Below are 57,671 nucleotides of genomic sequence, written 5' to 3' on the forward strand. Positions count from 1 at the left end.
TTTTACAGTCTTTGTGACATTTCCTTTGTTATCTGTGTAAGATTTTACTATTCTAGGTTGCATTAATTTGCCATCGTTTCCTATTGCAGATATGGCTGTCAAAAGCTGTAGTGGAGTCACAGATATTGATTGACCAAAAGACATAGTTGCCAATTCAACAGGACCTACATTTTTTGGATTGTATACTATACCTTTAGCTTCACCAGGAAGGTCAATTCCTGTTTTATCTTTAAAACCATAAGAGTCTAGGTAGCTGTACATCTTTTTAACACCAATTCTCGATCCAAGCTCAACGAAGACAGGGTTACAAGAATTTTGCACTGCCTCTTCAAGTGTTTGTGATCCATGTGGTCTATAGTGTCTCCAACATTTTAATTTTCTTCCACCTACTGTTACTCCCCCTGTACATGTGAATTTTTCATTATCTTTAACAACGCCCTCTTCTAATGCTATAGATGTCGTTATAAGTTTAAATGTTGAACCTGGCTCATATGTATCATTTACCGCTGGATTTCTCCACATTTGAAATAATCCTTTTATTTTTTCTTTATCACTGTATTTTTTTAATTCTTCCTCATAATAAGGATAAATAGGTGTTCTAGAATCATTTGGATCGTAGTCAGGTTTTGATGCCATAGAAAGTACATCACCCGTTTTTGGATCCATTGCTATTACGGTAACTCTCTTAGCATTATTTAACTCGTAGGCCTTTTGTGCTGCTTTTTCAGAATAGTGTTGAATAGCTTCATCTATTGTAAGAACTAATCCATTCCCTTGAACTGGTTCGTAATACTTTTCCATACCTTGTGGAATCTCTCTACCAGAGGCATCGGTACTTACTATTAGTTTTCCAGCTTTACCTTTAAGCTTCTTGTCGTACTGCATCTCGATACCAGCTATACCTGATGCATCGTCAGATGTATGTCCCAGTACATATGATGCAAAGTTTCCATACGGGTAGTATCTTTTGTTATCCTCTGCAACCCATATACCAGGTAATTTAGCATCTCTTATTTTCTTTGCTTTATCATCATCTATCCATCTCTTTACTTTTACAAGTGCCATATTTTTTTTATTTACTAGTTCATAAACTTTATTGTAATCTTCATCTATTATGCTTGACACCTTTTCGGCAGCTCCTTTTTTATCCTTTACTTCAACTGGCTTACACCAAACTGTATACTTTGTCACACTAACTGCCATTTCTTTCATATTTTTATCGTATATAGTCCCTCTCTTAGGTTCTATTGGTATATCTCTCGTCTGTTGTTCCATAGCTTTTGCAGTCAACCAGTCGCCTTTTATTAATTGTAAATAGCCCGTTCTTAAAACTAAAACAAAAAATAAAGCGCATGCCAAAACAAGCACTAGAACAAGTCTCTTTTTACTCACTCGATTAACCTTTTTCAAATCTTTACCCCCTACTCACTTAGATTGATATATTCAATCTGCTCTTTTTTAGGATAGTCCATATTTAATGTCTCTTTCGCATTATTTTCTACTTCAGTAATAGATTTATCTTTTTTATGTTCAGTTTCTAATTCATCAAGTGTTATCTCTTTCTTCCTAAGATCTTGCTCTAAATAGTGGATGTCGTATTTCATTTCAGATATCTTTGCATATCCACATAAGTTTAATATTATAATTACAAATGATGCTACAAAGATTAAAAATTTCGGAAGTTTTCTTCTAGGCTTATTACCTTTTCTATTTTTATAATTATTCTTGTTCTTACTTTTATATTCATCTATATCTCTCACTTTACTACTTCTATTTATTTTATTCTTTCTACTTATATCGGTTTTATCCAATGCAACCACCTCTGTTAAAATAATTTTATATCTATAATTATATTTGTGTATTCATCAGCTTCTTCCTCTAATAAGTTCTCGTCTAATTAATACAATATTCTTATAACGTAGGTAATAATTGTATTAATTTGTTATTTAGGAATATATAACAACAAAAAAGGACCTTTAGCTCTTGTAGTTAAAGCTAAAAGTCCATTATTGATTTCTGTATAATAACTTATATTTTTCTAATGGCTTGGTCCATATAAATTCAAAACAACTACTCCAATAAGTATCAAACCTATTCCTGCAAAGCTTGCAAAATTGATATTTTCTTTCCATAAAAGCACTGATATAACTGTTGTGATAACAATTCCAATACCTGACCACATCGCATAAGCTGTATTTAGTTGTATTGATCTTAATGATAATGACAAAAAATAAAATGCTAATGAAAAACAAACTAATGACCCAATCGTTGGGACTAGTTTTGAAAACCCTTCTGACAACTTTAATAGTGATGTTCCAAATATTTCGCCTATAATCGCAAAAAATAAATGCATATATCCCATTAGTCTTCACCCTCTTCTATAATATTTTGCAATTTTTCAAATACCTTTTCTCTTAATTCTTCATCAATTGGAGCAAGACCAAAAATCTCTGCGAACCACATACCATCAGTCGCCAATCTAACTATAGTGGCTTTTACTGGATCTATCCCGTCGTTTTCTATGTTCTGTTGCCAATTCTCAAATTTGAGTTTTAATTTTTCCATGAGATCTGGGTTAGAAAAAACAGATGCGACTAGTGCAGTTCCCATATTTTTATCCTTACTCATGTCTTTAAAAGTATACTCCATGTAAGCTCTACTCCAATTTCCCTTTTTATCTTCATTTATATTTATATACTTATCAAACTCACTATCATAACTATCTATTAAACGGTCTAAAATACCCGTTATTAATGCTTCTTTATTTGGAAAGTGGTATAAGAGGCCACCCTTACTCACTCCGGCATGCAATGCAACAGATTCTAGTGTTAAATGAGCCATGCCGCGGTTTTGAATAATAAACGATGCGGAATCTAGTAATTTTTCTCTGGTTATATTTTTTTTATTCATAATGCCTCCTTTCTATTTTGCTAATACTACTATACCGTCTGGACGGTTTTGTGTCAATAAAAAAAATATTTAACTGCAATTTTTCAATTAAATATCTTTTCTTATATCATACATATTTTATTTAGTACATTATACAGTTTTCTGTTCTGTTTCAAGTTCAGAAAATTTATCGTTTTTACCAAGATTTTTTACTGCAAAGTAGAAGAAAGTCCCTGTTAGTATTGAAGAACCTAAATCTGAAAATGGAGCTGAATGAAGTAATCCAGTTATGCCCCAAATATTTGAAAATATTAATATTGCCGGGATTAAAAGTATCACCTGACGAGTAAGAGTCAAGAATATTGCAGTTTTTGATCTTCCTATTGATTGGAAGTAGTTTGAAGCAATTATCTGGAATCCAATTACAGGTAAACTCATAAACCAAGTTTTAAGGGCGTAGCTTGAAAACTCGACAAGTTTTGGATCTTGGTTAAATAGAGATACAAGTTGATCAGGGAATAATCTTGTTACAATGTATCCAACGAGTACGATTGCAGTGGCTACTGTAATCGCAAGCTTTTCCGCTTCTTTAACCCTGTGATACTTTTTAGCACCAAAGTTGAAACTTACTATTGGTTGAACACCTTGGGTTAGTCCTGTTACCGGCATAAGTAAAATCGTTTGTAGACTATTTACTATACCCATCCCTGATACTGCAAGATCACCACCGTATATAAATAAATTCTTATTTAGAATAACATTTAATAAACTATTAACTAATTGCATTAAAAAACCGGGCATGCCCAGTGAAGTTATTCTTACTAAAATACTACGTTTTAGTCTCATGTTTTTAAGTTTTATTTTTGTATTACATTTTTTACCAAAGAAATACGACATTATCCATATAGATGATAATATCTGAGCTGTAACAGTTCCTATAGCTGCTCCTGCCATTCCCATTCTCAACCAGTTTATAAGTATTGCGTCTAATACTATATTAGTGCCAGCACCCATAAACATTGTAATCATAGCAAGGGTGGGTTGACCATCTGCACGTAAAAAACTGTTCATACCCATACTTACTACTTGGAATACTGCTCCTAAGAATATTATTCTCATAAACGTCATTGAATACGGAAGAACTTCTTTACTTGCACCAAATAGAACTAATATTGGCTCTAGAAACAATTCCCCCATAATCATAAAAATTATACCGCTGATAATTAATATTGCAAATGAATTTCCTAAAACCTCCTCAGCTTCTTCTTTTTTACCTTCACCAAGTTTAATCGAAAATAGTGTTGCACCACCAACACCAAATAAAATCCCTATAGACATAAGGATTATCATTATAGGGAAACCTATTGTTATACCTGCAAGGCCACTAGCCCCTAAGTCTGGACTATTACCTATAAATATCCTGTCAATAATATTGTACGCTGCATTTACCATCATACCTACAATAGCAGGGACCGAAAATTTCATTAATAATTTAGATACTTTCTCTTCTCCTAGCGGATTGACTATCTCCATTATTTATCCCTCCATTTCTGTTTAAAATCTGTTTTTTCTACTTTTAAGACCATATTTTCAAGTGCTGAATAAACTGCATCTTTTGATTCTTCGTCCATGTCTTCAGTCAAAAATGCACTCCATTCACCAAGTCTCTCTTTGATGTTTTCTTTAACTTCTTCTGCTTTGTCCGTGATATAGATTCTGTTACATCTCTTGTCATTAGGATCTTTTTCTTTTGTAACATACCCTTTTTCCATAAGCGACTGGATTGCTCTAGTCGTTGCAGCTTTGTCTATATTTAGATAACAAGAAATTTCATCTTGTGTGGCTCCGTTTCTCGAATATAGACAAGTTAAAAAGGGCTGTTCCGCTGACGTAATGCCATACTCTTTTAGAGTCATATTCATATAAACTTGATTTTTTCTATATAGTATAGAAATTAATCTTCCAATACTTCGTGGCATTACCACACCTCCTTAGTTGATATGTCAACTATTATACTCCCAATTAATTGACATGTCAACAATATCAAAAAATTAATTACATTTTAGATCATAATCTCAATTATAAACAAGAAAAAAGTAAGTACCCATTGCTTAATAATCAAATAAATCCAAGCAATACAAATACTTACATAAAAAACGTAATTATAAAATTAATTATCATTTTTATATTTTATAGATAATACAATTAATACTAAAACAGCTATCACTACAAAAAAACTATAAATAATATACTTGACATTATTTGTTAAGTTTACCCCTAAGTACGAATGTATAATTAAATAAGGAATCGCTCCTAAAACTGTAGCCCTTATATAAGAGCTAAGTTTTACACTAGTTAAACCAAACATGTAACTCACAAAATCAAAAGGTAAAAACATACAAAATCTAGATATTATTACTATACTATCCCCATTTTTTCTTATAAAATTATCAACTTTGGTAAACTTATATTTTTTTACTAAAGATACTATAAAATCCCTAAATAAAAGTCTAGCTATTAGGAAACAAGCTACCGCTCCTGCTAGAAGACCTATCCAAGATATTATTAATCCACCTATTTGCCCAAAAACATAATTGTTCGACTTCATTAGTGTAGTATATGGAAGAGGGATTAAAACAGCTTGAAAAACCATTAATAATACTGACATAAAATATGATGTATTATTAAACGAAGTTAAATATCCATTTAAAGCATAAATATTATCCATACTTAAATAAAATACAATTTGATTAACAAAAGTCTTTACTTTAGAAATATAAAGATATACCCCAAATAAAACAAATATAATTGCGATTTTTTTTATATAACTTTTATAAATGTCTTTTATAAATATCCCTCCTATATTTTGATTTAAAAAAGGTTGTACTAGGATAATTTATATAATCCCAGTACAACCGACAATAAAATCAGGTTAATGATCTTTCTTAGTCCTTACATTATTTTATTAATTTTATTTATATATTAAATTTCTATATAGCCTATTTAACTACTTCATTAGATGTGTCACCAGCCCACTCGTAGAAAGAAGAATCGTAGTTTCTTACATTCTCATATCCAGCATTTTTAAGTGCTAGTGCCATATGAGCTGATCTAATACCAGCTGTACAGTAAGTTGCTATGTTGTCATCTTTTTTGACTCCTGCTTTTTCCATTATCGTAACTATCTCATCTTTATTTTTTAGAGTGCCATCTTCATTATAAAGCTCAGTAAATGGTACATTTATAGCATATGGTAAATGTCCTCCTCTAGCTTCTCCGTAATTAACAGCACCTTCATATTCATCTTTAGCTCTTGAATCAATTATTTTAAGTTCTTTGTACTCTTTCTTCAAATCTTCTGTGCTTATATTCATGTCTGGCTTGATTTCCGATACAGTCATCTCAGCTGGTTTTACTTCTGGAACTTCTTTATTTGTTTCTTTCTTTTCAGAAGACCATAAATCAAATCCTCCATTTAGCATTCTAGCATCAACACCTGCTCTTTTTAAAGACCAAACTACTCTACCGTCTTCTCCCCAAGCATCTTTATTTGCATAAACTACTACTTGACTATCTTTTGAAATACCTAGAGCTCCAAGAGTTTTAGATAGATCTTCTTCACTTTGAAGAGTTCCCCAATCTTTATCTCCTGCTTTACCCTCCATTTTTGAAAGACCTTGCCATGCAACATTTATTGCTCCAGGAATATGTCCTTTTGCATAATCTTTATCACTTCTTGCGTCTAAAATCACTAGATTTTTATTATCCTTAATATTTTTTTCTAACCAAGATATACTTGTAAGATATTCATTGTTGTCATATGTATATTCTTCTTTTGTTGTTGAAGATTTTGTGTCTTTAGAATCCGATTGTTGTATTTTTTCATCATTTTTTTTATCTGCATCAGCATCTTTGTTTGAACATCCCACAACAGATACAGCTAACATTGCTACAATTAACATAGATGCAAGTTTTTTACTTGTCTTTAATTTCATTTTTAATCCTCCACAATATTCTATTTTTAATACTAATTATAGCAAAAAAAAATGTCATAATTACACATATCCATTATCATTTATATCTATATATACAAAAAAAATATAGTTTTTATCTATGATAAAAACTATATTTTCTCTGCAACTCTAAGTTTTGCACTTCTCGATCTAGGATTTACTTCTATTTCCTCTTTGCTAGGAAGTGTTGGCTTTCTTGTAATAACCTTAACTTCTTTTTCTTTATCACATTGACATATGGGAAGTTCTGGTGGACAAATGCAGTCTGTAGCTAAATATTTAAACTCATTTTTAACTATTCTATCTTCTAATGAGTGGAATGTTATTATACAAATTCTACCACCTATATTCATGATTGATGCTACATCTCTTATCAAACTAGTGATGACACCAAGCTCGTTGTTAACTTCTATCCTTATAGCTTGAAACGTTCTCTTAGCAGGATGAGGTCCGTCTATTCTTGCTTTTTTGGGAATAGCTTTTTTAATTATTTCAACTAGTTCTCCAGTATTTTTAATAGGAGATTCTTCCCTAGCTTCTACTATAAATTTAGCAATACGTCTGGACCAGTTTTCTTCGCCATATTCCTTTATAATTCTATTCAGCTCATCTTCACTATAACTATTAACAACATCATACGCACTAAATTCACTTCTAACATCCATTCTCATGTCTAGTGGTGCATCTTGCATATATGAAAACCCTCTATCAGCTTCATCTAGTTGATGTGAAGAAACTCCTAGATCTGCTAATACACCATCTATTTTTGTGATTCCAAGTTTTTCAAGCTCAGATTTTATATTTTCAAAGTTGCTATGAATAAATTTCACCCTATCACTGTATTCATTTAATCTCTCTTTTGCTGTATTTATTGCATTTATATCCTGGTCGATTCCGATAAAAAGACCCTCACTAGATAATTTTTTTACTATTTCTTTTGAATGTCCAGCTCCACCCATTGTACAGTCAACATATACCCCATCTGGTTTTATATTTAAGCCATCTATGCATTCATTTAAAAGCACAGATACGTGATGAAATTCCATCTAATTATCTCCTTTTTCTACTTTGTTCTTTTTATTAAGATAAAAATGAGCTATTAACCCTCCAATTATACCTATCAAACTAACTACTTGAGCCATTCTTAGAGGCCCAAACATTAAACTATCTGTCCTTAAACCTTCAATAAAGAACCTACCAAGAGAGTATAAAACTACGTAGTTTACTATGATCTGACCTTCGTATTTCTTTTTCTTTCTTGTTAGTAATAAAAATACGAATATACATAAATTCCAAATTGATTCGTATAAAAATGTGGGGTGAACCTTCATACCATCTACCATTATTCCCCAAGGAAGATTTGTAGGCCCTCCATGTGCCTCACCATTGATATAGTTTCCCCATCTACCAATTGCTTGAGCCAAAGGCATCCCTAGCATAACCGCATCTGCAGTTTTAAAAAAATTCATCTTTTTATATTTAGTATATAAAAATCCTGCTAGAATTCCGCCAATAAGCCCTCCGTGAATTGCGAGACCTCCACCTCTTACATTAATCATTGCCATAATATCTCCAGCGTAGTAATCCCAATTAAATACTACGTAGTAAATTCTAGCGCATATAAGTCCTACAGGAATAGCAATTATAGCTATATTAATAACATCATCCTCGCTTATGCCAACTCTTTTTGATTCTTTAAGCGCAATAATAACTGCAGCTAACATTCCTGTAGCCATCAAAATTCCATACCACATTACATCTATACCAAACAAATTAAAAGCTACTCTATCCATCTATACACCTCTTTAAACTATTCTTTTAGATTTCTTGTTGTATATTTTTAATACAATTGTTACAATACACATACCCAAAATAACACCAAACATATCAATATAGACATCTCTAATTGTAGCTGTCCTACCAGGAATAAATATTTGGTGCACTTCATCTGAAACTGCATAGATAAAAGAAATTATAAATGCATTTCTATAAGATTTAAGCTGTGATTTTGTTATATATGTACTTGCTACAAATATTAGTATAGACAGTATTAAGTATGTGCACACATGGGCTGTCTTTCTTATTGAGACTGTATATCCAAATCCAGTCTTGTTTTTATCATTTGATAGTGTGTTTTTACTAATATCTTGTATTGCTTTTATAACCGAATCCGATTTGTGAGTAGATATCTTGCCTGGATCGCTAGAGAATTTAAAAATCAATCCCATCCAAGCTACTACTAGTACTATCATGATTATGCCTTTTTTATTCATAAACTTCTCCTTTTACATGATTAGCTTTAAATAAACCGTCGTTGTCGTTTTATAAAAATCTATACTATAAGATCGATCTTAAATCATAATAACACAATAGATTAACCTATTACAAAATTTTTTCTATATTTTTCATGTGCCTAAAGTCTATACCAACATATCACAAAATTCAAACTCCTTATCATAGTATACATGTAGATACACATTAATATTGTTGTCTTTACTTTTGAGTTTATACGTAGTATAGAGCCCATAAAGCTCTTATCTACAATTATCCAATTTGATTTATCAAAATTTTTCCTTATATCTTCTGGACGAATTAAATAATTTATGTCTCCAAATTAATTTTTAGACAGCTATTTTTTATCTAATATATATTACAATAAATAGATTCATATTTAACATTTGGTTTTATCACATACTTGCCACTACTATCTATAATACCCCATTTACCATCATATCTTATAGTAGCAACCGCTTTTTGATCTTTAGAATATTTAATAAAAGGCTCATGATTATTAAATTTAGGTTTAATCTTAAATTCACCATTTTTATCTATATATCCACCCTTAATATCTCCATTATCATCTTTTGAGAAAGCCATAGCTAGACCATCACAAAATTCATACAAATTACTTTGATTATAATCAGTTTCACCGAACATAAATCCAAAAAACTGATTATCTTTAGGTTTTATTTTGAACTCCCCTACTTTGTCTATATATCCATATGTTTTATTATCAAGTGTATTAAGTGCAAGACCTTCACTGAAATTAGATGGAATCTTAAATTTAGGTTCTATAATAGTTTTTCCTTCTTTATTTATATATCCATAGTTTTTTTCCTTACTAGATACTTCATCGGTATCTACTCCTATACATGCTAAACCATTTTTAAAATCTTTTGCAAAGTTAAATTTTGGCTCTATAATAATCTTTCCTGTTTTATCAATAAATCCATATTTGTTGTTTACCTTGATAATAGCGAGACCCTCACTAAAATCTCTTGCATCATCAAATTTTGGCTCTATTATGATGTTTCCAGATTTATCAATGTACCCATATTTGCCGTTAAATTGTACTGAAGCAAGACCTTCATTAAATTTTTTAGAAGCAATATCAAATTGAGGTTTAATTATAAATTCTCCAGATTTATCGATATACCCATATTTACCATTTATACTAGCTCTTGAGATTCCATCTTTAAAACCACCTATATCATCAAATATTACATTTTTGATTTTTTCATTATTATATTTTCTAAGTCCAAATTTATTTGGAAAATCAGCATCACCAAAGGCTTCAATTCCTTCACTGCAAATACCTAAACCATCATAGCCCTCGCCTTCCTTTAGAATTTTATTATTACCATCTACAAGTTTAACTGTGACTTTTTCCTCGTGAAATTCATCTTCTCCAATTTCATTTAATATAAATGTAATTTTTGATAGATCTTTATGAATTTCTTTTTCTTTTTCCTTTTTAAAATTTTGTTTTGTATTAGTATTTTGTAACATAACTTTTTTATTTTCACAACCAAATAAAAATAAGCTAAGTACTATTGGTGTTATTATTAATGCTTTTTTCAATATTATTTCCTCCTTTTTTATCATTTAACATGTGTATTAAAAAAATCATTATCAACTACTTTATAGTATACGTTTTTATTGAGGACAACTGCAATTTCTTCAATAATTAATGTAGTATTAGTAGATGTATTATAATTATAATCTACTTTGTTATTAGAAAAGCTTTCATTTCAAATTTTTTACTTTTTTATAAACAAATTGATGTAGTTGGTCCTATAAGTATAAAAATTAATGTATAAAATTATATATGGAAAAAGTAATTATTACAAAAATTGAGTTTAATCGATTGAATATTTGAAATCTAAATTCTGGTATGTTATATTTTAATCAATAGGTGTCAAAATTTACCTATTAATTTAAAAAAAAGGTGGAATAAAATGGATAATTTAGAAAATTTAAATGAAGATAGTGAAGAAATTAAATTACATCTTAAGAAAGCAAAAACTTGGAATAAAGTTTTACTTGTCTTGAAATCAATTGGAGTTGTCTTTGGAGTCATTGGAATTCCTGGTTTATTGAATCCAAATAAAGCTACATATGATCAAATGGGTGATGCTGGTATAGAGTTATATAAACAAGTTTCAAGTATGGGATATAAAGCAATCATTATAGCTACATTATTGATCAGTATATCCTTGTTGGTTATGTATTTTAGGGCAAATAAGAATCTAAAAAATGAAGAAACTACTCCAAAATATCCTTATTATATTGCAATTATTTATACTGTTTTCAATATAATCTATGGGTTATTTACTGGGAGTAATTCAGCCAGTTTACCTAATGTGGAGGGAATGGAAAATGCATTATTGTTTTTACAAATATTTAGTATAGTTACATCTATTATACTTACTATACCAGCTGTACTTGTTTTAGTACATTTATTCAAAGCTGACGTTGAATAATTAATTGCGATGTAGTTATTAGGTAAAGATACATAAAAATAATCTTTAGGAAAGTGAATAGATAATGAAACGTAAAAATATAAAACGAATGACAAAGAAACAAAAGATTTATTTAAGTATAGTAGCTGGTGTAGTTGCTTTGTTAGCGATAATTATTTCTGCCATTTATGTTAACTTGAAAAAAGACAATAATGATAATTCTTACATTTCATATAAAATTGAAAAGCCTGAACCGTTATTATTTAAAGGTTTTGTCACTGCTGAGAAAGTGTCAAATGTATTTTATGATCAATCTTTAGGTAAAATAACAGAGATACCTGTAAAAGATGGGCAAGAAATTAAATCAGGAGATATAATTTTAAGTTATAAGAATGAAGAGATCCAATCTGAAGCTGATGCTCAAGAGAACTCTTTGAAGAAGTTATCAGTATCTGTAGATGGCGCTAAAAATGATTTAAATAACGCTAGATCAAAGGTTAAAAATTATAAAAATAAGTTGTCAAATTTAAAAAATGAGTTAAGTAATGTCGATACGAGTACTTTAGAAGGTCAACAGAAGAAACAAGAACTAAAAGCTACGATTAATCAGTATGAAGAACAGTTGGATGCTCAGAATTCAGTAGTTGCCCAGACAGAAAGTGCACTTAGTGTAGCTAAATTAGATTATAATGATGCAAGTAAATCTGTCGATTCAATACGAAAGAAAGCGAATAAAAATATTACATCTGAGATTAGTGGAATAGTTTCTATTAATGAAAATGGAAAGTCCGATCCTACTTCTCCAGTTATAAAAATTATAAGTAAGAATGTGGTAGTTGAAGGATTAGTATCTGAATACGATTATGATAGTATAAAGCTTAATCAAAGGGTTAAAGTTCGCCCAGTTAGTCAAAAAGAAGAAATCGGAGGGCAAATTAAACAAATTAATCAATTGCCTGAAACAGAAATTAATGTAGGTAATAATCAAGGTAATTCTACAGGAAGTCTGAGTAATTATAAATTTCTTGTGGAACTAGATAGTCCGTTACAGTATGGATACAGTGTTCAGATTAAACTTCCAATAGATGAGTTGCGTATACCTAAAAAAGCTTTGATAAAAGAAGGTAATAAAGAATATGTTTATTTATATATATCAGGAAAGGTGATTAAAAAGCCTATAAAGACGGAGACAAAAAATGAAGTAATCGACGTCTTAGATGGACTAAAAGAAGGAGATATTATAATTGCAAATCCGAATGAAAAATTAAAAGAGGGCGAGAAGGTTGAGTTGAAGTCTGATAATTCGGCGGTGAAGTCCAATGATTGATTTAGTGAATATTAATAAATACTATCATACTGGAAAAGAGGAGCTACATGTATTAAAAGACGTCAATCTTCATATCAATTCTGGAGAGTTGGTTGCTATTATAGGACCGTCTGGTTCTGGCAAGTCAACTCTAATAAATCTGTTGGGATTTATCGATAAGAAATTTAAGGGGACATATCTCTTTGAAGGTGAATCCCTAGTTTCAAGTGATGATGATAGATTATCGATGATTAGAAATAAAACTGTTGGTTTTGTATTTCAAAACTTCAGCTTGATAGAAAATAATACAGTATATGAAAACATAGAGTTACCACTTCTTTATAATGGATATGGACTTCATCAGACACAGGATAAAGTTTATAGCATATTAGAAAAAGTCGGCTTAGATGGAAAGGAAAAAAACTATCCAAAACAGCTTTCTGGTGGTCAACAGCAACGTGTGGCAATAGCGAGAGCACTTATAAACTCACCAAAATTTATAATAGCAGATGAACCGACTGGAGCACTTGATACTGTTACATCCGAAGAAATTATGAAATTATTTGTGGAACTAAATAAAGAAGGCGTAACTGTTATATTAGTTACTCACAACCCTGAGCTAATTTCATATTGTTCTAGAGTTATAACTATTCGGGATGGTGAAATAATTGAGGACAGGGAGCTGATTAGATGAAATTATATGTAATCTGGCGATCCTCCCTAAAATCTATCAAAAACAATAAGAAGAGAAGTTTCTTAACTACTTTTGGAATAATTATTGGCATTGCTTCTGTAATTGCTATTATGGCAATAGGTAGAGGATTTGAAAAAGATACAATAAAAAATTTTACTAATAATGAGACCGAAGAAGTAGAAGTAAATATACAGTTTATACCAGACAGCGAGTCTCTATACCAGAGTAATGCTATATTTTTTCAAGATATGGATTTAAATATTCTTAAAAGCCTAGACGGTGTCAAAAAAGTGTCATATCCTGATAATGATAATAATTCGGTTTATAAAGATATACTAGTTAAAGAAAAAACAGAAAAAAAACAAATAGATTTAGTTGACGAAACTAATAGAGAGATTGTTATAGGTAGAAATCTTTCTAAGGTAGATAATGAAACGCATAATAAGGTAGCAATTCTAGATAGTAATACAGCTAAAGATATCTATGAATCACCTGAGAATTCATTAGAAAAGGGTGTTGAAGTAGAAGGACAGTTGTTCACTATTGTAGGCGTTTATAAAGGGCAAGACGTTCAGAGTATGTTTTCGATGCCTGAGTCCAATATCTTGATACCTAAAAATGTATATTTTGATTATTTTGAAAAAGAAAATACAACATCTATGATAGTTTTAACTCTAGAAAATGGTTATGCTCCAAATGAAGTTACAGAAGATGCTGTAAACCTACTTAAAGAGTCTGGGAGCATGAGAAATATGGGTGATTATCAACCATTTGATATGTCACTGCTTACAGATAGTGTAGGTAAAATACTTAGAACAATTACATATTTTATATCAGCAGTAGCTGGGATATCTCTTTTTATTGCTGGTGTTGGGGTTATGAATATGATGTATATATCGGTTGCAGAGAGAACTAAGGAAATTGGTGTAAGGAGGGCTCTTGGGGCGACAGAGAAAGCTATAAGAATGCAATTTCTTTTAGAAGGTCTTACTTTGACTTTGATAGGTGGGGCAATAGGATATATACTTGGGATCTGTTTTGCATATATAGTTGGCGCGATATTAGATATATCAGTTAGTGTTGATTTATTTACAATATCATTAGCCATAGGTGTATCTGCATTTATAGGTTTAGTATTTAGTGTAGTACCTGCTTCTGTTGCAGCTAAAAAAGATCTTATAGATATATTGAGATAGCTTTAATGCTTTTAGGAATTTAAACATATTCAATGTTTAAATTCCTTTTTTATTTGTTCAAATACCACAATTATTTTTGTATTGGCACTTTTATTAAAATTCTTTTAAATAAAATCTATACTAATTTATAAAAATATACTAAAAACTCTACTATTTCAGAATATTAAAACTAATACATTGATTTTACTTAATTACTATGTTAGAATAACAATCAAAATATTTATTAGATGAAAAACTGTTTACTAGTATCAAAATAGTTTAACATCAAAAAAATCTAATAATTCTAGGAGGCATAATATGAATTATATTCCAAATTATGAACAAGCAGTAGAGCTATTAAAGAAATATAATAAAGATGAATTTCACATCAAGCATGGGCTTGTTGTTGGTGGTGTTATGAAGTATTTCGCAGAAAAATATGATCCAGATAATGTTGACTTCTGGAAAGTTGTCGGAGTCCTTCACGATCTAGATTTTGGACTTTATCCAGACGAACACTGTGTAAAACAAGTTGAAATTATGAGAGCTGAGAATATAGACGATTCTGTAATATACTCAACTACTTCTCATGGATATGGGCTTACAGGTTCGGTTGCAAAACCAGAAAAGAAGATGGAAAAGATTCTATTTGCATCTGATGAGCTAACTGGATTAATCGGTGCTGCTGCAATTATGAGACCTTCAAAGAGCGTTATAGATATTGAGTTAAAATCAGTTAAAAAGAAATTTAAAGATAAGAAATTTGCTGCTGGATGTTCAAGAGAAGTAATCCAAAGCGGTGCTGATGTACTTGGTTGGACTTTGGACGAGCTTATAAGCGAAACAATACTCGCTATGAGAACACTAGTTCCTACACTCAACATTTAGTAATTATCTTATAATATAAAACTATCTAAAAAGCCCTGTAAATATTTACAGGGCTTTAAATCTTCATAATTACTTCACAATTTTCGTATAAATTTATATATATATTCATTTAACCTTAAACCATCGATGATGGATTTTGGTTTACTCCAACGTGATTGGGTAGTCCCGAGATGTTCTATCCCCAATCACGTCCTTTTTATATCTAATAAAATAAATAATTAAATTCAATTATTAATAACATTTCTATTTATAATAATTCTATTAAAACATTATTACATAATTAAATTCAAATTTATTTAGGCTCTACTATTGAAATAACACTGAACTCTTCTTTAAGATGATTATTAAGTCTATCCCTAACGTCTTCAAAAGTTACTTCTTTAATAACGTCAACATAGTCTAATATATTAATTTTCTTGAAATTATTTGAGATAAAACTATTTGCTATGTTAGTTATTGAATCAAAACTCTTTAAAAGTTGACCAGTATTTTTCTTTTTAGTTCTATTGAAGTCTTCTTCTGATAAACCTTCTTTTTTAAGTTTGTCTAAATGTTCAAATACTGCACTTTGAACTTTCTTAGGTTCTTTTGAATCTCCAACGACTAGTGTAAATCCATAATCAACTTGTGAAGAGAATCCCGCTCCGAAGTTTTCATTAATTAGTCCATTTTTGTAAAGCTTCTCATAAAGCTCTCCACCTTTTCCAAATATCATATCCAAAAGAATATCTGTAGTTACTTCTTTTTTAAGCAGTTCTTTTCCACTTACACCAATTTTATTATCTTTAAATCCCATATAGAACATAGGCATAGATATAGGAAATTTCTTAACAATTTCTTTTTGTGCTACTGATGTAGGTTCTTCAGGATAGAATCTCTCAATCTCGTGATTCAATTTAGCTACATCGTAATTATTAGATTTTTCGACTACTTCCATAATTTTATTTTCATCTAAATCTCCTACTACAAATAATGCCATATTTCCCGGGTTATAAAATGTATTATAACATTTATAGAGTTCATCCTTCGTTATCTTATAAATACTTTCTACTGTACCAGCGATATCTATTCTAACTGGATAATTTACATACATTGCTTTTAAGCAGTTGAAGTAAACATTCCAATTAGGGTCGTCATCATACATCTTTATTTCCTGTTCTATTATACCCTTTTCTTTTTCTACATTTTCTTCAGTAAAATACGGAGTCTGAACATATTTTATAAGGTGTTCAAGACTTTCATAGAAATTCTCTGTTGCTGTAAATAGATACGCTGTCATCGTAAAGTTTGTAAACGCATTTGCACTAGCCCCAAGCTTAGAAAACTCATCAAATGCATTTCCACCGTCGGGTTGTTCAAACATTTTATGCTCTAAGAAATGTGCAATACCTTCGTTTACTTTAAACTTTTCCTTCTCACCTATAGGAACAAATTCAAGTTCATTGGAACCGTAATTTGTACCAAGAATCGCATATTTTTTAGTAAATCCTTTTTTGGGCATATAATATACATCTAGCCCATTATCTAATTTTTTATAGTAAAGTTCTTCCTTTAAAATATCATTGACTATTTTTTTCATAAAATCCTCCTCATCTAGTTTCTAAGAAAGTAAACTGTGTCAAGCTCTATGTCTTTTACAGCATCTACTATGTCGTTCACTGTAACTTTTTCTATACTTTTAATTAAATCTTCAACTGTTGAATTAGTTTTCCCTAATGATTGCGCAAAAGAAAACTCTGACATACCACCAATATTATCAGTAACAGATTTTGCTGAGTTGATTAGGGCGCTCTTGCTATTAGCAAGTTCCGTATCTGTTATTTTTCCATTTTTAAGATCTTCAAGTTGCTCTTTGATTATTTTAACTGCTTTTTCGTAGTTTTGTGCTTCTATACCTGATGAAACAAACATTATACTCTTATATTTTTCAACTGATGAAAACACGTAGTAACATAAGCTCTCTTTTTCTCTTACATTATTAAATAGCTTTGAATGGGCTCCCCCACCGAAAACACTATTACCAACTACTAGAGAATAATATTTATCGTTGTCCATATAGTCTACATTTGCTCTGTATCCCATGACAAGCTTTCCTTGGGTTATATCCATCTTTTCTTCTACGACTTTTACATCATCGACCTTTTTAACATATTTTCCCCTAGGTATTTCAATGATATCTCCTCTTTCAAACTTGAAGTTTTGCTTTACTGCATCGGCTACAAAATCATCGTCAAAATCACCTTCCACAACTATATCTATCGGAGATGTTTTAAGTATATTTTTATAATGATTATAAAGATCTACTGCAGTAATTGAGTCTATATCCTCTTCATAGCCATTTTCTTCTATACTGTACCTTTCACCTTTGCACATAGCTTCAATACATTTATTTTGTGCATAAGCTTTTTTATCGTTTATCGCTGCCTTAATTTTATCTTTCAAGTTCTGCTTTTCTAGATGGAGATACTCTTCTTTAAAACCACCATTTTCTACAAAAGGATTGTTAATTATATCATTTAAAAACTCGATCATATCCTTAAATATCTTTTCATCAATATACTTATCATTAACACCCAATATTTTAAACTCTAAAATTTGTTTCTCTGATCTTTTACCCGCATTTGAAAAAAGCGAAGCCCCATAAAAATTATCCATCTTATGTGATATTTCTCTTAAGGTCGGATAGTTTTTGCTACCACTAGTTATAACTGATGGTAACAAAGCATTTTTAGTAACTTCATCTCTATCTAATACTCTTTGAATATAAACACTTACTAAATTTGTTTTAAATTTTGACGTTTTTATCAACGTCAAATTTATATTATTACCTAAATCTACTCTTTTTAAATCGCTCATAGCTACCTCCTATATCTTTATATATTAATTATAACCAATTATTATAATATTTAATATAATTGCACTTATATTTAGTTAATTATACCCAATAATTAACATCTATTATCATGATAAGATTTTTTAAATTATTATTAAGTACAGTGTAACATACATATTGTGTATATTTATATCGGTATATTAAACTATATACTCTACTTTTTAGAATTTTTATATTTAATTTAGTTTAGAAATCTCTTATAAAATAAAAAAAGATTCAATAAACCTTGTATCTTTTTTATTAAAGTCGATAAATTTTAGTTTAATTACCTCAAACATTATTGTATAATTACTCTAATAAATAAAATAGTAAACACTAAACCATTTAAATATTCTATGTCGTTGATAGAAGGAAAATGGAAAATGCATATATTATTTTGGCTATGGAAGAAAGAGATTTTACGCTACGGAGAATTAAAGAAATCATTAGAATGTATAACGCATAAAATGCTTAGTAATCAATTAAAAGAACTAGCTATGGATGGTCTTATTATTCGAAATGAGTACCCTCAAGTACCTCCAAAAGTTGAGTATAGTTTATCAGAGAAAGGACTTTCTCTTATGCCTGTACTAGATGCACTTTGTCACTGGGGACAAGATCATATGCCTCTGGAAACAATAGATAATAAAAGACAGTAGTGATAACAACAGTGACGATTGTTAACATTGTTAGCGTTTTGTTGACTTTAGTCATCATTATATATAAGACTTACTTAACTGTATTGATAAGTAAGTCTTATAATTCTAGTATTAAAATATACCTAAGACTTAATGTCATGTACATAATTTATCAATGGATCAATGGCTTTAAGGTTTGAATTATCATAAGAATCACTGATAGCTTCCATTGCTCCCATTTCAATGTTATCTTTATTTTTTTTCCTTCTTAATGTAAACTTTAGAACATTCATAATAAATTTATCAATCATTCCCATATTTTTATAGTTCATGCCACTTTGAAAATAAAAAAATGGTATATTAGACTTACCTGGAATATTAGTTTGTTTAAATTGATTAACTTTCTCAACCGCAGCAAGAGGAGTAGCTCCAGTTGCAAATACTATTAAATGGGTATTTTTTAAAGTTGCTAAATTATTTGTTATAAATTTAATACCATTAATTTTACTAGCATATATCCCACCCCCAAAAATAACAATATCATACTTTGATACTTCAGAGATGTTTGCTGCTTCTAAAGGCAGAGCTTGACAATTTAATGCCTCAGAGATCCACTCTGAATACTTCTTTGTAAATCCAGTTTTAGACTTGTATACTATTAAAATTGTTTTCAATATCATACCCCCTAATTTAAGAAGAATTATTTACTCTTTTAAATAAAGTTATAATAATTTTCCGCGAGAAATACATCATAAACTATCAGAGATTATTTGAATAGTTCTTCTGAAATCGATGACACCATATCCTAGAGAATCGTTAGGATATTCATATAATTCATCTCTTGTTGAACCTAACATTAAATATGTTTTTAAAACTTGCGAATATAACAATAGTTTTGGGTATGTACCTTGTCGACTTAGATACTCCATTATTAATGCTAGCATACCTGATGTTACAGAACTGCTAATACCAGTCCCTGTACCTGATCTATAACTATCATTGCCGTAAGTTGATATAATATTAACGCCGGGAGCTACAAAATCAGGTTTCGCAGAAACCCCCTTAGTAGGTCCCTTTGATGAACCAATCCATATACTATCATATCTATTGTCATAAGCACCTACAGTAATTATATTTTCACCAGTTCCAAATGAAGTTATAGTTGAAAAAGAACTCGTATCTATGAATCCATCATTAGGACCTATAAGATTACTGTTTGGTAGATAAACATGGTATTCTCCATTTAAATATACATCAGGACGAACTCTAAGAGTCCACGCTCCTGGTTTCATATTTCTGAGGTTTATCTCAAGAAGTTCAGATCCTGTAGGTGTCCAAGGGTAGAAGTATCTAATTCTATATGTTGTGTTTTCTAAATTGAAAACTCCTATGTACTCATAGTAATCTGGCGCATAAGGCGCAGTATAACTCAACTCTCCTGACGGCGAAATGATAGTTGCATTTATTCTATCTAAATCACCCCCCTCAAGATAAATATCTAAATTTTGACCATCACCATATTCAATAATAATGTCATTTACATCACCCTGATTTCTAAATCTACCAGCATAATGAATATATGTATTTCTTTGATTGCCTGCACCACTTACCACAACAATTCCTGGGTATTCTAATTCAGTAAATGTGTTTAGTAATGTTATAAATCCCAATGAAGATCTTTGCCCGACAGTTAAATTTATTATGAGAGACTTTTCCTCCCTAAGTGCAATGTTTATAGCATATGAAAACGCAGCCAAAAAATCAGTTGTTGTATAATTACGCTTTTCTACATAATACCTTCCAGGATATGATTTTAATTTTACAACAATTAAATCAGATCCTTCTGTAATTCCTTCGTAGTTAGAGTTTATCCTTCCGCTACCTACTGTAATTCCAGCAGCCATTGTACCTGTTCCTACATCATCTCTACTTAAACTTCCATCATTTCTTGCTATAGCGGCGTTTAACTCTTCTCTTGTATATTCACTACCAAATAAATATCCCTCTGGAGGGGGATTTATAGTCCCTTCTTGATCCCATAACTTTAATATTTTACTTGATCCATCATCTCTAATTAAATCAGGATGTAAATAATCGACTCCTGAATCTATTATTGCAATAAGAACTCCTCTTCCTGTAATATCATTGTAAACATTATTATAAATATAATCCACTCCAGTGATACTTCTTGCTCCATCACCAGCCTCAACATAATTTGTTAAATCTATCATAGAACTCATTGGATCAGATTCACTATACCAAGAAACCTCATATATACTTCTTAAAATATTTGAGTTGAAATCTAAAGGCGTGTATAGAACAGCAAGCCTTTCATTTAATATAATAAAGTTATTTAAACCTCTCTCTCTAAGGGCAGATCCTATGTCTGAACCCTCTTGATACACAATGTAATATGACTTTTCCATATTTATCCCCCTATCTAAAAAACTCAAACATTCTTCTCATATTTAAAACTCCATATCCATAACTCCCCTATTTCTTCAATTGATACTATACCATCTGTAACCCCCTGACTAACTTGAGATAGTGGAGCCATTCTTATAGTTCTTTCAATATTTACTACTGATCGCAATTTTAATATATCTTCTAACCCTTGTAAATAAGTTTCTTCACTTAATCGTAGAATTCCTAGATCATTAGTTAATCTCATGAAATCATACGGATAAACAGCAGATTCAAACTCATTAAAAAAATTAGGGGTAAATGTCACAGTCAAGTCATAAATAACATTATTATTTCCTTCTAATCTATAATCGTTATTAATAATAATAACCACTCCTTATTTTATTGCAGTTATTTAGATCTTTATATTAAACCTCTTATCATTATATTTACAATATATACAATATATTAATAGTCTTATGAATTATTGTGTTTGATTAACCCTATTTTCAATAAAATGGTTGTAATAATGGCAGAAAACTTGTTTATAATGTCAAACGGGTCAATTGGGTAATTTTTAAATAAATAATTAGTAATTTGCTAAAATGTAAACATGATATTATTGTATTATGATATAATCGGAGTGTATGTCTATAATTAAAATTTACAATTAGACAAAATTGTTTAAATTTATATAAAACGAATGAGAGGAAGATCACAATGAAATTAGGTATAGTCGGGTTACCAAATGTTGGTAAAAGTACGCTATTCAACGCAATAACTCAAGCAGGAGCCGAATCTGCAAATTATCCTTTCTGTACAATAGATCCAAACGTTGGTGTTGTATCTGTTCCAGATGAAAGACTAAATAAATTACAAGAATTATATGAATCTAAAAAATTAGTTCCTACTGCAATAGAATTCTGTGATATAGCAGGTCTTGTAAGAGGTGCTTCTAAGGGTGAAGGTCTTGGTAATAAATTCTTATCTCACATAAGAGAAGTTGACGCTATAGTTCATGTTGTAAGATGTTTTGAAGATCCAAACGTTGTTCACGTTGACGGTTCTGTAGATCCACTAAGAGATATTGAAACTATAAACTTAGAGCTAATATTCTCAGATATCGAGATATTAGAAAGAAGAATACAAAAAACTCAAAAAGCTTCTAAAGCTGATAAATCTCTTGCATCTGAGTTAGAATTTTTAAAATCAATCTTATCCACTCTTGAGGATAACAAATGTGTAAGAACTATGGACTTCAGCGAAGATGAACATACTTTTGTAAATTCATTAAATCTACTAACATCGAAACCAGTAATATACGCTACAAATGTAAGCGAAGACGATTTAGCAGATGACGGAGAAAGCAATGAATTCGTAAAAGTTGTTAGAGATTTTGGTGCTACTGAAGATGCTGAGGTTGTAGTTGTTTGTGCACAAATAGAAGCTGAAATATCTGAACTTGATTCTGATGAAGAAAAGAAAGAATTCTTAGAAACTCTTGGTTTGGAGCAATCAGGACTGGATAAACTTATAAAATCTTCATATGCTCTATTAGGACTTATTTCTTACTTAACAGCTGGACCACAAGAAGTAAGAGCGTGGACAGTTAAGGTTGGAACAAAAGCTCCACAGGCTGGTGGTAAAATTCACTCTGATATAGAAAGAGGTTTTATAAGAGCTGAAACTATAGCATTTGATGATTTAGTTGAGCATGGAACTATGTCTGCTGCTAAGGAAAAAGGCTTAGTTAAACTTGAAGGTAAGGACTATATAGTTAAAGACGGAGACGTTATATTATTTAGATTTAACGTATAAAAGATTTACAACTTATATTATAAAAAAGACTTTTAGCTAAGCTAAAAGTCTTTTTTATAGCTTGTCACATCTTTCTTATCTTTCTTTAAATAAGAATATTCAATATTGAGTAAAGGTTAACTCAAAATCGTATCAGTATGAGTCAACCTTTCTACTCTAAAAAATATTTAATTATATTCTTCGTAATATCTTAAATCCTTTAATTTTTCATCAAACATATATGGCGAAGATATGTACCCGACAGAATAAAAACCTTTATCTGGATTCCACACTCCATATGCATTTAATGCATTTACAAGTTTTCTTTTTTCTTCATCTGTTGGAATAATACTCTTTAATTTATGATTACTATTTGTTGGCTTATTTGAAATATATGTTTTTTTATAAAATTTATCCTTAGACATCATGTTCACAGCATCAGTACACGCAAAATGATCGTAATTGCCATTACTTGTATCATATTCATTTTTAGATAAAGTCTTTATCTCTGTATTTAATGGGCTTAAATTATTTTCTAATAATATCTTATCAACACTATAAAATATATCCTCTTTTGATACATTCAAGTTTTTATAGTTTAAATGATGTACTTTACCAGAAAAACCTAATTTACTAAGGCAAAGAGCAAGTTCATTGTTACGGGCTATAATTATGTCCTCTTCTTTTAAGATTTTTCTATTCTCTCTTTCTAATCTTTCGTTGATTGTAAATAGAGCCGAAGTTTTTTCACCATCAGTTACTTGAACAAAATTAATATTTTTACCTGATTGGATATCTCTCAAAAGTGTTAACCCCATAGTTAATATTTCATCATCCTGGTGAGGATTAAGGTATACTACATTATTTTTATAAAGATTAACACCTCCAATTACTGTAACATTATTTGGTAAATCAATTTTATCATTATCATCAACTAAAACTATTGAAGAATTTTCATTTGATGCTATATAAGCACCACATATTGCATCGGGATATGTGTTCCCTTTAGCTATCACGTTTACTTCTTCTGTATTAAAAAACCTTTTATTTACTAATTTTGATGTTTCAAATCTATTTTCTCCACTAATCCTTATAACATTATCAAACTTATCTGCAATCGTATCGGAAATACTATTCTTACCACCTATTATATAAATCTTATTTTTTTCTTTTAGTTTTTCTTCAATGCTAATGTTTATTTTATCCCTTGATGTTATGTATATAGGTAAAGAATTTTTATATGAGACACTTGAAGCACTTATTGCATCAGCGTAATTTTCACCACTTACTAAAATTGCTTCGTCACTTCTATCATTTTTATTTGCCTCAAAATTTTTCTTATAAATATCTTTATTAACATTTTTTTTAATTTTAATATTTTTTATATTTATATTCAGTTTTTCTCCAATATAATATATTTCCTTAGCCTTTAATCTTATTATTTCATTTTCAGTTCCATTGGTTATATACCCATTATCGGAATATAAAATGGGTGCTTTTTCTCTACTTGATACAGACAATGCTGTAATTAGACTTGTATAATCATACCCATCTGCTATTATTACTTTATCCGAAGTTTCAAATGAATTTTGTGAAGTTATTATTGCTGTTTCAAATCTATCTTTACCTTGAAAGATTTTATATTGATCATTGGATTGTTCATAAGCATATGTAAATGATTTTTCTCCAAATAAATTAAATAAAAATACTCCTAGCAAAAATAATATAAAATATTTTTTAATCCTCATAATAAAATTTCCCCCAAAAATAATTATCATTAGTATCTAACAATTACTATTTATCTAGTTATTTCCACTTAGCTAGAATTAGTGTCAACTCTTTGATAGTTGAATATTGTGTTAAAAAGCCTTTAAACCGCATTAATAAATTATAACATGTTTTTCGCTACCTTTTTTATAAGTAATACAAATTCCGACACATAAAAAAGATTATAAATAATAAAAGATTTAGCCATATATGTAAATACGGCTAAATCTTTTATTTAACATTTTTATAAACTACTTAAAAATTCCCTAGCTACTTCCTTGTCATCAAAGTGATGCTTTGTAGTACCTATTACCTGATAATCTTCGTGACCCTTACCTGTAATAATAACAACATCGCCTTCTTTTCCAAGAGATATTGCTTTTTCAATAGCTTCTTTTCTATCCACAACTACATTGTAGTTATCTATATTTTTATCTATTCCCTTAAGTACATCTTCAATAATAGCATGTGGATCTTCAGTTCTAGGGTTATCAGAAGTTAAAAAACATATATCTGAATACTTCTGACCTATTTCACCCATGAGTGGTCTCTTTTCACTGTCCCTATCTCCTCCACATCCAAAAACTGAAATAACTCTACCCTTAGCAAATTCTTTACTAGTTTTAAGAACATTTTCTAATGCATCTGGAGTATGGGCATAGTCAACTATAACGCTCATTCCTCTATCATTTGGAACAGTCTCAAATCTTCCAGACACACCGTTAGTAATTCTAAGCCCTTCTTTATATATAGACTTATCTATCCCTAAATTATAACAAGCTGCTATTACTGCAAGTGTATTGTAAACAGTAAACATTCCAGGTACAGGTACAAATATTACCTCTTCATAAGTTGGCGTTATAAGTCTATAAGAAACACCATCAGAATCTGACTTAATATCTTTAGCCATAAAGTCAGATTTATTATCTATGCCGTATGTGTAACATGGTATATCTAAATTTTTAATACTGTCATAAATCTTTTTACCACCCTCGTCATCGATATTAATAATATTAGCTCCTGTGGTCATGAAGAATAGCTTCTCTTTAGCTTTTCTATAATCCTCTAAATCCTTATGGAAATCTAGATGATCCGGAGTAAGATTAGTAAATATACCGAGTTTGAACTTAGTTTCATCAACACGATTCAAAGCAAGCGAATGTGAAGAAACCTCCATGGCACAATAATCACAGCCGTTATTTAACATATTATCAAATTGATGTTGCAGGTCCACACTCTCAGGCGTAGTAGAACTAGATGTAACTTCTTTTACACCATCAAATATTTTTATAGTACCAATAAGTCCAACTCTTTTCTGAGCACGAGTTAATATTTCATTCAGAAAAGTAGTTATACTAGTCTTTCCATTTGTACCAGTAACACCGATAACATCAAACTTAGTAGAAGGATGATCGTAAAAATTATCAGCGACATTGGCCATATCTTTTCTAGTATTTTTTACTCTAACAAATGTACAGCCTTCTACATAAATATCATCTTCAACCAAAAATGCCTTAGCACCTTTCTCAATTGCACTATTTATATATTTATGCCCATCTGACACAAATCCTTTAACGCATACAAATAAAGTGCCTTCAGACACCTTTCTAGAATCGTATTGAATATCTGTTATCTCTATATCTAAATTTCCTTTTACACTAATAATATCAAGTCCCTTAACAGCCTCACTCAACAACATATAACTTCCTCCTAAATTTCGATTTATAAATAAAAATTGTCAATTAGAATCCAATATTTCTCTATTATTAAAAATCCACCTTTCCTCATTATATTGTTATATATTTGCTATGTAAATTGTTAATAATGCTTGAAATATTGTAAAAAATGCCCTATCATTAAATTAATTATTAAGTTTGCGAGGTTAATTATGGAAGATAAAAATAGTAAAAGAGGATATTTAAACGATGATTTTAAAATATTCATCATAAATGATAAAAAAGACATGGAATTTGAATACCACCATCACGACTTTAATAAAATTATTATTTTTTTAGATGGAGATGTTACTTATTATATTGAAGGAAAACAATACCAACTTCAGCCTTCAGACATACTTTTTATTAGTAATACTGAAATTCATAAACCTGTTATTAATCCTAATGTAAGTTACAGTAGAATAGCAATCTGGGTGAATCCAGATTATCTAAAAAAATTTAATACAAGAAATAACAACTTAAACAAGTGTTTTGAAAAAACTAAAGATGATAAACAGTATTTATTATCACTTAACGATATGAATATAAATGTTTTAAATAATTTTATTGCACAAATACAAACTGCAGGTGATGACGAAGAATTCGGAAGTGATATTCTTAGAAGTTCATTATTTTTACAAATGATGGTGTTTTTAAACAGATCCCTCCTAAGCTCAGATTATAATAGTAGAGACATAGAATACGATAATACTGTTGAAAACATGCTAAATTTTATAGAAGAAAATATAGATGGAGATCTTTCTATAGACACTCTTTCGACAAAATTTTACATAAGTAAATACTACCTAATGAGGAAATTTAAAGCGCAAACAGGAACTTCAATACATAACTATATTGTTCAAAAAAGACTTCTAATGGCAAAACATCTTATTAGAGAGGGACATCTAATGAATGATGTATGTAATATGTGCGGTTTTAACGACTACTCTAGCTTTGTAAGGGCGTTTAAAAAAGCATATGGCGTATCGCCAAAAAACTATAAAACTAAGAGTAATTTATTCGGAGATATAGATACTACTAATGAATAAAAAAATTAGTATAATTTTAAAAATAATTATTGACAACTTAAATGTAAAATAATAAAATATTACTAAGGCACCTAACTATATAAAAATTGAGGTAATTTAAATGCACAAAGAAATATCAGAAATACTATACGATGAGTTTAGAGACTTTGTAATTTTATCGAGACTTAGACAAATAGAATTATTAAAAAATCACAAAATAGGTCGTGCGGCTATGAGCCAAGGAAGACTATTAGAGTGTTTACATAAAAATAATGGAATCGCACAAAAAGAGCTTTCAGAAATGTTGGATATCAGACCAGGATCTCTTAGTGAATTAGTTACAAAAGCAGAAAATAGAAAGCTTATCGAAAGAAGAGACAACCCTGATGATAAACGGGTAACAAATATATTTTTAACTGAAAAAGGTCTTCGTGAGGTCCAGAAATTCATAGTTTTGTACAGAGAAATGACTAAAGATATATTTGATTCTTTATCAGATAAAGAACAGTCTGCTCTATGTACGAAACTTAAAGAATTAAATAAAAGTATAGATTCTAAACTTGAAAGATAATCTGTACCTTTATTAGTTTTACGATTAGTTAGGTACCAAAGAGAAAAGGAGGAATGTCTATGGCAGGAAAAATCAAAATAAGACCAGTAACATGGGGGTCTACATCTTATAAACAGGTTTTACAACTTAGAAATGAAATACTTAATAAACCTTCAAACCTACCTTTGATAGAAAAGATGCCTGAAAATGAAAAGAAATTCATTATCTTAGCAGCGTATTATAAAAATGAAATTGTAGGCACTTTATCTATCGACAGATTGTCTTCAGACACTGTACAAATTAGACAAGTTGCTATTTCCTCAAAACTACAGGGTCATGGTATAGGTAAAAAACTAATGACTAGTGCAGAAAGAATAGCTAAATTTTTTAGATTTAAAAGGGTTGTGCTTGACGCTAGAGATAGCGCATGGAATTTTTATGAAAAACTTGGTTACTATGCAAGAAGCGATAAAGAAATGTATTCAAACGAAGGCCTATATATGAAGCCTTACGAGAAAAATATTGAGCTTTCTGTATTTAAATTCAACCATAGAAATGCTATGTTCTACCATATTATGGATAGAAAAATGAAATATATGTTCAATCCTATTGAAGAAGATCAGACAATCTGAATATAATCGGTAACACTTCAAATAAAAAAAAGCTGATCGTTTAAAATCAGCTTTTTACCATGTAATTCTTTAATTATCTAATATTTTGATCTTAGCAAATCTTTAATCTCTTCAAATGAATTTTCATTTCTATCATCACCAGATAATCTTACTACATTTGGAATTTTATTCTCAATTTCTGTACCCACATATTTATTTACTAATTTATAAGACTTTAATTTATATTAATTATTGGCAGAATTTACTGCATCTATTACAGCATATCTAAATCCATTCTTCTCTAGAGCGGCAACACCTTTAATAGTCGTTCCACCTGGAGAGCAAACACCATCCTTTAACTCACCTGGATGCTTTTTAGAATCCAAAGCTAACTTAGCGGAGCCGAGCATCATCTGAGCTACTACTTCGTATGATAAGTCTCTTGGAAGTCCATTCATAACAGATGCGTCGGCAAGTGCTTCCATAAATACATCAACAAATGCAGGGCTACATCCAGCAACTGTACCGAATGTACCTAGTAAGCGCTCTTCTACCTCTACAACTCCACCTAAAGTCTTAAGTAAGTCCAAGACTTCATCCTTAGCTTCATCTGTAAAGTTATCACTAAATGATATTCCTGTCATACCTGCATTTACACTTACAGGGGTATTTGGGATAGCATGTCCTATTAGGAATGATTCCCCCAACGTAGATTTCATCTCTTCCATTGAACACCCCGCAGCTACAGATACAATTATAGGATTTGTAGATACTTCTTTTTTAAATTCATCTAATACTTTTAAAACTATATTTGAACCAGTTGCTACAATTACGATATCGCACTCAGAAAAACTTTTATATTCATTAATTAATGTAAACTGTAACTTATCTTGCAATCTTGATGTTGTTTTACTTCTGCCACCTTTTACTATTACAGACTCTGCAGGTATATAATTGCTTTTAATCAGGCCTTCAATCATTGCTCCTCCCATATGACCTGCTCCAATAAAACCTATTTTCATTATCTTCAACCCCTTCTTTTCAGTTGTAGTTTTAATCTACATTTATCCTAAGTACATTATACTTTATTACCCAAACTATTGTAAGCAAACTCAATAAAAATAAAGACGACTCCAATAAATGAAGTCGTCTTTTATATTATAAGATATTAGTCTTATTTGTTTCTATCTGCTAATATTTTGTATCCGTCGTATCTATCCTTCGCATTTTCTTCAGCCATAGTGAATAAATGCTCAGCATGCTCTGGGAATTGTTGTTGTATAGCAGCATATCTTACTTGCCCAAGTATAAAGTCTCTGAAGCTTGCACTTGGCTCTTTTGAGTCTAGCGTAAATCCGCTCTTACCATCAACTTTTTGATCTGGATTGTATCTGTATAAATGCCAGTAACCAGCTTTAACAGCTTGTTCTTCATTTGCAACAGTTCTACCCATACCTTCTTTTATACCATGGTTTATACATGGAGCGTAAGCTATTATGATAGATGGTCCGTCATGTTTTTCAGCTTCTAGAAGAGCTTTAACAAATTGGTTTTTGTCTGCTCCTATAGCTACTTGAGCTACATATACGTTTCCGTAAGTCATAGCCATCATTCCAAGGTCTTTTTTCTTAGACTTCTTACCAGAAGCAGCAAATTTAGCCATTGCAGCAGCTGGAGTAGCTTTAGAAGCTTGACCACCTGTATTAGAGTAAACCTCTGTATCCATAACAAGGACGTTTACATCTTCTCCTGATGCTAGAACGTGGTCTAATCCACCGTAACCGATGTCATATGCCCAACCGTCTCCACCAAATATCCATTGAGATCTCTTAACTAAGTAATCTTTATGGTCATCTATATCTTTTATTAACTTGATTGCTTCCATCTCTGGATCAAATTTACTATAATCGAAGTTATCTAAGAAGCTTGTAACTTTAGCACTTGCAACTTTAGAAACCTCTCCATCATTCATAACCTCTAACCACTCAGTGTAAGCAGCTCTTGATTCATCACATATCTCCATAGTTAATAATTTTCTCATATTATTAGCTATTTTGTTTCTTATGTGTTTAACACCTGTGTACATTCCGAATCCATACTCAGCATTGTCCTCAAATAATGAGTTTGCCCAAGATGGGCCTTTGCCTTCATGGTTTGTAGTGTACGGAGTTGATGGTGCTGATCCTCCCCAGATTGAAGAACATCCAGTAGCATTAGCTATCATCATTCTATCTCCGAATAATTGAGTGATCAACTTAACATATGCAGTTTCACCACATCCAGCACAAGCACCTGAGTACTCAAGTAATGGTTGTCTGAATTGACTACCTTTAACTGATGTTGGAGCCATTAAATCACCTTTTGGAGCAACTTTATTAGGATCGCTTATATAATTCCAATTAGGAACTTGAATATCAAGTTGTGATTCGATTGGCTTCATAATTAAAGCTTTTTCTTTAGCTGGACAAACGTCAGCACAGTTTCCACAACCAGTACAGTCCATAGTATTTACTTGTATTCTGTATTGTAATCCTTCAAATCCTTTACCAACTGCCTTCTTAGCATCTAATCCTTCTGGAGCATTAGAAACTTCCTCTTCTGTTAATAAGTATGGTCTTATTGTTGCATGAGGACATACGAAAGAACATTGGTTACATTGGATACAATTTTCTATTTGCCACTCTGGAACATTAACAGCTATTCCACGTTTTTCATAAGCAGCAGTACCATTAGGGAATGTACCGTCTTCGTAACCGTTGAATGCACTTACAGGTAAATCATAACCTTTTTGTGCAGTCATAGGTCTTAATATGTTCTTGATAAATTCTGGTTCTTGAGAATCAGCTTTTGGAGCATCTACTGCATCTGTCCAATCAGCTGGAATTTCTACTTTAACTAGTGAGTTAATACCAGCTTCAACAGCTTTATAGTTCATGTTAAGTATTTTTTCACCTTTTTTACCGTAAGTCTTCTCTATAGACTCTTTTAAGTATTTAACAGCATCTTCAACTGGTATTATTTCAGCTAGTTTGAAGAATGCAGATTGCATAATCATGTTTATTCTATTTCCAAGTCCGATTTCTTGTCCTAATTTAACAGCGTTAACTGTGTAGAAGTTGATATCATTCTTAGCTATATATTGTTTCATATGAGCTGGAAGGTTTTCTTCTAATCCTTCTTGATCCCATATAGTGTTTAGTACGAATGTACCACCTTTTTTAAGACCTTTTAATAGATCATATTGATTAACATAAGATTGCTTGTGACAAGCAATATAATCAGCTTCGTCTATTAAGTATGTAGATCTGATTGGCTCATCTCCAAATCTTAAGTGAGACATTGTTATACCACCAGATTTTTTAGAGTCATAGTCGAAGTATGCTTGAGCATATTTGTTAGTATGGTCACCTATAATCTTGATAGCTTGTTTATTAGCTCCAACTGTACCGTCTGATCCTAATCCCCAGAATTTACATCTTACAGTACCCTTAGATGCTATCTTAACTTCTTCGTTTACTGGTAATGAAGTATTAGTTACATCATCAACTATATCTATAGTAAATCCGTTTTTTGGATCTTTTGATAATAAATTATCCATAGCAGCTTTTATATCTGTAGGAGTAGTATCTTTTGATCCTAATCCGTATCTTCCACCTACTATTAATGGAGCATTTTCTTTTCCGTAGAATACACCTTTAACGTCAAGGTATAATGGTTCTCCAGTAGCTCCTGGCTCTTTAGTTCTGTCAAGTACACAGATTCTTTCTACTGTAGAAGGCATAGCATCTAAGAAATGCTTAATAGAGAATGGTCTATATAAGTGAACTTTTACTAAACCAAAGCTTTCGCCATTAGCGTTTACAAAGTCTATTGTTTCTTCTATAGCTTCAGTAACTGATCCCATTGCTACGATTACATTCTTAGCATCTTTAGCTCCGTAGTAATCAAATAAGCAATGCTTTCTACCAGTTAAATCGCTCATTTTCTTCATGTTTTTCTCAACTATTCCAACTATGTCATTGTAGTATTTGTTAGAAGCTTCTCTTGTTTGGAAGTAGATATCAGGATTTTGAGCTGTACCACGAGTTACAGGATGATTAGGAGATAATGCGTTATCTCTAAATGCTTGTACTGCATCAAAGTTTAATAATGAAGCGTAATCTTCATTTTCTAACAACTCAACTTTTTGTATTTCATGAGATGTTCTAAATCCATCAAAGAAATGGATAAATGGTAATCTACCTTCAATTGCAGATAAGTGTGCAACTGGAGCTATATCAGCAACCTCTTGAACTGATCCAGAAGCAAGTAAAACAACACCACTTGCTCTAGCTGCCATAACGTCTTGGTGATCTCCAAATATTGATAATGCTTGAGATGCCAGCGCACGAGCTGTTACGTGGAATACTCCAGGTAGTAACTCCCCTGCTACTTTATACATGTTAGGTAACATTAAAAGTAGACCTTGAGACGCAGTAAATGTAGATGTTAAAGCTCCTGCTTGAAGAGAACCGTGGAATGCACCAGCTGCTCCTCCTTCAGATTGCATTTCAACAACATCTACAACTTGTCCAAATACATTTTTTCTTCCTTGTGATGCCCACTCATCAACTAATTCTGCCATAGTTGAAGATGGTGTGATTGGGTATATAGCCGCTACATCTGTATAAGCATAAGCAACATGAGCTGCAGCTGTATTACCGTCAACTGTTTTCATAAATTTAGCCATTAAATACATCCTCCCTTGTAACTACATTATATTCTTTCGCTTATATCAAAAACTATCTACTAAAATCATCTAAAATAAAAAATATCATGTTAAGAATAAATATATAAATGCATAAAAAATATGCAATTAATCACCTTACTTTTATGATACTACAAATTAAATAAAATCCAATTAGTTTTTTTAAATACTTAAAATATTTGTATTAAATTTTTAAATTATTCAAAATAAATAATCGAATTCTCAATCTGCATTTATTATATCATAAACAAAATTAATTAGTTAAATTTTTACATAGCAAATTAAATTTAATTATTCAGCTATTAGTTCAACTAAATCCCCATTTCTAACAGCAGCAGCATTTCCTTCTTCAAGGTCAACGTGCATTTCTAAATTAAACTTATCGCTAACTCTAACCAATACATTTTCAAATACTAATGCTCTAGCCCCTAAAGTTTTTATTTTAACAATTTGTTTGTCCTTAACACCAAATTTATCTGCATCTGCAGTATTCATATGGATGTGTCTAGCCGCAACTATAACTCCTTCAGCTAAATCAACTTCACCAGCTGGTCCAACTAATTTCACACCTGGAGATCCTGCTATATCACCTGATTCTCTTACTGGAGCTTTTACTCCTAATGAAAATCCATCAGCTAAAGAAACTTCTAATTGAGTTTTTGGTCTTGATGGACCTAATACTCTAACCCCTTTTATAGTTCCTTTTGGACCTACTAAATCCACTTTCTCTTCACATGCATATTGCCCTGGTTGAGATAATGGTTTAAATTCTGTTAATTGGTGTCCTTTTCCAAATAATATATCTATGTCGTCTTGACTTAAATGAATGTGTCTGTTAGACAAAGCTATTGGTAAATTCATATAATACCTCCTATATAACTTAAATTGTTTTTAACTTACATTTAACCAACATACACTTCGATTATACATAAAGATTTATATAAAATCAATTTTATTATACGACTTAATGTATTTTTTGACAAGTTAATCTCTCAATTTTCTAACTTTTCTATAAATTCACGAAAGTTCTTATATAGCAAAGCATTGAAATATACTTATGTCTACAATTAATAACAAATTTCTTGTCAAAATTTGAATTAAAAGACAATTACATTCAATCTTTTGTTAGACTATTCCAACAATCGTTTTCCTTAGTTTTCCATTAATTATTTGTTAAATTTTCATAAAAAATACATCTAAACTGAAATATTTTTCCCAAATAGATGTATTTTAAACTAAAAATTTATTTTTTTCTATATATCTTTAAGCATAACTACTAATATGTCGTCTTCAAAATACTCCTTAGAAGAGAATTCTTGTAATTCGACTTTTAGATTCTCTACTATTTCTTCTTGATTAAATATATGGTTCTTCTTTAAAAATGCTTCTAATCTTTCTATTCCGTATTCTTCTTTTGATTCGTTTTTAATCTCCAAAACTCCATCTGTGTACATACATAGCATAGAATAATTGACTATGCTAAAAGTATTTTCTTCATATGAAGAATCTTGTATTATTCCAATTGGAATACCTTTATTGCAGTTTATATTTTTTACTACCTCACCTTTCGTCGTAACTATTATCGGTGAGTAATGGCCTGCATTAGATACTGTTATGATATTGTGCTCAGTATCTATTATACCTACTAAACATGTAGTAAACACACCCATCTTATCGAATTCATCGTATAGAATTTTGTTTAGATTAGTAAGTATCTCACTTGTAGATGTGTATTGGTAACATAATACTTTAAAAGCACCTTTTATCATAGCAACAACATAATTTGAAACAATACCATGACCCATAACATCAGCTACAATAAAAGCAACGTGTTTTTCATCTAAATCAATTGCATGGTAGAAATCTCCACCTACAACCTTCGCTGGTCTATGATAATAGTACAGTTCCTTTTGTGTGTTAAACTCCATCTTGCCCTTATCCATGATAAGTTGTTGCTGCTTATTTAATATATTTAACTCTTTTTCTAGAACTTTGTGTTTTACTTCTTGATCATTGTACTCATAAAGTTGCATTGCAACTGCAACCTGGCTAGCTAAAATTCTAAGTATATTCAAATCATCGTTAGTATAGTTTTTGCTATTTGCACACACAATACACCCGATTATCTTATCTTTATCTTGCAATTTATAGTATATATAACTATTAATTTTTACAACATTCTCACTTTTGATGTCATTAATGAAACCACCCAGCGACTCATTAGATAAAATTTTACTTTTTATAGGATAAAGGTTTGTTTTGTTTTCATCTTTATTGTAACAACTCATCATCTTTTGAATATTATCATGCTCATCGAGTATTATAAGCGACTCTCTACTATTTGTAATATTACATGCCTGCTTACTTAGATTGTCCAAAAATTCAGTTATACTCTTGTTTTGGTACAATTTTCTTGTAGCGTCATTAATGTAACTTATAGCTACTCTAAACTTATCAATTAAACTTTGAACATTGTTGTTTTTATTAGTTATTTCAATAGACAAACTAAGAAGAGAGGCTACAGAAGCTATAAAATCTATATCTTCATCCGTTAAATAATCATCTCTAGTTAAGAAACAAGTCATAAACCCTACAACTTTACCATCAATCATAAGAGGAAATACTATTCTTCCTAAATAACCTTCATTTTTAGCTACTTCTCTTTCATTGACAGCCCTATCGTCTTCAAATATGTTTTTTACGTGAACAATTTTCTTCTGCTCAACAGCATCGTGAATATACTGCGAATAAGTGTTAAAATCTATTTTCGCACCTTTTCTATCACTCGCAGGAAATATACTCGGTACATATTCAAGTGTACTGGAACAAACTAAATATGCATTATTATGATCATTTTCGTAGAATAAATTGACACAAGCTTTTGCTGGATGTACAACTTCAAGCATTTTTGCTACTATCTTATCCTTTATACTATAAAAGTCTGTTGATTCTGTTACCATAGCTGTTATTTCTACTAAATTCTTCATTCTATAACTTTGATTGTTCATTGAAACTCCCCCAAAAAGACATTTAAACTACATACAAGTATTTTAACATATATTTTTGAGTGTAAACATAAAAACTATAACAAAACTGCACACTATAAATATGTTAAACCCTGCTAGAAATCCTATCACAAGCAGTGTTATCAGTGCATTTATGCCTAATCTACCCCTTTCTTTTATATTAGCAATTTTTGATACTTCAATATTATTTTTGATATTTGCAATGTACACTTTTATCTCTTCTTCTAATTTCATTTTGTAGATAGTGTATAGGATGCCCACTAATACAACTCCAATTGCAAGCATTTTATTGATACTGTAAGTCAATAAAAATATTAAAACACCAAGTCCAAATTTTATTGCTTTAAAGAATACACTGTCTATTTTTAATGTTATGTTTCTAATTTCTTTGCATTCATCCCTTACTTCGTAACCGTTTGAATTCATATTTCTCATATTTGTTTTTACTATTTCTGAATAAAAAAGTTTTATTAATCCGTTAATCATACAATCACCTCTAAAATTTTACAAAATGTTTACTTGTTTTGTCATATTATTCCAAATATTGGTTATAATATAAGTAGACAACAATTCTATTCTCTCAATTATGGTCAAAATATCGATAAATAATACAATTTAAATTTATTAAATTAGAAGGAAGTGTTTTATATGCAAATTAAGGATTTTGATCTAGAAACCCGAAACAAAATATACTGCGAAACTAAAAAGGTGCTTAGAAAGTATCAAAAAGGAATTAGTTCAGGAAAAATTACAGCCGAAAAGTTTATTGACAGCATATTAAAAGAAGGATCAACTTCGAATGTCGTCAACGAAAGTCTTTTGTCAAATCAAAATTTTAAACATTCTTATGCCGATTATATAAATATACTTATTGACAAACAAAACATTAACATGGCTAACCACAAAAAAAGTATTCAAAGTAAAACTGAAAGATCAAATGATATTAAAAAACGTGTTGAATTTAAGAACTTACTCAACTCAAGTGGGTATAGGTTAAATATTCCAGATGAGTATTTAACATCAAACGATATAGATTGTTTATCAAAATTTATTCTTACTGGATCTATAGATCTTGGAAATGAAAGATTCTATAACTATGTTTACAAACTATAAAGTTAATATAAACTTCTATAATATGATTAAAAAAGTATCCCATATATAAATATGGTATGTAATATACTTAACAGATTACACTACTAATTAGTTGTTTAATTTGTTAAGTATATTACACACCATTTCATTTTTATTTTACTATACAGTTAGACCTTATCCATAATTATATCCAGTTTAGTTTTACCAAAATAATTGAACAACAGCAATTTATAAATTTAAAATATCTCTTTTCCACTCTTCTTCTAAAATAGCATAATAATACTCATCCCACCATTCATTTGCCTTAGGAATGCACTTTTTAAAATATCCTTCCTTCCTCATCCCTATATTCTCCATAACTCGATATGACGGGATATTCTCTGGTTGACACGTTGCTATAATCCTATGCAATTTCATTTTTTCAAAACCAAATTTTAATATTGCTTGTGCAGCTTCGGAAGCATATCCTCTATTGTAATATTTGGGGTTAAATACCCACCCAATTTCATAAGTGTGTTCTCCAAAATACTTTAAAAAAAGAATGTGCCCAATAACAAAATTCTCCTCTACTAAAACAACAGCAAAATTCTCAGCGGTATTACCAATGTTTTTATTTATAAAGTCTTTTGCTTTTTCTTCAGTAAATACACCTTCTGGTATATAATTCATCACATTAATATCAGAAGTGTATTCATAGACAGCTTGCCAATCTTTGAATTCAAATTTTCGTATCAATAACCTTTTAGTTTTTATGTACATTACATACCCCCCATATAAAAAATGCTATTTTATTTATCGATATCCCATTAAAATAAATTTTGATTTCCTTTTCGACCAGTCATCCCAATGTAATCTTTATATTTAACGCCATTTTCTAATTACTTATTGACGTTCTGCTGTTTGTACATCGTTTCCATCGATAATCTTTAGAAAATCTTTACATCCCTCTTTTATAAAATCAACATCTATTGATAGTCCTCTTATGAAGAAATTTTTTTCTGATTTAGCGTGCAACTTGAGTTTCATAGAACCAGGCATCTTGATAAATAGTCTGTCGTTTTCTAATGAAACATTAATGATTAAATCTGGATGTTCTATTAAGGCATAATTACCGACGTGACGTTTTAAAATATCCTCTTGTAAGATTAGAGAACGTTCTAATCTAGGCTTTTCCTTAGCAATTTCATAAGGAAGACCAAAAGCAGCTTGCTCAATCGCATATAAAATATGTTGTTCAAAATCGAAATCTTGCTCCTTGTTTCTTAGCACAATTATAACAACATCCTGATCTATGAAGCGTTTAAGGATAGTTGCATATCCTGGCCAACCTCCACTATGCCATATAATCTGACCTTTGTCTTTATCATCCTCGATAATCCATCCAAATCCATATTTAAATGGTGTATCTATTTTTGTTTTTGCTGGTGTATATGCTTCTCTTAGTAATTCGTTATTGATGAAATCACCCCTGCTTAGTGCACGCTCAAACAGGTATAGATCACCAACAGTTGATTGTACCCCACCGTCACCAAGCATTCCATCTAAATAAGTAACCATTTTCGTATCCTCAAAATCATCTGCCAATACATACTTACCTTTATAAACGTCGTTCACATAACCGTATGCATAATCGTCAATCTCTATATTTTCTTTTCTAATGCCAATAGCTTTTGTATGAGTCATTTTAAGTGGCTTAAAAATATTATATTTTAAAAAGTCAGCAAAATTCATATGTGTTATTCGTTCTACAATGAGCGCAAGTAAAATATAGCCAGTATTGCTATATTCAACTCGCTCATTTGGTACAAATAGACGCTCAGGTTTGTATTTAGTTAAATACGTGAGTAGGTCATCATTGTCAGCGATCTTTGTTTTATCCCAGTAATTCTCAAATAAATCTAAATAATCAGGGAGTCCGCTCGTGTGGTTTAGTAAATGTCTAATAGTAATGCCCTCATATGGAAGATCCGGCAACCATTTATTTAGATACTCATCAAGATTTAGCTTACCATCTTGAACGAGTAGTAAAATTGCAGTCGCTGTTATTGGCTTTGAAACAGATGCTAGATTGAATACAGATTGTGATGTTAATGGACGATTAGTTGACATGTCAGCATCACCAAAAGCAACATCGTATAAAACTTCGCCTTTTTTGGCCACAAGAGCTGTACCATTTAATAATTGTTTTTCTTTAATATACTTAAATAAATTTTCTAAGTTAGCTTTTATGTCTGTCATAATTATTTTCCCTCCATCCCTGTTTGCACATTTTTTTCTACTATCTTATTTAGCTTTGTAAGAATTTTTTTAAGCTCTTCCATTTCACTCAATTCCATTTGAGAGTAAAAACGATTGATAATTTCGCGATTTATTACTTCTTCATTTTCAAAATACTTTTTTCCTTTGTCTGCTAGATGCACAAGTATTTCACGTCTATTTTTTGGATTAATTGACCTCATTAAATAATTTTTATCTTCAAGCTTATTAACAATCTGTCCAACAGCACTCGATGTTATTTTCATTAGTCGAGCAATTTCTCCAACGGATATATCTTCATGACCTTTAACAATATCCATTAGAATCGTTTGATTATCAGATAGATCATCTTCGAGTAAAGATTGATATTCATTAATGATAATTCCATTCATTCTATAATGCAGCTCGTTAATTTCTGTTACTAGTTTAAATAATTTATCTTCATTATCATTTTTCATGTGTTAATACCTCCCGAATTATAAATACAACTTTATTATAAAGCTAACTTTAATGTAAAGCAAGGTTTTAAATTTAATAATACAAAATAAATAAGGTAAATGATTGAAATTTCAATTATTTACCTTAAATACTATTATTTTGATTTTGATAAATATATTTTATTATTTTAAATATATTATCTAGTTTTTTATGCTAAACCATTTTATAAAGCCTATTGTTTAAGGAACATATACTTTCTAACTTTAGAATTTTTATTTATTAATAGAGATACATAAAATTTTACATCAATTCACAACAAACCAAATTGTTATTATTTTTTTCTCTTTTAATACACCAATGTCCAATAAACTTAGCGTTTTTATTATCAATTTTATAGTTTTCAATAGTTTCTCCATAACTATTACCGTGAGATTTTACCTTTTTGCTGTTAATAAATCCAACCTCTTCTAGTGAAGTAGATGTTTTTCCACAGATATGAACTACAGAATTATCTAGTATAGATTCTACTCTTTTAAGAACTCTTAGTGTAGATGCTCCTGATAACTCTTCATACACCTTTGGCCCTACAATATCTAAAGTTCCAGCTGGATCAGCAAACGAAATAATATCAGCCCCTGCGTTTACACCTTTAGTTATATACTCTACCAAGCTGTCCTCAATTATGCCTAAAAGTCTATTTACAGCTTCTCTGTCTTTTCTAATTAATCTATAAAAAAGCCTGCTCTCAACTATAGATGTAGCTATTGTGATCGGACCAGTGACATTTAAACAGACTTTTTCACCATCCAATTTAAGCAAATTTATAGCTTCAAGTATTTCATGTATTCTACCAGTACTAAAGTCTATTGGCTTTATATTTTCTAAATAAACCTTATCATTAACCAATGATGTATTTATTCTATTCCCAGCTTTAGAATCAAAAACAACTGTACTTCCAAAAGCATCTGCTTCAGCAGTATGACAAAACGGAACTACACAATACAAAATCCCCATGTCCTTTTTTAATTCTGTAGACAATGCGGACATCTTTTTTGAGTCTTTATTTGCATCTTCAAAGCTCACTTCTAAATTCTCTAGTATTTTATCAGAAACAGTTGTGTTATCACTACCAATACATTTAAAAATATTTTTTCCAGACATACAATCACCTTTCAATACATTTATCTATCTAAAAATTTAACTACGCAATAATTTTCTCTTGAAATTCTGGCTTAAGGGTTAATTATAATACCATAAGTAACTCATTAATGTTAATCATAAATCTTAATTTTAGACCATAACTGAAACTAATTCTTTTATTTTCTTGACTGCTTTATTAGCATCTTCTGTATATGCATCAGCTCCTATTGAATCCGCAAATTTCTGAGTTATTGGTCCTCCGCCAACCATTACTTTATATTTATCCCTTAATTTTCTCTCTTCAAGCATTTTTATTAATCTCTCCATACCTGACATTGTAGTAGTCATCAAAGTAGACATGCATATAAAATCTGCTTTAACTTCCTCGGCAACATCTATAAACTTATGTAACGGAACATCTTTTCCTAGATCGTAAGTTTCAATATTTGAAGCTTCACTCATAATTTTAACCAAATTTTTGCCTATATCATGTGTATCTCCCTCAACTACTCCAAGCACAACTTTTATTGGATCATCGGTATGATCAGTTTTGATATGAGGTTTTAGTATATCTAGACCTATATTAAGTGTGTCAGAACATATCATTACTTCTGGTAAAAAATACTCTTCTTCTTCATAAAGTTCTCCAACTTTATTCATCCCTACTAACAATCCTTCAGTTATAGTCTCTTCCGCTGAAATTGATAATTTTAAAGATTCATTGCAAAGTTCCTCTACCCCATCATCGTCCATATCTACTAATGCTTCACTAATATCTCGAAATAATTTATCGATGTTCATATTTTCTCTCCTTTAAATTATAATAGTAATTTAAAAATATTATCTTCGTCTAGATTTCTACCTATTATACACACTCTATCCGAATTGTTAAACTCATTTTTTGATATAGTAAATCTTCCATTTACAAAACTAAATTCAAGTGATCCGTCATCGCCATTTATAAATCCTTTTGATCTAATAACGATTCCGTATTTATCTTTTGTAATCTCTTTCATCATATTTTCTAATTCATTTTTTCTAAACTTCTTAGGCGATTTTATACTTATACTTTGAATCCCATCGCTTATTTCACTTGTACTCTCTATATAGCTTGTACTATTTTTTTCAAGGTCAAATTGCATGTTTATGAGTGAATTATAATCAAAATCATCAAAATCATCCCAATCACACGAAATAATTTCTGCTTCTTTATTTAACTCTCTTACTGAATCTACAATTTTATGCAGATTGTCTACTTCCATCATCTGAACCTTACTAAAAACTAAAGTACCTGCATTGCCTATCTGATCCGTAAAAAATCCACCAAAATTATCTAGTTGTTCAAAGTAGTCGAGTGTATCTACAATAGTAATTGGAGATATAACTAAGCACCTATCTCTAATTTTTTTTATTTTAAGTATACTTAAAACATGGCTTAGCATACCTATCCCTGTAGGCTCTATAATTATATGTTCAGGGCTGTAATCTTTTAATATAGATAGTATTGCTTCCTCAAAATCCGTCTTCATAGAGCAGCATATACACCCTTGGGCTAATTCAATTACATCGTAATTTTCTCGACCTATAACTTCTCCATCTATACCAACTTCACCAAATTCATTTTCTATTATTACCTTTTTCCCATCTAGTTTTTTGATTAATTTTTTTATCAGCGTAGTCTTTCCTGACCCCAAAAATCCCGAAACTATGTGTATCTTTGTCATCTATTTACATCTCCAAAATTAATTCTTATTTTTATAGGTTTGCTTCAACTAAACCTTGACACAATTTACCGATTTGAGCACCTCGACCATATTTTCTGCCTGCATAAATAAAAGCAAGTATATTTTCCCTTGGTGTTCCTAAAGGAACTTGGCAACCTGAATATAACATATATCCTTTAGGACTATCACTTCCTTTTATAAGACATTCTTTAACTGAATTTATAACATCATCTATAGTCCCGTACTTCATTACTTCCACTGGAGGTACATTTCCAGAAATTGCAACTATATCTCCAACTTCTATTTTAGCTTCTTCTAAATCTTCTATATTATCAATACTCCACATCGATACACCTAATTCTGCTACATGTTTCCAAATACCTTTAGATCTTCCGCATATATGTATTGAAGGCGACTTACCAGTAATATTTTTTATGCCATCTACCAGATTCTTTAAATGTGGTTTAGAAAACTCTTCAAACTGCTTTACATTTATCAAGCTAAGCGATCCCACTGGATCGGCAATTGATACAGCTATAGGTCCGACCTCTGTGCAAACTGCTTCAACCCAAGCTAAAGATGATTTAACTCCTAAATCTAGTAGTTGGTGCAAATTTTCCTTATTTTTAATAACATCTCTAAGAACATTTTCTGGCTTTCTTATTGCCGCTGCCGTTGTAAATGGGCCTGCTACGCCAGTACTGATACTTTTATTAGGATAACGTTTTTTTAAAAATTTAATTTTATCAAGCAAATCAGGAAGTCTTCCATCTTTATAAGGATTTACAATATCAATGGTATCTAATTTTTCATAATCGTCCAATACAAATTCAGATATAAAATCCATACCCTCTTCGGGAAATTCAAGAGTAGAACCTAAGGCCTCGCCAATTGCTTTTAAACCTAAACTAATATCTATTCCACTAAATCCAAATTCTTTTTCTAACTTATCCATAACTTCACATTGTATATCTAAAGAATTCCTAAACTCTCCAATAGAATAACCATAAAGAGGAGCAGATACATCTGGACCTATTAACTTGTATGGAATTCTATCTACTACTTCACCTTTATAATACGCTGTCATACGTTCTGCATCTGTCATAGTATCTTTATAATTTTCTAAGTCGATCAAAAGTTCTTTATAATTCATAACCTTCCCCCTAATTATTTCTCCCAAGATTTTATAATTTCGTAGGTCTTTATAACTTGTACAACTTTTAGTATTATATATAAAACAGCGCAGTTAAACTATTTAATCGCTCATAGCTATAAGTCTACACTTACAGTTATGGCTATTCAAATCGAATGTGTCTATATATTTCATATCATACATTCGTATTTCCTATAAATATTCTAAAATTCCCCTGCAAAGCTTACCCATTTGTGCACCTCTTCCATATTTTCTAGCTGCATAGATATAAGCGTAAATATTTTCTTTAGGCGTTCCCATGGGAATCTCACAGCCTGACCATAGTATGTAGCCTTTGGGACTATCACTACCTTTTTTAATACATTCTTTTACTGATTCTATTACGTCATCTATGTCTCCATACTTCATAATTTCAACTGGAGGTATATTTCCTGCAATTGCTACTTTGTCGCCAACTATTTCCTTAGCTTCCTCTATATCTTCACAGTTATCTATGCTCCAAGTCGATACCCCAAGATCAACAAGAGGCTTCCATATAGCTTTTGATTTTCCACATATATGTACGACTGGAGGTATTCCTGATATTTCTACTACTCCGTCAATTAAATTTTTTAAGTATGGGTTAGAAAACTCCTCAAACTGTTTTACATTTATTAGACTCATTGATCCAACAGGATCACACAATGTTACTTCAGCTGGTCCAAATTCTTTACACACTGCATCAACCCAAGCTAATGTTGATTTTACGCTATAATCTAAAAGTTGATGTAATCTATCCTTGTTTTTAATAATATCTCTAAGCACAAGCTCTGGCTTTCTAATTGCGCTTGCTGTTGTGAGAGGTCCAGCTATTTCGATCGTTACATCATTATTCGGAAATCTCTCTTTCATGTGCCTAACTCTTTTTAGTATACTCGGCAAACTCCCGTCCTTATATGGATCAACTATCTCCATTGAATCTAATTTTTCGTAACTATCCAGCACATACTCTTTTATGAAATCTATTCCTTCTTCTGGATATTCTAAAATTGACCCAGCTGCTTCTCCAATAGCTTTTAAACCTAGGTTAGCAGGTATTGTTTTGAATCCAAATTCTTCGCCTAATTTTTCCAATACTTCACATTGCACGTCTATAGATCTTCTAAATTCTCCAACTGTATAACCGTAAAGAGGAGCTGAATTTTCGAGTTCCATTAAGTTATATGGAATTCTATCGACTTCCTCTCCACTAAAATAAGCTGTCATCCGTTTTTCATCTGTCATTGTATCCTTGTAATTTTCCATATCCTCTAAAAGCTCTGCGTAATTCATTTTTTCCCCCCAGAAAATTTTATAGTTTGATAATATTTAAATTACACTTAAGAATAATTAACTGTGAAATTTTAAATACTATTAATTCCAGTCTACACTGACGATTTGTCGTTATCAAATCGATTCTATCTATAGTTTTAAATTCTAACATTTGAGTAATCTATTGTTTAACTTTTGTTTAATAAATTCGTTTTCAAAACCTCAAATTATTATTATTTTATATATAAAATAATATACAGTAATTGTATTTTGGGGATATATGAATAAATTGTATATTTTGAAGAAATTATATTAATGAAGGAGATATCTGTCTATGTTACTATAACAGGAGTTTGATAAAATATTTTTATAAATAATATTTATGGGGATAAAAGTGGATAATAGTTTATAAAAAAGGAGTCTTTTATTTGAAACCTAAGAAAATATACTACGAAACAATTGCATTAGAGCATGATCTCGGTAAGAGATTAAAAGAAAAATACACGGATGTAGAGTGGATACCCATAAAAAATCACAATAATATAGAAGTTCTTAGAAACAAAGGTAATGAAGATTTTGTTGAATTAAAAAAATATTTAATAATTGGAACTAGAAAAACACATAAATATGTAGAAAACCATAAAGTATCTGATTATTTAGTTCCTTTCACCTCATCAGGATGTAGTGCAATGTGTCTTTACTGTTACCTAGTTTGCAACTACAATAAATGCTCATACTTAAGAGTCTACACAAACATAGATGATATACTTGGTAAGTTAATTAAAAAATCAAATAAAATGGAAAAAGAATGCACTTATGAAATAGGTAGTAATAGCGATTTAATACTAGAAAATACTGTTACTGGTAATCTACCTAGAGTTATTGAAGAGTTTGCAGATGCTGGTCATGGTTATATAACCTTCCCAACAAAATTTTCTATGGTAGAAAATCTATTAGATCTCGACCATAAAGGTAAAACTATCTTTAGAATGAGCATAAATCCTCAAGAGATTATATCCAATGTTGAAATCGGTACATCCTCTTTAGAAAGTAGAATTGAGGCCTTAAACAAAATGTGTGATGCAGGATATAAAGTAGGTATTTTAATTGCTCCTGTTATCTTAATAGAAAATTGGGAGAAAATTTACATTGAAATGCTCGATAATTTAAATGAAAAATTATCTAAAAAAGCTAGATCAGAAATTTTTATAGAAGTTATATTCATGACTTATAGTTATATTCACAAAGCGATAAATGAACAAGCTTTTCCAAATGCTATGAAAATTTACAATAAAGAAATGATGACTGGAAGAGGTAGAGGTAAATACTGTTATAAAAAAGAGTATAGAGATTATGCTGAAGAAGTATTTAGAAAGGAAATAAAAAAGAGATTCAACTGTACAGAAATCGTATATATAGTTTAAATATAAAAAAATACCGGTTTACATTATTTTGTATACCGGTATTTTTATTTTATCCAAGAGCTTTTTCTAGTTTTGATAAATATTGAATAGGATAGTATCTAAGTAATTCTTTAAATTGTTCAACAGTCAAACCTTCAGTAGTTGTGTAAATTTTTATTTTTTCGTCAAGATCAGCGTTTATAAATTTAGTTTTTATTTCTTCAAAGTTTATAGTTGCCATTAATTTCACTCCTTTTGTACTTATTCTCTTGTTATTAGTCTATCCTCAAATATAATTATTATTACATTTTTTTTAAAACTACATGAGAATAATATATAACAATGAAGTATTTAATTAGTAATTTATAAATATAAAAAAATCTATTATATTTTAAAAAAGTTTATTTAAAATATCAATAAAAAGAGCTATCTCGATTTTGAAGATATAATCTCCTAAATTGAGATAGCTCTAGCTACACATGCTACTAATTGTAGCTATTTAATATTTCAGACTATTGTTGTTTACCAGCCATTTGTTGCTCAGCCATTTCAACTAGTCTTTTTGTCATGTAACCACCTACATAACCATTGTCTCTAGATGTTAAATTTCCTTTGTCCATAGCTTGGTAGTTGTTCATTCCTAACTCGTTAGCTATTTCCATTTTCATTTGGTTTAAAGCTTGTTTAGCTCCTGGAACTACTACTTTGTTTGAACTATTGTTGTTACTTGCCATAATGATTACCTTCCTTCTGTTGTTTATTTGTGTTGCTGATTATATTATGTGAAGATAATCATTTTTAATTCAGGTAATTTTTGTTAATATTTTTAAATTTCTTTTTAAATTAAACAACATTTTTTGTTTTTAATTTTATATTGATATCTTAAATATATAAAGATAGTTATTTATATGCTTAGCAATTTAAGCCTGCTAAATATCCTGTTGAAAATGCTATTTGTAAATTAAACCCTCCAGTATAACCATCTACATCAATTACTTCTCCAGCAAAAAATAATCCTCTTATCAATTTCGACTCCATTGTACTCGCATTAATTTCATTTACTTTTATACCACCAGAAGTTACTATAGCTTCTTCAATAGGTCTATATCTTTTTACTGTAAATTTGAGATTTTTAAGTAATTCAACTAATTTTTTTCGTTCCTCACGTGATACTTGATGTACTGGCTTAGATGGTTCTATTTCACTAAGCTCAATTATTATTGGTATAAGTTTCTTTGGTAGCAAATCATCAAGAGAGTTTTCAAATCTTTTATTATTATATTTTTTGAAATCTTTTTGAATTCTATTGTCTAGTTTATTTTCATCTAAAGCAGGTTTTAAATCTATTGAAATTATATAATTTTCTTTAGTAGTTTCCTTCATTCTTGAACTAGCAGATTTTATTATGGCCCCGTCTAAACCATATTTAGTAAATTCCATCTCACCGAAATCAGAATATATTTTTTTATTTTTACTATTATAAACATCTACACTCACATTTTTTAACATAAGCTTATCAAGCGAATCTACAAACTTTTCTTGAACTTCTATTCCTATAAGAGACGGTTTTGTATCAATAATAGTATGTCCTTGAGATTTTGCAAACTTATATCCATCTCCTGTAGATCCTGTTAAGGGATAGCTAATGCCACCAGTCGCAACAATCACAGCATCACATTTTATCTCTTTACTGTTGTCTAGTATTACTTTTTCAATTTTATCACCATCTGAAACGATTTTTTGGACTTTTGCATTGAGCATAACTTCTACATTACTTTTTTTAAGTTTCCTTTCGAGACATTTAACTACATCGACTGCTTTATCGCTCTGTGGAAATATTCTCTTCCCTCTTTCAACTTTTGTAGCTACTCCACCTTCATTAAACATTTTAACAACATCGTAATTTGTAAATGTGTAAAATGCACTGTATAAAAACTTTCCATTTGTAGGAATATTTTCGATAAAATCTTCCATATCGCTATCATTGGTGATATTGCATCTTCCTTTTCCTGTTATCAAAAGCTTTCTTCCAAGCTTGTGATTTTTTTCTATCAATATTACATTTTCTCCTCTATCAGAAGCAGTACAAGCTGCAAGTATTCCAGCAGGACCACCGCCAATTACTATTATATTTTTCAAATAATCACTCTCTTCTATTCTAATTTAAAAATTTTGAAAAGTTTTGGTACTCCTGCTATAGCGTAAAATACTACCACTGTGTATCTAATATAGTCAAGAACCCAACTAAACCAATCTAATCCTAGATCTTCAGTAATAAATACTGTAGTAAGTTTTAATATAATATATAAAATCCCTAGTGTAAAAAGCCCTATTACTAGCCTCTTTATTTTTATACTAACCATCTCTTTTGGAGTTCTTTTTCCTAAAAACTTAGAATTTTTTCTAAAATTCATGCTATATTTTAATTTTTCGGTTAAGTCTGTACTAAAATTAATATACTTATTTTCTATAATATACCCAATTAAAAACCCAGTATATACTCCAAACAATTTTAAAAATTCGTGGCTCTGTATATATAATGCATATATTAAAAATATTATAAAGATAAAAATCATAGGTTTATAGCTTTTATATTCATAAGAATAATCAAAAATTTTTCCTAGTATAATTGTAAATACTAGGCCAAATATCCACCCAAATATTATATCAATAGGCCAATGTACTGCCAAATACAACCTTGAAATGCCTACTCCTAAAATAACGACAAAAGCAAGTATGTATAAAAATCTTTTTTTGAAACAAGTAGCTAAACTATACCAAAATGCCGTTGTCATATGGGTATGCATACTTGGAAATGAATAACCTCCAGCTGTCTCAACTCTCATAGATTTAAGTCCTTCACTCCCAATAGGTCTAGGAGCTTTAATGAACTCCTTTATACTAGAATTTAGGACTATATTTCCACATAATGAGAATAAAATTTTTTGACCAACTTTTTTATTTGCACACCAATATATATAAGCAGTTAAAAAAACAATTACAACTTCAGCGTTAACTGAAAACAGTAAAAATATCAAATTTAATATGTTTGATCTAATACTTTGAAAAAACAGTAGCATCTCTAATTGAATATCCATATTTATCTCCTATTTATCTAATCTAAAATTAAAAGCTTACCAATTAAGGTAAGCCTTCTTCTTTTAGTTTAAATTCTTTAAATCTTATACATCTTCAACTATAGCTATATGTGGTAAGTTTCTGTACTTCTCATCATAGTCTATTCCATAGCCAACTATAAATTTATCATCTATAACGAATCCTACATAATCTACATGTATATCAGCTGTACGTCTTTCTGGTTTATCTAAAAGTGTACATAACTTTAATGACTTAGGCTTTCTAGTCTCTAAAGTTGCAACTAAATTACTTAGCGTAAGTCCTGAATCTATTATATCTTCAACAACTAATACGTTTTTTCCTTCAATATCTACATCAAGATCTTTAAGTATTTTTACTGTACCTGATGTCGCAGTTCCTGCTCCATAGCTAGATACACTCATAAAGTCTATATTCACATCTAAATCAATACATCTGATTAAGTCAGCAACAAATACACTTGCACCTTTTAATATTCCAACTACAAGAACATCTTCACCTTTGTAGTCTTGTTCTATTTGTTTTGCAAGTTCGTACACTTTTGCTTTAATCTCTTCTTCTGATAGCATAACTCCTGTAATCTTATACATCTTTATCCTCCGTTTCAAAAATCAACTCATATAAAGTATAACATATGGTTTTATCAAATTGAATAATTTTCAGACATTTTGGCATTAATTTTATAGTATGATAAAAATTTGGAATAAACTATCATTTATATTATAATTACTATATTGAATACATAATTAAATTGGAGGATTTAAAATGAAAAATAACCATGGAGCAAACCTGTACGATCTATCTAGAAAATATGGATTCTCTAAAGAGGAGTTTATGGATTTTAGCTCTAATATCAATCCGTTTGGAGCATCCAAAAAAGCTAAAGATTTTATTATAAATAATATAGATATAGTATCTATGTATCCAGACCCTGAATACGTAAACTTAAAAAAATCTATATCTAACTATTGTAAATGCAAAGGTGAAAATATAATACTTGGTAGCGGCGCTACAGAATTGATTTCACAATATATAAAATTTGTAAGCCCTAAAAAATCGCTTCTTCTTTCTCCAGCTTATTCTGAATACGAAAAAGAGCTAAAATTAGTTGGATCAAAAATAGACAAGTACTTCAACAAATCTAAGGAAAATTTTAAAATAAATGTAGACAAGTTAATAGATCACATATCTAAAAACAATTACGATATAATAGTAATCTGTAATCCAAACAATCCAACTGGATTTGCTTTTACTAGATCTGAGCTTGAAAAGATACTTAAATCTACAGATACATTTGTGATGGTAGATGAAACCTATATTGAATTTACTGACACAGATATCTATTCAGCAACACAATTAGTTGATGAATATTTCAATCTTTTTGTTATTAGAGGTACATCAAAATTTTTCTCGACTCCAGGTATTAGACTTGGTTACGGATTAATTTCGAATAATGACATTAAGGATAAAATACAAAGTCAAATAGACCTGTGGAATGTAAATATTATAGCCTCAAATATGGGTGAAATTATGTTTTCGGACGAAAACTATATTAGAGAAACAGTAAATGCAATAGGTACTGAAAGAAGCTATCTAATAAACGAGCTAAGTAAATTAAATGAAATAACAGTATATGAAACAAAAGGAAACTTTATTCTTTGTAAAATAAACTCAAATCTTATGACAGCTGCTGAACTTAGGATGAAACTTATACCAAATAAGATAATAATAAGGGACTGTTCAACATTTGAAGGCTTGGGTGAATACTTCTTTAGGGTATGTATACTAAAGCATGAAGAGAACGAAATACTAATGAAATCTTTAAATGAAGTTTTTTTTAACTTGTCCAAATAAAGTATTTATTTAATACGAGTAAAAATTAAAATTAAGATTATAAATACAAAAAAAGTACCCGTACTGTATATTTAGTGACTCGATCATAAAATCGATTTCAATCTACTGTACGGGTACTTTTAATAAATATTAGAACTAAAACTTAAGATTAACTTATTTATTTTGATTTCTCTTGGGTATAATATATAAAATTTTAGATTTTACTATCCTAATAAAGATTAAGCTGTCTTTTCATTTTTATTGTTTCCCTTACCACTAAGCTTGTTGTTAATCTTATCAACTATTACAGCTATAGCATTGTCACCTGATATATTCGCAGCCGTACCAAAACTATCTTGAGTTAAGTAAAGTGCTATCATTAGACTTGCGAGTCCTCCATCTGAAGGTATCCCAACCATTGGTAAGAATGGAAGTGCACTCATTATAGCTCCTCCTGGCGCACCTGGTGCAGCAACCATAGCAACCCCTAGCATAGCTATATAAGGTAGTATAACGTTTACTCCATGAGGCATACCATTCATCATTAAAACGGCAACAGTAAAACATGTAATTGATATCATACTCCCAGCTAAGTGTATAGTTGCGCATAAAGGAACAACAAAATCTCTTATTTGTTTACTAACACCATTCTTTTCTGCACAAGTAACATTTACTGGAATAGTTGCAGCTGATGATTGAGTTCCTACAGCAGTTAAATATCCTGGTATCTGATTCTTCATAAGTTGGATAGGATTCTTCCCTCCATAAGCTCCTGCAACAAAAAACATACATGCGATGTATATTAGATGTAGTGGTATAACTATTAGATACACTTTCCAGAATATATTAAGTATGTTCCAAACTTGTCCTGCATAAGTTATGTTGGCAAAAGTACCAGCTATGTATAAAGGTAATAAAGGTATAATTACAGTAGACAAAGTTTTTGTTACTATTTCCTGGAAATCTTGGAAGAAATTAAACATAACCTCTCCTTTACCGTGATTTCTAAGAGCTGATATTCCAAGTCCCATCATAAATGCAAACACTATTGCTGCAGTTACATCTACCATAGGCTCAAGCGGAATAGAGAATATTGCTGATAACATTCCCGCTTCTGGATCACCTATTTGACTGGCAACGCTTGCATCAATAAAAGTTGGGAATATTAATGTTGCAACTGTTAAAGCTATAAGTCCTGCGATAATTGTAGATCCATAAGATATTGCAGTTGTTATTCCTAACAATTTTCCTGCTCCAGTAGCTAAATCTGCTATACCTGCTGTTACAAATCCTATAATTATAAATGGTATAACAAATTTTAAGAATGCAGAAAACAGATTACTAATTGTAATTAAAACTTGTACAAATCCTTTTGGCATAAAGCTACCAATGAGAATACCGGCTATAATACCTAGGATCAATTTAGGCACTAAACCTAATTTTTTCTTTTCCATAATTCTTTCCTCCCATGATTATTTTGCAAAGTTAACATTTTCATTACATTTTTAACAAATATAACGACATTTTAACAAGTACAATACCTTTATCATAGTAAATTTATTCAATCTAGTCAAGATTATGAATTATTTTTCTTAATTTATAATATATCGAATTTTTTTCAAATAGTATTAAAAATATAAATTTAAAATATTATATATAGATACATTTCAATATAATATATAGATACATTTACAATAAGATAATAAGAACGTGAAAAAGCTAAATAGGGATATGATTTAAAATCTAGAAGCTTTTTCAAGATTTAAATCACATCCCTATTATTTTTTATTCTAACTATTCATCATCATCTTTAACTTTATAATTCACATTATCGATTACATTTGGATCTCTGGCTTCTCCAATATTCTTCTTATACTTCTGAATTTCCTGACTCATTATTCCTAAAAACCAAATCAAAAGTAATATATCATCTATAAAACCAAATCCACCGAAAACTGATTCTGGCATAAAATCTAACGGAGAACCAAAGTATGCTAAACTAACTACAAATGATCCTATTACCTTTAATTTACTAAAGATATTAGTTCTGCTATCAAATAAAAAATCAGGCAATTTAATTATATCTACAAAGAATAAAAGCCCAAACTTTGCATTTTTAAATCTTACAAGTATACATTTAAAAAAGTTTAAAACCATGTTTATTATATTAATGAATATATTCACATTTATCACCTCGTTAATCTCTGATGTATTTATTATAACCTATAGAGGTGTTTTGATAAATATAGACTTGAAATAAAATTTTATAGTAATCTAACTCCAGATGCCTTACATTCATCTATCATTTCCTGTGGCCATATCCCGACTTGAACCTCACCAATATGAGCCTTTCTTAAAAAGAACATACAAATTCTAGACTGTCCTATACCTCCACCAACTGTGTACGGTAGTTCGCTATTAAGAAGCATCTTGTGATAATCGAGTTCTTTTCTATCTTGACACCCAGTTACATTTAACTGTTTTTCTAGTGTATCTTCGTCAACTCTTATCCCCATTGATGATAACTCTAATACTTCGTCTAAAATAGGATTGTAGAATAATATATCACCATTTAACTCCCAATCATCATAATCCGGACTCCTTCCATCATGTTTTTCACCTGATGTTAATGTAACTCCGATCTGCATCAAGAATACAGCCTTCTTCTCTTTTACTATTGCATTTTCTCTTTCTTTTGAATCTAGATCCGGATACATATCTAGTAGCTCTTGAGATGTCATAAAGTAAATTTCATCAGGTAGTATACGTTCAATATCGTATAAATCGCATACAAACTCTTCTGTATTTTTAAATACTTTGTAAATTCTGTTCACTGTATTTTTTAATGTATCTAAATTTCTACTTTCTTTATCTATTACAAATTCCCAGTCCCATTGATCTACATATAGAGAATGTATATTATCTAATTCTTCATTTTTTCTTATGGCATTCATATCAGTATATATACCGCTATCAACTGGAAAACCGTATTTCTTGAGAGCAAGTCTCTTCCACTTTGCAAGAGATTGTACTATTTCAGCATTTCTTCCCATAAAAGGTATATCAAAATTCACTGCTTTTTCTCCGTTAAGATTATCGTTAGCCCCAGTCTCTGGCAGAACAAACAAAGGTGATGATACTCTTGTTAAGTTTAATTCTTTACTTATATTAGATTCAAAAAAGTCCTTTAACTCTTTTATTGCTATCTGAGTTTCTAAAGTTCCTAAGTTACTTTTATAACCTTTTGGTATTATTTTTTTCATGTATCTGCACTCCTTTTCTCGTTATAATTTTATATCTTAGAAGTTCCCAATAAAAAAAGCCCTTCATCCCTACAAAGGGACGAAAGGCTACTCTTCCGCGGTACCACCCGAATTAGTTTATAAATAAACTCTCTTTCATGCACAGAATTACTCGATGCACTCCAATCTTATAACGGTTTGGTTCCGTCTAAGCCTACTAACAAGATGCTTTCGGTTAGAAACTCCGGGATGTTCTTCAATACAGATATTGTTATTGGTCTTTCACCGTCACCAACTCGCTAAAACGCAGCTCTATATTTACTCTTCCCTTCAATGTCTTTATCAGGTCTAATTAATTCTTATTGACTATAATAAGATATTAATTATCTTTTGTCAATACATTTTATTTTGAATTTTATAAATATTGATTTAAACATATTAAATAATTTATTTATTTAATGAATCTAATGCTTTTTTTATTCGCTCTAAGCATTCCTTAAGAATCGATCTTGGACAAGCAGCATTAATTCTCTCAAATCCAATTCCCTCTTTGCCAAAAATATATCCCTCATCTAATAGAACATTAGCTTTTTTAAACATTAAGTCTTCGAGATCAATTTCATTTAATCCAAATGCATTTAAATCAATCCATACCAAATAAGTTCCCTCAGGATATATTAACTTGGCTTTTGGAATATTGTTTAGCAAAAATTCTTTAATAAATTCAACATTTTTATCTAAATAATTATTTAGTTCGTCAAGCCAATCTTCACTTTCATTATATGCAGCAATAGCAGAAACTATTGCAAAAGGATTAGGAGAGCTTACTCCTCCAGTTGCAACTATTTCATGCTTATATCTCTTTCTGAGCTCAGCGTTGTTTATTATTATATTTGATAATTGCATTCCTGCTAAATTAAAAGATTTGCTTGGTGCTACGCAAGTCACAATTTTATCCTTATAATCGCTGCAAAGTAATTGTAGTGGTGTATGCTTTACTCCCTTTCTAATAAGATCTGAATGTATCTCATCAGCCACTATCCAAACATCATGTTTTTTACAAATCTCTACAACCCTTTTTAGTTCTTCTTCACTCCAAACCCTACCAACTGGATTATGAGGACTGCACAATATTAAAACTTTATTGTTTGGGTCTGAAGCTTTTTTGTCTAAATCCTCGTAATCCATTTTATATGTACCGTCCTCGTAAATTAAAGAATTATTAATGACCTTTCTATCGTTATTCTCAATTTTATTAGTAAAAGGATAATAAACAGGTTTTTGTATGATAACACCTTCTGAAGGTTTTGTGAGAACTCTAACAAGCAAAGCTATCGCTGGAACAACACCTGGACTAAAAACAACACATTTTCTATCAATATCCCAATCAAATCTTCTCTTGTACCAATTACAAAATGCATCAAAATACTTGTCTGAATTATTCGAGCTGTATCCGAAAATCTTGTGGTCAACTCTGTGATGTAGTGCTTTTATAATCGGATCTGCACATTCAAAATCCATATCTGCTATCCAAAGAGGAAGACCATCTTTTTGTGCCTTAGGTGAGCAATTAGTCCTAAAATCCCACTTAACCGAATCTGTATCTATTCTATCTACTATTTTATCAAAATTATACTTACTCATGATAATACCTCCAATATACGTTTTATATATAATTATAATATAAGATTTTAAATATAGATTTTAAATCTTTATTTTTATAGTAAACATTCTAAATGAAAGTGCGCAAAGCCGTAGATACCAAACTAATTATAAAAAAATCAGGTAATTTACAACACCTGAGTAAACAATTATTTTGCTTTTATAAAATCCATATATACAAAGTAGTTTTCCTTTATCACCCCAAGGAATTGACCAACCAAACATATAAATGCTCAGTTATGCGAAAATCAAAATCGTACCGATAATTTTGTCATAGCTTAACTGTTTAATCTATATGTTTGGTGGAAACGATGCCTTTAATATATTATTGGATCTAGTCCCATAAGTTGATAATTATAAATCGTATCACTATAATCTTCAAATTTTGTGCCAACTCCGAATTTAGTCTCGGCATAAGCCTCTAAATACTCTTCATTACAAACATCTTCTTGAGTTAGAT

General features: G+C 30.3%; 55 protein-coding genes and 1 other annotated feature (2 of these 56 running past the window's edge). Of the genes, 13 read left to right on the forward strand and 42 right to left on the reverse strand.

Annotated elements, in window-relative coordinates:
- The 12 genes from KQI18_RS03010 to KQI18_RS03065 form a co-directional block, all read right to left on the reverse strand.
- Positions 1-1,410, reverse strand: the 5' portion of a protein-coding gene (locus KQI18_RS03010; protein WP_216466157.1) for a stage V sporulation protein D. 564 nt of this gene lie to the left of the window's left edge; 1,410 of the gene's 1,974 nt are visible here — the first part of the coding sequence; the start codon lies at positions 1,408-1,410; its stop codon lies off the left edge, out of view.
- A gap of 11 nt (positions 1,411-1,421) precedes the next feature.
- Complete coding sequence (locus KQI18_RS03015) at positions 1,422-1,811, reverse strand: hypothetical protein (protein WP_236887604.1); 390 nt, start codon at positions 1,809-1,811, stop codon at positions 1,422-1,424.
- 227 nt (positions 1,812-2,038) lie between these two features.
- The gene (locus tag KQI18_RS03020; protein ID WP_216466158.1) at positions 2,039-2,362 is read right to left on the reverse strand and encodes a DMT family transporter; all 324 of its coding nucleotides are present in this window, start codon (positions 2,360-2,362) and stop codon (positions 2,039-2,041) included.
- On the reverse strand, positions 2,362-2,910 hold the full coding sequence (locus KQI18_RS03025; protein ID WP_216466159.1) for a TetR/AcrR family transcriptional regulator: 549 nt from the start codon (positions 2,908-2,910) through the stop codon (positions 2,362-2,364). The genes KQI18_RS03020 and KQI18_RS03025 overlap by 1 nt, the downstream gene beginning before the upstream one ends.
- Positions 2,911-3,039: 129 nt before the next feature.
- Positions 3,040-4,422, reverse strand: coding sequence for an MATE family efflux transporter (locus KQI18_RS03030; protein ID WP_216466160.1), 1,383 nt, complete (start codon positions 4,420-4,422; stop codon positions 3,040-3,042).
- The gene (locus KQI18_RS03035; protein WP_216466161.1) at positions 4,422-4,868 is read right to left on the reverse strand and encodes a MarR family winged helix-turn-helix transcriptional regulator; all 447 of its coding nucleotides are present in this window, start codon (positions 4,866-4,868) and stop codon (positions 4,422-4,424) included. The genes KQI18_RS03030 and KQI18_RS03035 overlap by 1 nt, the downstream gene beginning before the upstream one ends.
- A gap of 191 nt (positions 4,869-5,059) precedes the next feature.
- Positions 5,060-5,617 (reverse strand): TVP38/TMEM64 family protein, encoded by a 558-nt coding sequence (locus tag KQI18_RS03040; RefSeq protein ID WP_216466162.1) that lies wholly within the window; start codon positions 5,615-5,617, stop codon positions 5,060-5,062.
- Between the two features lie 271 nt (positions 5,618-5,888).
- Positions 5,889-6,884, reverse strand: coding sequence for a sulfurtransferase (locus tag KQI18_RS03045; protein WP_216466163.1), 996 nt, complete (start codon positions 6,882-6,884; stop codon positions 5,889-5,891).
- 128 nt (positions 6,885-7,012) lie between these two features.
- Positions 7,013-7,948, reverse strand: coding sequence for a 16S rRNA (cytosine(1402)-N(4))-methyltransferase RsmH (gene rsmH, locus KQI18_RS03050; RefSeq protein WP_216466164.1), 936 nt, complete (start codon positions 7,946-7,948; stop codon positions 7,013-7,015).
- Positions 7,949-8,695 carry a prolipoprotein diacylglyceryl transferase gene (gene lgt, locus KQI18_RS03055; RefSeq protein ID WP_216466165.1) on the reverse strand — a complete coding sequence of 249 codons (747 nt, stop codon included), beginning with the start codon at positions 8,693-8,695 and terminating at the stop codon, positions 7,949-7,951.
- Positions 8,696-8,707: 12 nt separating this feature from the next.
- Positions 8,708-9,175 carry a VanZ family protein gene (locus tag KQI18_RS03060; RefSeq protein ID WP_216466166.1) on the reverse strand — a complete coding sequence of 156 codons (468 nt, stop codon included), beginning with the start codon at positions 9,173-9,175 and terminating at the stop codon, positions 8,708-8,710.
- A gap of 367 nt (positions 9,176-9,542) precedes the next feature.
- Complete coding sequence (locus KQI18_RS03065; protein ID WP_216466167.1) at positions 9,543-10,763, reverse strand: WG repeat-containing protein; 1,221 nt, start codon at positions 10,761-10,763, stop codon at positions 9,543-9,545.
- Between the two features lie 377 nt (positions 10,764-11,140).
- On the opposite strand from KQI18_RS03065, the gene KQI18_RS03070 reads away from it, so the two are divergent.
- The 5 genes from KQI18_RS03070 (at position 11,141) to KQI18_RS03090 (ending at position 15,707) form a co-directional block, all read left to right on the forward strand.
- A complete protein-coding gene (locus KQI18_RS03070; RefSeq protein WP_216466168.1) occupies positions 11,141-11,665 on the forward strand; it encodes a hypothetical protein in 525 nt (174 codons plus the stop codon).
- A gap of 64 nt (positions 11,666-11,729) precedes the next feature.
- Positions 11,730-12,971 (forward strand): efflux RND transporter periplasmic adaptor subunit, encoded by a 1,242-nt coding sequence (locus KQI18_RS03075; protein ID WP_216466169.1) that lies wholly within the window; start codon positions 11,730-11,732, stop codon positions 12,969-12,971.
- Positions 12,964-13,644: an ABC transporter ATP-binding protein gene (locus tag KQI18_RS03080; RefSeq protein ID WP_216466170.1), complete on the forward strand. Its 681-nt coding sequence runs from the start codon at positions 12,964-12,966 to the stop codon at positions 13,642-13,644. The genes KQI18_RS03075 and KQI18_RS03080 overlap by 8 nt, the downstream gene beginning before the upstream one ends.
- Positions 13,641-14,840, forward strand: a complete 1,200-nt coding sequence (locus KQI18_RS03085; RefSeq protein ID WP_216466171.1) for an ABC transporter permease — start codon at positions 13,641-13,643, stop codon at positions 14,838-14,840. Before KQI18_RS03080 ends, KQI18_RS03085 begins: the two co-directional genes overlap by 4 nt.
- Positions 14,841-15,137: 297 nt before the next feature.
- Positions 15,138-15,707 carry a hydrolase gene (locus tag KQI18_RS03090; RefSeq protein ID WP_216466172.1) on the forward strand — a complete coding sequence of 190 codons (570 nt, stop codon included), beginning with the start codon at positions 15,138-15,140 and terminating at the stop codon, positions 15,705-15,707.
- 292 nt (positions 15,708-15,999) lie between these two features.
- On the opposite strand, the gene yfmH is transcribed toward KQI18_RS03090, so the two are convergent.
- Positions 16,000-17,286, reverse strand: coding sequence for an EF-P 5-aminopentanol modification-associated protein YfmH (gene yfmH / locus KQI18_RS03095; RefSeq protein ID WP_216466173.1), 1,287 nt, complete (start codon positions 17,284-17,286; stop codon positions 16,000-16,002).
- A gap of 14 nt (positions 17,287-17,300) precedes the next feature.
- Entirely contained in the window at positions 17,301-18,563 is a 1,263-nt protein-coding gene (gene yfmF / locus KQI18_RS03100) for an EF-P 5-aminopentanol modification-associated protein YfmF (RefSeq protein ID WP_216466174.1), read from the reverse strand.
- Between the two features lie 372 nt (positions 18,564-18,935).
- Between yfmF and KQI18_RS03105 the strand changes: the two genes are divergently transcribed.
- The gene (locus KQI18_RS03105; RefSeq protein ID WP_216466175.1) at positions 18,936-19,238 is read left to right on the forward strand and encodes a winged helix-turn-helix transcriptional regulator; all 303 of its coding nucleotides are present in this window, start codon (positions 18,936-18,938) and stop codon (positions 19,236-19,238) included.
- Between the two features lie 122 nt (positions 19,239-19,360).
- On the opposite strand, the gene KQI18_RS03110 is transcribed toward KQI18_RS03105, so the two are convergent.
- The 3 genes from KQI18_RS03110 to KQI18_RS03120 all read right to left on the reverse strand — a co-directional run bounded on the left by KQI18_RS03110 (position 19,361) and on the right by KQI18_RS03120 (position 22,014).
- The gene (locus KQI18_RS03110; RefSeq protein ID WP_216466176.1) at positions 19,361-19,891 is read right to left on the reverse strand and encodes a flavodoxin domain-containing protein; all 531 of its coding nucleotides are present in this window, start codon (positions 19,889-19,891) and stop codon (positions 19,361-19,363) included.
- A gap of 75 nt (positions 19,892-19,966) precedes the next feature.
- Entirely contained in the window at positions 19,967-21,643 is a 1,677-nt protein-coding gene (gene cspC, locus KQI18_RS03115; protein ID WP_216466177.1) for a bile acid germinant receptor pseudoprotease CspC, read from the reverse strand.
- A 23-nt stretch (positions 21,644-21,666) separates the two neighbouring features.
- Positions 21,667-22,014 (reverse strand): hypothetical protein, encoded by a 348-nt coding sequence (locus KQI18_RS03120; RefSeq protein WP_216466178.1) that lies wholly within the window; start codon positions 22,012-22,014, stop codon positions 21,667-21,669.
- 326 nt (positions 22,015-22,340) lie between these two features.
- Here KQI18_RS03120 and ychF point away from each other — a divergent pair, with 326 nt between their 5' ends.
- Entirely contained in the window at positions 22,341-23,438 is a 1,098-nt protein-coding gene (ychF, locus tag KQI18_RS03125) for a redox-regulated ATPase YchF (RefSeq protein ID WP_216466179.1), read from the forward strand.
- A gap of 167 nt (positions 23,439-23,605) precedes the next feature.
- Here the strand turns inward: ychF and KQI18_RS03130 are convergent, their stop codons facing one another.
- Together KQI18_RS03130 and KQI18_RS03135 are read right to left on the reverse strand one after the other, a co-directional pair.
- The gene (locus KQI18_RS03130) at positions 23,606-25,165 is read right to left on the reverse strand and encodes a cell wall-binding repeat-containing protein (RefSeq protein WP_216466180.1); all 1,560 of its coding nucleotides are present in this window, start codon (positions 25,163-25,165) and stop codon (positions 23,606-23,608) included.
- 263 nt (positions 25,166-25,428) lie between these two features.
- Positions 25,429-26,883 (reverse strand): UDP-N-acetylmuramoyl-L-alanyl-D-glutamate--2,6-diaminopimelate ligase, encoded by a 1,455-nt coding sequence (locus KQI18_RS03135; protein WP_216466181.1) that lies wholly within the window; start codon positions 26,881-26,883, stop codon positions 25,429-25,431.
- Positions 26,884-27,072: 189 nt separating this feature from the next.
- Here KQI18_RS03135 and KQI18_RS03140 point away from each other — a divergent pair, with 189 nt between their 5' ends.
- The 3 genes from KQI18_RS03140 to KQI18_RS03150 all read left to right on the forward strand — a co-directional run bounded on the left by KQI18_RS03140 (position 27,073) and on the right by KQI18_RS03150 (position 29,109).
- The gene (locus KQI18_RS03140) at positions 27,073-27,948 is read left to right on the forward strand and encodes an AraC family transcriptional regulator (protein ID WP_216466182.1); all 876 of its coding nucleotides are present in this window, start codon (positions 27,073-27,075) and stop codon (positions 27,946-27,948) included.
- 100 nt (positions 27,949-28,048) lie between these two features.
- Positions 28,049-28,498, forward strand: coding sequence for a MarR family winged helix-turn-helix transcriptional regulator (locus KQI18_RS03145; protein WP_216466183.1), 450 nt, complete (start codon positions 28,049-28,051; stop codon positions 28,496-28,498).
- Between the two features lie 59 nt (positions 28,499-28,557).
- Positions 28,558-29,109, forward strand: a complete 552-nt coding sequence (locus tag KQI18_RS03150; protein WP_216466184.1) for a GNAT family N-acetyltransferase — start codon at positions 28,558-28,560, stop codon at positions 29,107-29,109.
- 224 nt (positions 29,110-29,333) lie between these two features.
- Here the strand turns inward: KQI18_RS03150 and proC are convergent, their stop codons facing one another.
- The 5 genes from proC to KQI18_RS03175 all read right to left on the reverse strand — a co-directional run bounded on the left by proC (position 29,334) and on the right by KQI18_RS03175 (position 37,347).
- A complete protein-coding gene (gene proC, locus KQI18_RS03155) occupies positions 29,334-30,110 on the reverse strand; it encodes a pyrroline-5-carboxylate reductase (protein WP_216466185.1) in 777 nt (258 codons plus the stop codon).
- A gap of 152 nt (positions 30,111-30,262) precedes the next feature.
- The gene (nifJ, locus tag KQI18_RS03160) at positions 30,263-33,817 is read right to left on the reverse strand and encodes a pyruvate:ferredoxin (flavodoxin) oxidoreductase (protein WP_216466186.1); all 3,555 of its coding nucleotides are present in this window, start codon (positions 33,815-33,817) and stop codon (positions 30,263-30,265) included.
- Between the two features lie 309 nt (positions 33,818-34,126).
- On the reverse strand, positions 34,127-34,696 hold the full coding sequence (pduL, locus tag KQI18_RS03165) for a phosphate propanoyltransferase (RefSeq protein WP_216466187.1): 570 nt from the start codon (positions 34,694-34,696) through the stop codon (positions 34,127-34,129).
- A gap of 392 nt (positions 34,697-35,088) precedes the next feature.
- Positions 35,089-36,843: a GAF domain-containing SpoIIE family protein phosphatase gene (locus tag KQI18_RS03170; RefSeq protein WP_216466188.1), complete on the reverse strand. Its 1,755-nt coding sequence runs from the start codon at positions 36,841-36,843 to the stop codon at positions 35,089-35,091.
- A 42-nt stretch (positions 36,844-36,885) separates the two neighbouring features.
- Positions 36,886-37,347, reverse strand: a complete 462-nt coding sequence (locus tag KQI18_RS03175) for a hypothetical protein (RefSeq protein ID WP_216466189.1) — start codon at positions 37,345-37,347, stop codon at positions 36,886-36,888.
- 162 nt (positions 37,348-37,509) lie between these two features.
- Here KQI18_RS03175 and KQI18_RS03180 point away from each other — a divergent pair, with 162 nt between their 5' ends.
- Entirely contained in the window at positions 37,510-37,974 is a 465-nt protein-coding gene (locus tag KQI18_RS03180; protein ID WP_216466190.1) for a hypothetical protein, read from the forward strand.
- A gap of 207 nt (positions 37,975-38,181) precedes the next feature.
- On the opposite strand, the gene KQI18_RS03185 is transcribed toward KQI18_RS03180, so the two are convergent.
- The 8 genes from KQI18_RS03185 to KQI18_RS03220 all read right to left on the reverse strand — a co-directional run bounded on the left by KQI18_RS03185 (position 38,182) and on the right by KQI18_RS03220 (position 45,975).
- Positions 38,182-38,712, reverse strand: coding sequence for a GNAT family N-acetyltransferase (locus KQI18_RS03185; RefSeq protein ID WP_216466191.1), 531 nt, complete (start codon positions 38,710-38,712; stop codon positions 38,182-38,184).
- 123 nt (positions 38,713-38,835) lie between these two features.
- The gene (locus tag KQI18_RS03190) at positions 38,836-40,191 is read right to left on the reverse strand and encodes a serine hydrolase domain-containing protein (protein ID WP_216466192.1); all 1,356 of its coding nucleotides are present in this window, start codon (positions 40,189-40,191) and stop codon (positions 38,836-38,838) included.
- A gap of 2 nt (positions 40,192-40,193) precedes the next feature.
- The gene (locus tag KQI18_RS03195) at positions 40,194-40,667 is read right to left on the reverse strand and encodes a MarR family winged helix-turn-helix transcriptional regulator (RefSeq protein WP_216466193.1); all 474 of its coding nucleotides are present in this window, start codon (positions 40,665-40,667) and stop codon (positions 40,194-40,196) included.
- A 280-nt stretch (positions 40,668-40,947) separates the two neighbouring features.
- Positions 40,948-41,808: a uroporphyrinogen decarboxylase family protein gene (locus tag KQI18_RS03200; protein ID WP_216466194.1), complete on the reverse strand. Its 861-nt coding sequence runs from the start codon at positions 41,806-41,808 to the stop codon at positions 40,948-40,950.
- A gap of 129 nt (positions 41,809-41,937) precedes the next feature.
- Positions 41,938-42,588, reverse strand: a complete 651-nt coding sequence (locus KQI18_RS03205; RefSeq protein WP_216466195.1) for a corrinoid protein — start codon at positions 42,586-42,588, stop codon at positions 41,938-41,940.
- Positions 42,589-42,605: 17 nt separating this feature from the next.
- Positions 42,606-43,511, reverse strand: a complete 906-nt coding sequence (locus tag KQI18_RS03210; protein ID WP_216466196.1) for a CobW family GTP-binding protein — start codon at positions 43,509-43,511, stop codon at positions 42,606-42,608.
- A gap of 31 nt (positions 43,512-43,542) precedes the next feature.
- Positions 43,543-44,664 (reverse strand): uroporphyrinogen decarboxylase family protein, encoded by a 1,122-nt coding sequence (locus KQI18_RS03215; RefSeq protein WP_216466197.1) that lies wholly within the window; start codon positions 44,662-44,664, stop codon positions 43,543-43,545.
- A 192-nt stretch (positions 44,665-44,856) separates the two neighbouring features.
- Entirely contained in the window at positions 44,857-45,975 is a 1,119-nt protein-coding gene (locus KQI18_RS03220; protein WP_216466198.1) for a uroporphyrinogen decarboxylase family protein, read from the reverse strand.
- A gap of 407 nt (positions 45,976-46,382) precedes the next feature.
- Between KQI18_RS03220 and KQI18_RS03225 the strand changes: the two genes are divergently transcribed.
- Positions 46,383-47,378: an SPL family radical SAM protein gene (locus KQI18_RS03225; RefSeq protein WP_216466199.1), complete on the forward strand. Its 996-nt coding sequence runs from the start codon at positions 46,383-46,385 to the stop codon at positions 47,376-47,378.
- Positions 47,379-47,427: 49 nt separating this feature from the next.
- On the opposite strand, the gene KQI18_RS03230 is transcribed toward KQI18_RS03225, so the two are convergent.
- The 5 genes from KQI18_RS03230 to hpt all read right to left on the reverse strand — a co-directional run bounded on the left by KQI18_RS03230 (position 47,428) and on the right by hpt (position 51,064).
- Complete coding sequence (locus KQI18_RS03230) at positions 47,428-47,598, reverse strand: hypothetical protein (RefSeq protein WP_216466200.1); 171 nt, start codon at positions 47,596-47,598, stop codon at positions 47,428-47,430.
- A gap of 271 nt (positions 47,599-47,869) precedes the next feature.
- Entirely contained in the window at positions 47,870-48,091 is a 222-nt protein-coding gene (locus KQI18_RS03235; RefSeq protein ID WP_216466201.1) for an alpha/beta-type small acid-soluble spore protein, read from the reverse strand.
- Positions 48,092-48,269: 178 nt separating this feature from the next.
- Positions 48,270-49,496, reverse strand: coding sequence for an NAD(P)/FAD-dependent oxidoreductase (locus tag KQI18_RS03240; protein WP_216466202.1), 1,227 nt, complete (start codon positions 49,494-49,496; stop codon positions 48,270-48,272).
- A gap of 14 nt (positions 49,497-49,510) precedes the next feature.
- The gene (locus KQI18_RS03245; protein ID WP_216466203.1) at positions 49,511-50,455 is read right to left on the reverse strand and encodes a phosphatase PAP2 family protein; all 945 of its coding nucleotides are present in this window, start codon (positions 50,453-50,455) and stop codon (positions 49,511-49,513) included.
- Positions 50,456-50,539: 84 nt separating this feature from the next.
- Entirely contained in the window at positions 50,540-51,064 is a 525-nt protein-coding gene (hpt, locus tag KQI18_RS03250; protein WP_216466204.1) for a hypoxanthine phosphoribosyltransferase, read from the reverse strand.
- Positions 51,065-51,239: 175 nt separating this feature from the next.
- Here hpt and KQI18_RS03255 point away from each other — a divergent pair, with 175 nt between their 5' ends.
- A complete protein-coding gene (locus KQI18_RS03255; protein WP_216466205.1) occupies positions 51,240-52,328 on the forward strand; it encodes a pyridoxal phosphate-dependent aminotransferase in 1,089 nt (362 codons plus the stop codon).
- A gap of 218 nt (positions 52,329-52,546) precedes the next feature.
- On the opposite strand, the gene KQI18_RS03260 is transcribed toward KQI18_RS03255, so the two are convergent.
- The 5 genes from KQI18_RS03260 to KQI18_RS03280 all read right to left on the reverse strand — a co-directional run.
- Positions 52,547-53,761 carry a dicarboxylate/amino acid:cation symporter gene (locus tag KQI18_RS03260; protein WP_216466206.1) on the reverse strand — a complete coding sequence of 405 codons (1,215 nt, stop codon included), beginning with the start codon at positions 53,759-53,761 and terminating at the stop codon, positions 52,547-52,549.
- Positions 53,762-54,101: 340 nt separating this feature from the next.
- Positions 54,102-54,491 carry a YkvA family protein gene (locus tag KQI18_RS03265; protein ID WP_330654348.1) on the reverse strand — a complete coding sequence of 130 codons (390 nt, stop codon included), beginning with the start codon at positions 54,489-54,491 and terminating at the stop codon, positions 54,102-54,104.
- 80 nt (positions 54,492-54,571) lie between these two features.
- Positions 54,572-55,570, reverse strand: a complete 999-nt coding sequence (gene asnA / locus KQI18_RS03270) for an aspartate--ammonia ligase (protein WP_216466207.1) — start codon at positions 55,568-55,570, stop codon at positions 54,572-54,574.
- A gap of 72 nt (positions 55,571-55,642) precedes the next feature.
- Positions 55,643-55,892: a binding site (T-box leader), on the reverse strand.
- Positions 55,893-55,996: 104 nt separating this feature from the next.
- Positions 55,997-57,193, reverse strand: a complete 1,197-nt coding sequence (locus tag KQI18_RS03275; RefSeq protein ID WP_216466208.1) for a MalY/PatB family protein — start codon at positions 57,191-57,193, stop codon at positions 55,997-55,999.
- A gap of 335 nt (positions 57,194-57,528) precedes the next feature.
- Positions 57,529-57,671 carry the final stretch of a DUF3798 domain-containing protein gene (locus KQI18_RS03280; protein ID WP_216466209.1) on the reverse strand. Its footprint extends 1,045 nt past the window's final position, so only the last 143 of its 1,188 coding nucleotides appear in the window; its start codon lies off the right edge, out of view — the gene reads right to left on this strand; the stop codon is at positions 57,529-57,531.

The sequence above is a fragment of the Metaclostridioides mangenotii genome, assembly GCF_018917235.1.
GTDB lineage: Bacteria > Bacillota > Clostridia > Peptostreptococcales > Peptostreptococcaceae > Metaclostridioides.

What these genes read in the sequence shown, in the direction of transcription:
- KQI18_RS03020 (WP_216466158.1), bottom strand. Translation starts at nt 2,362, where the DNA reads ATGGGATATATGCATTTATTTTTTGCGATTATAGGCGAAATATTTGGA.
- KQI18_RS03025 (WP_216466159.1), bottom strand. Translation starts at nt 2,910, where the DNA reads ATGAATAAAAAAAATATAACCAGAGAAAAATTACTAGATTCCGCATCG.
- KQI18_RS03030 (WP_216466160.1), bottom strand. Translation starts at nt 4,422, where the DNA reads ATGGAGATAGTCAATCCGCTAGGAGAAGAGAAAGTATCTAAATTATTA.
- KQI18_RS03035 (WP_216466161.1), bottom strand. Translation starts at nt 4,868, where the DNA reads ATGCCACGAAGTATTGGAAGATTAATTTCTATACTATATAGAAAAAAT.
- KQI18_RS03040 (WP_216466162.1), bottom strand. Translation starts at nt 5,617, where the DNA reads ATGGATAATATTTATGCTTTAAATGGATATTTAACTTCGTTTAATAAT.
- KQI18_RS03045 (WP_216466163.1), bottom strand. Translation starts at nt 6,884, where the DNA reads ATGAAATTAAAGACAAGTAAAAAACTTGCATCTATGTTAATTGTAGCA.
- rsmH (WP_216466164.1), bottom strand. Translation starts at nt 7,948, where the DNA reads ATGGAATTTCATCACGTATCTGTGCTTTTAAATGAATGCATAGATGGC.
- lgt (WP_216466165.1), bottom strand. Translation starts at nt 8,695, where the DNA reads ATGGATAGAGTAGCTTTTAATTTGTTTGGTATAGATGTAATGTGGTAT.
- KQI18_RS03060 (WP_216466166.1), bottom strand. Translation starts at nt 9,175, where the DNA reads ATGAATAAAAAAGGCATAATCATGATAGTACTAGTAGTAGCTTGGATG.
- KQI18_RS03070 (WP_216466168.1), top strand. Translation starts at nt 11,141, where the DNA reads ATGGATAATTTAGAAAATTTAAATGAAGATAGTGAAGAAATTAAATTA.
- KQI18_RS03075 (WP_216466169.1), top strand. Translation starts at nt 11,730, where the DNA reads ATGAAACGTAAAAATATAAAACGAATGACAAAGAAACAAAAGATTTAT.
- KQI18_RS03080 (WP_216466170.1), top strand. Translation starts at nt 12,964, where the DNA reads ATGATTGATTTAGTGAATATTAATAAATACTATCATACTGGAAAAGAG.
- KQI18_RS03085 (WP_216466171.1), top strand. Translation starts at nt 13,641, where the DNA reads ATGAAATTATATGTAATCTGGCGATCCTCCCTAAAATCTATCAAAAAC.
- KQI18_RS03090 (WP_216466172.1), top strand. Translation starts at nt 15,138, where the DNA reads ATGAATTATATTCCAAATTATGAACAAGCAGTAGAGCTATTAAAGAAA.
- yfmH (WP_216466173.1), bottom strand. Translation starts at nt 17,286, where the DNA reads ATGAAAAAAATAGTCAATGATATTTTAAAGGAAGAACTTTACTATAAA.
- yfmF (WP_216466174.1), bottom strand. Translation starts at nt 18,563, where the DNA reads ATGAGCGATTTAAAAAGAGTAGATTTAGGTAATAATATAAATTTGACG.
- KQI18_RS03105 (WP_216466175.1), top strand. Translation starts at nt 18,936, where the DNA reads ATGTCGTTGATAGAAGGAAAATGGAAAATGCATATATTATTTTGGCTA.
- cspC (WP_216466177.1), bottom strand. Translation starts at nt 21,643, where the DNA reads ATGGAAAAGTCATATTACATTGTGTATCAAGAGGGTTCAGACATAGGA.
- ychF (WP_216466179.1), top strand. Translation starts at nt 22,341, where the DNA reads ATGAAATTAGGTATAGTCGGGTTACCAAATGTTGGTAAAAGTACGCTA.
- KQI18_RS03130 (WP_216466180.1), bottom strand. Translation starts at nt 25,165, where the DNA reads ATGAGGATTAAAAAATATTTTATATTATTTTTGCTAGGAGTATTTTTA.
- KQI18_RS03135 (WP_216466181.1), bottom strand. Translation starts at nt 26,883, where the DNA reads ATGTTGTTGAGTGAGGCTGTTAAGGGACTTGATATTATTAGTGTAAAA.
- KQI18_RS03140 (WP_216466182.1), top strand. Translation starts at nt 27,073, where the DNA reads ATGGAAGATAAAAATAGTAAAAGAGGATATTTAAACGATGATTTTAAA.
- KQI18_RS03145 (WP_216466183.1), top strand. Translation starts at nt 28,049, where the DNA reads ATGCACAAAGAAATATCAGAAATACTATACGATGAGTTTAGAGACTTT.
- KQI18_RS03150 (WP_216466184.1), top strand. Translation starts at nt 28,558, where the DNA reads ATGGCAGGAAAAATCAAAATAAGACCAGTAACATGGGGGTCTACATCT.
- proC (WP_216466185.1), bottom strand. Translation starts at nt 30,110, where the DNA reads ATGAAAATAGGTTTTATTGGAGCAGGTCATATGGGAGGAGCAATGATT.
- nifJ (WP_216466186.1), bottom strand. Translation starts at nt 33,817, where the DNA reads ATGGCTAAATTTATGAAAACAGTTGACGGTAATACAGCTGCAGCTCAT.
- pduL (WP_216466187.1), bottom strand. Translation starts at nt 34,696, where the DNA reads ATGAATTTACCAATAGCTTTGTCTAACAGACACATTCATTTAAGTCAA.
- KQI18_RS03170 (WP_216466188.1), bottom strand. Translation starts at nt 36,843, where the DNA reads ATGAACAATCAAAGTTATAGAATGAAGAATTTAGTAGAAATAACAGCT.
- KQI18_RS03175 (WP_216466189.1), bottom strand. Translation starts at nt 37,347, where the DNA reads ATGATTAACGGATTAATAAAACTTTTTTATTCAGAAATAGTAAAAACA.
- KQI18_RS03180 (WP_216466190.1), top strand. Translation starts at nt 37,510, where the DNA reads ATGCAAATTAAGGATTTTGATCTAGAAACCCGAAACAAAATATACTGC.
- KQI18_RS03185 (WP_216466191.1), bottom strand. Translation starts at nt 38,712, where the DNA reads ATGTACATAAAAACTAAAAGGTTATTGATACGAAAATTTGAATTCAAA.
- KQI18_RS03190 (WP_216466192.1), bottom strand. Translation starts at nt 40,191, where the DNA reads ATGACAGACATAAAAGCTAACTTAGAAAATTTATTTAAGTATATTAAA.
- KQI18_RS03195 (WP_216466193.1), bottom strand. Translation starts at nt 40,667, where the DNA reads ATGAAAAATGATAATGAAGATAAATTATTTAAACTAGTAACAGAAATT.
- KQI18_RS03200 (WP_216466194.1), bottom strand. Translation starts at nt 41,808, where the DNA reads ATGTCTGGAAAAAATATTTTTAAATGTATTGGTAGTGATAACACAACT.
- KQI18_RS03205 (WP_216466195.1), bottom strand. Translation starts at nt 42,588, where the DNA reads ATGAACATCGATAAATTATTTCGAGATATTAGTGAAGCATTAGTAGAT.
- KQI18_RS03210 (WP_216466196.1), bottom strand. Translation starts at nt 43,511, where the DNA reads ATGACAAAGATACACATAGTTTCGGGATTTTTGGGGTCAGGAAAGACT.
- KQI18_RS03215 (WP_216466197.1), bottom strand. Translation starts at nt 44,664, where the DNA reads ATGAATTATAAAGAACTTTTGATCGACTTAGAAAATTATAAAGATACT.
- KQI18_RS03220 (WP_216466198.1), bottom strand. Translation starts at nt 45,975, where the DNA reads ATGAATTACGCAGAGCTTTTAGAGGATATGGAAAATTACAAGGATACA.
- KQI18_RS03230 (WP_216466200.1), bottom strand. Translation starts at nt 47,598, where the DNA reads ATGGCAACTATAAACTTTGAAGAAATAAAAACTAAATTTATAAACGCT.
- KQI18_RS03235 (WP_216466201.1), bottom strand. Translation starts at nt 48,091, where the DNA reads ATGGCAAGTAACAACAATAGTTCAAACAAAGTAGTAGTTCCAGGAGCT.
- KQI18_RS03245 (WP_216466203.1), bottom strand. Translation starts at nt 50,455, where the DNA reads ATGGATATTCAATTAGAGATGCTACTGTTTTTTCAAAGTATTAGATCA.
- hpt (WP_216466204.1), bottom strand. Translation starts at nt 51,064, where the DNA reads ATGTATAAGATTACAGGAGTTATGCTATCAGAAGAAGAGATTAAAGCA.
- KQI18_RS03255 (WP_216466205.1), top strand. Translation starts at nt 51,240, where the DNA reads ATGAAAAATAACCATGGAGCAAACCTGTACGATCTATCTAGAAAATAT.
- KQI18_RS03260 (WP_216466206.1), bottom strand. Translation starts at nt 53,761, where the DNA reads ATGGAAAAGAAAAAATTAGGTTTAGTGCCTAAATTGATCCTAGGTATT.
- asnA (WP_216466207.1), bottom strand. Translation starts at nt 55,570, where the DNA reads ATGAAAAAAATAATACCAAAAGGTTATAAAAGTAACTTAGGAACTTTA.
- KQI18_RS03275 (WP_216466208.1), bottom strand. Translation starts at nt 57,193, where the DNA reads ATGAGTAAGTATAATTTTGATAAAATAGTAGATAGAATAGATACAGAT.